This window comes from Actinoplanes sp. NPDC051537, from assembly GCF_055586105.1.
In genome coordinates, this window is record NZ_JBVJIU010000002.1 from 132308 (window position 1) to 189978 (window position 57671).

Here is a 57671-nt window from a genome sequence, read left to right on the forward strand (position 1 = left end):
CACTCGCGGTGCTCGGCCTCGGCGCCCAAAACAGCCACCCCGCCACGTCCTCTTTGCCCCGGTTGGCCGGAGGCGGCACCATCCCCGGCCCCGCCCCCGGGGAGGTCGCCACCGGCGAGGACAACCCGAACGCCGTCGCCGGGGACGGCAGCGCCGCGCGCCGCGCCCGCCTGCACGCCGCCGCCCAGTGCATCCGGCAGCACGGTGCGCAGGCCTACCAGGACCCGGTGCTCACCGACGACGGCTACGTCTACACCGACGCGGTCTCGCTCCGCCAGTTCGACGAACCCCAGCTGGAAGCCATCCAGACGGCCTGCCACGACCTCATCCACGCGGCGAACTTCTCGATCCGCGACCAGGGGCCGCCGCCCACGGCGCTGATCCGGGCCGGCGTCAAGTCGGCCCAGTGCATGCGGGAGCACGGCCTGCCCAACCTGAAGGACCCGACCGTGAACACCAACTTCACGCCGGGCAAGGGGTTCGGCGTCGACCCGGACTCGCTGCCGCCCGGGGGCAAGGAGAACCCGATCCTGCGGCGCGCCGTGGAGGCCTGCCGCAGCGTCCTCGACCAGGAGACGCAGGCGTCGAGTCTCGGGAACCTCGGCCATGCGTAGGCGGGCCGTGCTGAGCGGCGCCACGGCCGCCGCGGTCGTCGCGGCCACCGGCGGCTGGTGGTGGCTGCGGGACACGCCGGGCGAGACGGCCGTGGCCGCGGTGCCGACCGGATCGGCCACCGTGACCCGCACCGACCTGTCGACCGTCACGACCGTCTCCGGAACGCTCGGCTATTCCGGCGGATACGACGTCTACTGGCCGGGGCCGCCCGGCACGGTCACCTGGCTGCCGCAGACCGGCCAGGTGATCGGTCGCGGCCAGCCGATCGTCGCGGTCGACAACCGGCCGGTGCGCCTGTTCTACGGCGACCGGCCCGCGTGGCGGTCGCTGCGGCTCGGCGTCACCGCCGGACCGGACGTACGCGCGACGCAGGCCAACCTCGTCGCGCTCGGCTACGCCTCGCGGTCGACGCTGACCGTCGACGGCCACTTCACCGGCGCCACCGCGGCCGCCCTGCGGCGCTGGCAGCGCGCCACCCACCAGACCGTCACCGGCGCGCTGGAGCTCGGCGCCGTCACGTTCCAGCCCGGTCGGCTGCGGGTCACCACCGTCGCCGTCCGGCGCGGCAGCCAGGCCGGCGGCGGGCTCCTGATGTCCGGCACGTCGACGACGGTCGTGGTCAACCTGGCCGTGCCGGTGACCGACAGCCACCTGGTCCACCTGCGCGACGCGGTCACGGTCACGCTCCCCGACGGCAGCAAGGCGCCGGGGCGGGTGACCGAGCTGTCCACGGTGGCGACGGCGCCCACCGAGAACGACCCCGGGCGCGGCGGCAGCCAGCTCCCCTCGGTGTCGGCCCGGGTCACGCTCGCCCGCCCGGTCACCGGCGCGTCCCTCGACGAGGCGCCGGTCCAGGTCGACGTCACCGCCGCATCGGTGAAGAACGTCCTCGCGGTGCCGATCACGGCGCTGGTCGCGCTGGCCGAGGGCGGCTACGGCGTGTACCTGCTCGACGGCGGCCGCCGCCTCGTCGGCGTCACCCCCGGCCTGTTCACCGACACGCTCGTGCAGGTCACGGGCGACGGCCTCGGCGAGGGCGCGAAGGTGGAGGTGCCGGCGACATGAGCACCGCCGCCCTGGAACTGTCGGACGTGAGCAAGATCTACCCGCCGCCGGCCCGGGTCGCCGCGCTGACCGGCATCGACCTGGTCGTCGGCGCCGGCGAGTCGGTGGCCGTGACCGGGGAGTCGGGCGCCGGGAAGTCGACGCTGCTGAGCATTCTCGGCACGCTCGAGCGGCCCACCGGCGGCGTCGTGCGCATCGCCGGCACCGACACCTCGACCCTCTCCGACGCCGGCCTGTCCGAGGTGCGCGCCACCCGGCTCGGCTTCGTCTTCCAGCAGTTCTTCCTCCTCGAGCACCTGAGCGTGCTCGACAACGTGGCGACCGGCCTGCTCTATCGGGGGGTGCCGGCGCGGATCCGGCGCGAGCGAGCGGCCGAGGTGCTGTACGAGGTGGGCCTCGCCCAGCGGATCGGGCACCGCGCCGGGCAGCTCTCCGGCGGGGAACGGCAGCGGGTCGCCATCGCCCGGGCGATCGTCGGGCGGCCCGCGCTGCTGCTGGCCGACGAGCCGACCGGCAACCTCGACTCGGCCACCGGCGCCGGGATCACCGAGCTGCTGTCCGGCCTGGCCGGCGAGCACACCACCGTCGTCCTGATCACCCACAACCACGACGTGGCCGCGGCGATGAGCCGGCGGGTGCATCTGCGGGACGGCCGCATCGTCGCCGACGAACGGGGGAACCACTGATGGCCGCACGCCTGCGCGTCCCCGACGCGATCACCCTGGCCACGGTCGGCCTGCGGGCCCGGCGCGTACGGACCGCCCTGTCCGCGCTCGGCATCGCGATCGCCGTCGCCGCCGTGGTCGCCGTGCTCGGCATCGCCCAGTCGGCGAAGGCCGAGCTGCTCACCCAGCTCGGCGAGCAGGGGAACCTGCTGACCGTCGCCTCGGCCGAATCGGTCAACGGCCGGGTCACGCCGCTGCCGGCGACCGCCGAGCCGATGATCGCGCGCATCCCGCCGGTGCGGACCGTCACCGCGGTCGGCTCGGTCGAGGGCGTCACCGTGCGGCGCAGCCGGGTGATCCCGGACGAGCAGAGCGGCGGCATGAACGTGCTCGCCGCCCAGCCGTCCCTGCCCGCCGCGATGTCCACCCGGGTCCTGCTCGGCCACTACCTGGACGCCACCGCCGAGCACTACCCGGTCACCGTCCTCGGCTACGAGGCCGCGAAGATCCTGGGCATCGGTACGCTCGACGCGCCGACCCAGGTGCTGCTGGGCAACCACTACTTCACCGTCATCGGGGTGCTCGCGCCGGTCGCCGTCGCCCCCGAGATCGACGTCGCGGCGCTGATCAGTTTCGGGCAGGCGGCGCGTGTCTTCGACCGGGAGGCCGGGCCCAGCCGGATCTATCTGCGCACCGACCCCGACCAGGTGGCCGACGTCGCGGCGGTGCTCACCGCCACGACCGTGCCGGACGGGCACAGCGACGTGCAGGTACGCCGGCCGTCCGACATCCTGCTCGGCCGGATCGCGGCCAAGGGCGCCTTCGTCGGGCTCTTCCTCGGACTCGGTGGCGTCGCGCTGCTGATCGCCGGCGTCGGCATCGCCAACATCATGGTGATCTCGGTGCTCGAACGCCGCGGCGAGATCGGCCTGCGCCGCGCCCTCGGCGCCCGCCGGCGGCACGTGGCCGGCCAGTTCCTGCTCGAGTCGACGCTGCTGGCCGCGATCGGCGGGGTGCTCGGCGTCGCCCTCGGCGTCCTCGCCACCGCGGTCGCGGCCCATCTCGGCGGCAACCCGGTCGCGATACCACCGCAGGGCATCGCCGCGGGCCTGGGCGCGGCGCTGCTGGTCGGCGCCCTGGCCGGCCTCTACCCGGCGGCGCGGGCGGCCCGCCTGTCCCCGGTCGAAGCGCTGCGAACGCTGTGAGGACGTAGGTTGGGGGCATGGAATACCGCACGCTCGGGCGCAGCGGCTGCGCCGTCTCCGCGCTCTGTCTCGGCACCATGACCTTCGGCAACGAGTCCGACGAGAAGACCTCGCACGCCCAGCTCGACATGTTCGCCGAGGCCGGCGGCACCTTCGTGGACACCGCGGACGTCTACTCGGCCGGCGAGTCGGAAAGCATCATCGGCCGCTGGCTGGCCGCCCGGCCGGCCGGCGTCACCGACGCGATCGTGCTCGCCACCAAGGGCCGCTTCCCGACGGCGGCCGACCCCAACGGCGCCGGCCTGTCCGCCCGGCACCTGACCCGGGCGCTGGACGCCTCGCTGACCCGGCTCGGCGTCGAGGTGATCGACCTCTACCAGGCGCACGCGTGGGACCCGGTCACGCCGCTCGAGGAGACGCTGCGCACGTTCGACGGCTTCGTCCGGGCCGGGAAGATCCGCTACTACGGCTTCTCCAACTTCACCGGCTGGCAGCTGACCAAGGCGGTCCTGCTGGCCCGGTCGCTCGGCCTGGCCGGCCCGGTCAGCCTCCAGCCGCAGTACAGCCTGCTGGTCCGCGAGATCGAGTACGAGATCGTGCCGGCCGCGCTCGACGCCGGCCTCGGCCTGCTGCCGTGGAGCCCGCTCGGCGGCGGCTATCTGAGCGGCAAGTACCGGCGCGATCAGCGCCCGACCGGCGCGACCCGGCTCGGCGACAACCCCCAGCGCGGGATGGAGGCCTGGGACCGGCGCGGCACCGACCGTACGTGGGATGTGGTCGACGCCGTCCAGCGCATCGCCGACGCGCGCGGCACCTCCATGGCCGAGGTCGCGCTCGCGTGGGTGACCGACCGCCCCGGCGTAACTTCGACGATCCTGGGCGCCCGCACCACCGAGCAGCTCGAGGCCAACCTGCGCGCGGCCGGCCTGCACCTCACCGACGAGGAGACGGCGGCCCTCGACGAGGCGAGCGACCTGCACCCGACCGACTACCCGTACGGACCGCTCGGCATCGACCAGCGCGGCCGGTCCCTCAGTTGACGCTGCTCCCCCACCCCGGCGGCGTCTGGCAGATCGCGACCTTCCGGCTCGCCGGCGGCGCGGTCCGTCTGGTGTCCGCCGGGCCGGAGGGCGCGCGGGCCTGGGATCCGGTCACCGGCGCCCAGACGGCGGCGTTCGACGGTCTGACGCTCGCGTCGAACGGCCTCGCGGTGTGCCATCCCGCCGGTCGCGATCCGGTCCTGGCGGTGGCCACCGACGCCGGGCTGGAGTGGTTCGACGCCATCACCGGCGCGTCCTGCTTCGGCCCGACGACCGACGACACCATCTGGGGCCTGGCCACCGGCGGCCGCGACGTGTTGTACGGCGCGGGCTATGCCGGCCCGTTTCCGGTGCACCGGTGGGACATGGCGACCGGCGCGATGCTGGCCGACCTCGGCGCCCACGACGACCACATCGTGGCCGTCACGGCCGGCACTGACGTGGTCGCGACGGGCGGCTGGGCGGGAACGATCCAGCGGTGGGATCCGGCCACCGGCAAGCCTCTCGGCGAGCCGCTCGCAGGTCACGACGACGGCATCGTGCTGGACATCGACAGCGCCGCGCTGGGCGACGGCCGGCTGCTGCTGGCGTCGGCCGACTCGACGGGGCTGGTGTGCCGCTGGGACGCCGCCACGGGCGAGCCGATCGGCACGCCGATCCAGGCGCACGACACCCCCGCGTCGGTGCTTTTCGTCGACGGTCCGCATTTGCTGACCGCCGACGCCGGTGGGACCGTGATCCGGCGCTGGGACGCGCTGACCGGGCGGCTGCTGGGCGAGCTCGGCGAGGGCTCGAGCCCGGTGCTGTTCGACATGGACGGCGCCACGATGATCGCGGCCGGCAGCCCGGACGGCCTGCTGATCCGGAAATTCGAGACCCGGTGAGCGCCTACGTCGAGTTCTTCGCGGCCGCGCACGCGCGCGGCCCCGGTTCCGGTTTCGCCACCATGCCTACTGCTGGGTGAGCGGCTGACGGTCACCCTTTCAGGCCGGTGTGTGCCAGGCCCTCGATGAACTGGCGCTGGGCGATCACGAAGACGATCAGGACCGGGATCGCGGTCATCGAGGCGGCGGACAGCTGCACGTTCCAGAGCGGGCCCTGATAGGGATCGGAGAACTGGGTCAGGGCCTGGGGCAGCGTGAACATCGACCGGCTGGAGAGGTAGACGATCGGTTCCAGGTAGAGGTTCCAGCTGGTCAGGAACGTGAAGATGGCCACCGCGCCGAGGGCGGGGCGGGCCAGGGGCAGCGCGATGCGGCGGAAGATGGCGGGCCGGCCGAGGCCGTCCATGCGGGCCGCCTCCTCGAGCTCGACCGGCAGCGTCACGAAGAACTGCCGCATGATGAAGGTGGCCAGCACGCTGGGGGCGCCCAGCATCGGAACCAGGATCAGCGGCCAGTGGGTGTTGACCAGGCCGAGCGCGTTGAAGATGCGGAACAGCGGGACGATCGTCACCTCGCTCGGGATCAGCAGGCCGCTCAGGACGACGAGGAACAGCACGTTCTGGCCCCGGAAGCGGATGCGCGCGAACGCGTACCCGGCCATGGAAGCCACCACCAGCGTGCCGAGGGTGACCACCACGGCGATGTACGCGCTGTTGAAGTACTGCCGGGCGAACGGCTGCATGGTGAACACGTCGTGCCAGGCCGCGAACGAGATGTGCCGGGGCCAGAGACCGCGCCCGAAGATGTCGGCGTTCGGCTTCAGCGAGCTCGTCACCATCCACCAGGTCGGAAAGACGAACGGCACGCAGAGCACGAGCAGGATCCCGTACGCGAAAGTCTTAGCTCTCATGGAAGACCCATCTCTTGCGAAGCTGCCATTGGGCGATGGTCAGCACCAGCACGATCAGGAACAGCAGCACCGACAGGGTGGCGCCGTAGCCGAACGCGTGGAACTGGAACGCCTGCTGGTACAGGTAGTAGACGAGCACCGTGGTCGACGTGCCCGGGCCGCCCTCGGTGAGGACCGCGATCTGCGCGAAGACCTGCAGCGAGCCGACCACCGTGATGACCGAGGTGAGCAGGATCGTCGGGCTGATCAGCGGGAGCGTGATGCGGCGGAAGACCGTCCACGCCCCGGCCCCGTCGGTCCGGGCCGCCTCGTAGAGCGAGACCGGCACGCCCTGCAGCGCGGCCAGGAACAGCACCATGTTGAGCCCGACGTTCTTGAGCACCTGCACCACGACGACCGCCGCCATCGCGGTGCCGCCGGAGCGCAGCCAGTTCGGGCCGTCGATGCCGGCCAGCCGCAGGAACGCGTTGATGCCGCCGTTGTCCTGCAGCATGAACCGCCACACGATCGTCCAGGCGACCAGCGACACCACGACCGGCGAGAAGAACAGCACCCGGAAGAACGTGGTGCCGCGCAGCTTCTGGTTGAGCAGCACGGCCAGCAGCAGCGCCAGCGTCAGGTTGACCACCACCAGCCCGGCCGAGAAGAACGCCGTGGCCCGCAGCACCTTCGGCACGTTGGGGTCGTCGAGCAGCTGGCGGTAGTTGTCGGCGCCGCTGAAGGTGAACGTGTTCGCGAGCACGTTCCACTCGTGCAGGCTGTACCAGAAGACCAGCACGAGGGGAACGAGCACGAACGCGACGGTTCCGATCAACTGCGGGGCGATGAAGGCGTACGCGGTGAGCTTGTCCCGCCGTCGCAAGGTCCAAAAACTCATAGCAGCGGCTGGATCGCCGCGCACACACCCTTGAGCACGCCCGGCACGTCGGCGTCCGCCTTCCACATCGGGTCGAGCGCCGAGCGTACGGCCTGACTGATCTGGGCGTTGTTCGCGTGGCTCGGCTTGACCACCCCGGACGAGATCCCGTCGATCACGACGGACTGGAGCTGGTCGGCGCTCAGCAGCGGGTTCGACTTGGCCAGGGTGTCGGCGGTGAGCTGCGGCGTGCGCGGCGGCGGGAAGAACGCGGCGAGCTTGGCCGAGTTGGCGTCGCTGGTGAAGAACTTCAGGAACTCCTTGGCCGCGTCGGCGTGCTTGCCCTGCTTCAGCACGCCGAGGCCGCCCTGGCCGATCACCGCGTACCTGCCGGTCGGCCCGGCCGGAAGCGGAACCAGGTTCCACTTGAACTTGGCGTCCTTGAGCAGCGACGCCCGGGAGATCTGGGTGATGGTCATCGTGGACTCGCCGGCGAAGAAGTCGGCGGCCACGCCCGGCCCGGGAACGGCCTTCTTGTCGAAGATGGCCTGGTGGATGAAGGTCATCGCGTCGATCATCGGTTGCTGGTCGAAGCCGCACGTCTTGCCGTCGGCCGACCACGCCTCGGCGCCCCAGCCGTCGAAGATCGGCGCGAGGTTGGTCCAGTCCTTGTAGTCGAAGTCGCGCGGCACCAGGCCCTGCTTGCCGGTCTTGGCCGCGGTGGCCGACGCCACGCCGATCGCGTTGTCCCACGTCCAGTCCGCGCCGGCCGGCAGCTTCTGGCCGGCCCGCTTCAGCATGTCGGTGTTGACGAAAACCCCGAAGGGCGAGGTCGAGAAGGGGTACGCGATGAGCTTGCCGTCCTGCTTCCAGAGGGCGGTCGCGCTCGGGGCCAGCTCCGACGGGTTCTCGATCGAGTCGTCGAGCGGGACGAGCGCGCCGGAGGACACGAAGTCGGGCGCCGAGCCCTCCAGGATCCAGGCCAGGTCGGGCACGTTCCCGCCGGCGATCTGGGTGGTCAGCGTCGTCGTGTACGTGTCGATCGGCAGCGCGTCGAACTGAACGGTCACGTCGGGGTGGGTCTGCTTGTACTCGGCCGCGATGTCGGTGAACAGCTTCACGTGCGCCGCGTTCGACGACCACGTGGTCATCCGCAGCGTGACCGGGCCGTCGTCGCTTCCGCCGCTGCCGCCGCCACAGGCCGCGACCGTACCGAGGAGGGCTATGGCGGCAGTGGCCGCTTTCCATTTCATGGGGAGAGTCCTTTCAGTAGCCACTGACGTCGGGCCAGCGCAGCTCGACGCCGTCTGCGGACAGGCGTTCCTGGAAGTCGGCCAGCAGGGCCGGGGTGTGCCGGACCACGCGCGGGAGGACGCCGCGGTCCAGGCAGAAGGCGGCGAGCGCGCCCGCCACCTCGCCCGTGTTCCACTCGACCGGATGGAGCCGATGGGATCCGTTGGTGATGTGGGTGGTGCCGATGTTCTTGCCGGCCGGCAGCAGGTTCTCGACCCGTTGCGGCAGCAGCGCGCCGAGCGGGATCTCGAACGGGCAGGAGCCGACGTCGATGTAGTTGTCCCCGCCGGTCGACGGGTGCAGATCGATGCGGTACATGCCGACGCCGATCGAGTCGGCGTGCGAGACCGCGCCCTTGTCGCCGCGGACCTCCAGCGAGAGGTCCTGCTCGACGACGGTGTACTCGGCGCGGATGCGGCGGCCTTCCCGGATGTACGGGGCCATGGCCAGCCCGTCGCCGCCGCCGCCCGTCACATCGCCGCGCAGCCGCAACCCGCGGAACCCGGTGCCGCCATCGGCCCGGGGCGCCTCGGTCTGCAGCCAGTAGAGGACGGAGCGGGAGAGGTCCCGGGCCTTCTCGATGTGGGTCGCGGCGTCGGGCACGTCGACGATCGGGGCCTCGAAGTAATCGATCATCGGCCAGTTGACCAGGCAGATGTCGCTGACGTAGAAGCCCGGCTCGAAGTTCCGCCGAGCGGCTATCCTCCGAAATGTCCATAAGTTTCCGTCGCCCGGGTTTCGGCGCTGGTCGGCCTGAACCAGCCACGGGTCGTCGTCGGGGTTGGGGGTGAACGAGCGCGTGGACATCTTGAGCGTGCGCGGGTTCGGCGTCTGCCAGGACAGCATCTTGGCGCCCCAGAACGAGGGCTGATAGTCGCGCCAGAAGCCGTAGGACGCCGGCCGGTCGATGGTGTGGTCGCCGTCCACGTGGTCGACCGCGAAGCAGACCGAGAAGGCCTGCATGTTCATCGGATCGCCGTCCGCCGGCGCGCTCGGCTCCCCGGTCTCGCCCTGCGACTCGAAGCCGGTGACGTACTCGGTGCCGGTCAGCGGCAGGAGCTCGCCGGTCTCGGTGGCGTCCAGGATGTACGGACCAGTCAGCACTCGTTCGCCGCCGCTCGTCCGCACGGTCACGGACGTCACGCGGTCGCCGTCCGTTTCCGCCTCGACCGGGATCGCGGGCTGGATGATGGTCAGGCGCCCCGCGGCTCGATAGGGCGCCAGCATCTCCTCGATCACCGCTACCGCGACTCGGGGCTCGTGGCAGAGGCGGCTGACGTGCCCGGCTCCGGGATTGAGCCAGCGATCGTTTTGTGCCCGATTTGTCAAAGGAAAATGCGATTTATAGTACGCGCGGATGCCGTCCCGCAACGCCCGGTAACTCGCCGTGACCCCGAACTGCTCGACCCAGCTGTGCTCGTCCGGCGGCACCGCCTGGCTGGTCAGCTGACCGCCGAGCCACGCGTACTCCTCGGTCAGCAGCACCGACCGCCCGGCCCGCAGCGCCGCCAGCGCGGCCGCCACCCCGCCCAGGCCGCCGCCGATGACGACGACGTCCGCGTGCAGCTCACGCACCGGCCACCGCCAGCGTCGTACCGGCCACCGGCTCGCACGGCAGGATCCGCTGGGTGATCACGTCGCCCTGGCCCTCCAGCAGCGCGGTCAGCACCTCGACCGCCTGCCAGCCCATCTCCCGCCGGGGAATCCGGAAGCCGGTGAAGTCGATGTCGGTCGCGGCCGGCCGGGTCGGGTCGCCCAGCGCCACGAACGACAGGTCCTCCGGCACCCGCAGGCCGCGCTCGGCGGCCTGCCGGGCCAGCGCGACCCCGTCGGCGAACTCCTCCACGAACACACAGGTCCTCTCGTCGACGGTGATGGCGTCCAGGTCGGGCGCCGGCAGGTGCCGGCCCTCGACCCCGGCCTCGGTGACGGCGGCGGTGAAGCCCCGGAAGCGGTCGGCGTGCGACTCCGGGCCGGCCGCGCCCTCCCCCACGTAGACGAGCCGGCGGTGCCCGCGCTCGACCGCCGCGCGCACCTGGGCGGCCGTCGCCCCCGGGTAGTCGGCGCCGACGTAGGGCACCGGGCCGCCGGCGTCGTCACGGCGGCCGACGCTGACGAACGCCGGCCCCTCGGCGACCAGCCGGGCCAGCTCGGCCGGGTCGAGCCACTGGCCGAGCAGGATGCAGCCGTCGGCCAGCCGCAGCCGGTGGTCCTGATGGAAGATGCGGCGCCGCCCGTCGACCACCGGGGCGCTGGTGAACAGCAGCAGATCGCAGCCCCGCCGCTCGGCGCACTCCTCGATGCCGACCAGGAACGGGTGGTAGAAGTCCCCGGTCCCGGCCGGGAAGACCGACTCGTAGGTGAAGACGCCGAGAATCCGGTTGTGCCCGGCAGCCAGCCGCCGCGCGATCGGGTCGGCCACATATCCCGTACGGCGAATGGCTTCGAGAACCCGCTCCCGAGTCTCGGGCGCGATGCGCACGTCGCCGTCGTCCCGCCCGTTGAGCACCAGCGAGACCGTCGCCTGGCTGACCCCGGTCATCCGGGCAATGTCCTGCTGGGTCACGCGTCGCGCCACCGGACCCCCTGGTTTTCCTGTGCTGATACGCATTAGCTCGGTGTGGCTCACATGGTGTGGTCGCGCCGAGCATGAAGTCAAGGACTAATAGGTATTAGCACCGAACTAATTCGCATTAGCACGAGGCCGCGCGCATTGCCGACAGCGTGCGGGGGTGCGAAGGCGTAGCGTCACGGGCACCCTTCACATGGGAGGCCTCCGATGAGGCTCACCGTGGCACAGCTCAAACCGTGGATCGTGACCGCCGCCGTGGTGCTGGTGATCCTGGTCGTCGGCGGCACCTACCTGGCTCGACTCACCCTGCGCGATCAGCAGACCGCGACTCCGCCGGTCGCTTCGGCCTCGTCGCCCGCGGACGAGACGACCCTGTCGACCGGGGAGACGTCCGCCGCCTCGCCCTCGCCCGGCGACTCGCCCACCGCTACAACGGCGGGCTCGCATCCTCCCGCAACGACCGGACCGGCCTCGCCCACAGCCGGCCATCCCACAACCGCAGCCGGCTCCCCTACCACCAGCCCGGCCTCGCCGTCAGCCAGCGCCTCCAGCTCGTCGAGCGTGCTGGTGGCCGGACCGACCATCGACAACTACTTTCCGGACTCCTCGGGATGCCATGTCTTCTGGATAAGGGTGCCGGAACCCGGCGTCACCGTGGCGAAGCGGAAGTTCGCGGCCGGGGAGACCCCACCGCCGGACGGAACGGATGCTGACGTTCACCCCATGCGCGTGGAGTACGTCGGCTGCAAGGTCTACTACCCGGGCCCGGGGTATCCACCGGCCGACGACGGATGCGAGAAGGGATCCGTGATCTCGGAGAAGATGGGTTGCGGAGTGCGCGTAGCCCTCAGCGGACCGACACGGCTGGGCACCTACACCGGAACGCTCGAGTTCGAACTGTCGCTGCTCTGCACCGAACCGAAGACGTCACCATGTGACGACATCACCTCCTCGCAGCCGCCGTCGACCGAGCATCCGATCACCGTCCACTGGCCGGTGGCCTGCGCGATCAAGCTCCACACCGACAACGGCTACTACGCCGACTCGACCATTGCGTGCGACCTTGCCCGGCAATGAGCAGCAGCCGGGCTGGGCGGCGCGGCTGGAAAAGCTGGCCGCCCTGCTGCCGCCCGTCACGGTGATCACTGCGACGCTTCTGTGGTACGGCTACGTCGCGACCCGCGCGCGATTCCTCTACTTCGGCGTCTACCTGGATCTGACCGGCCTCTCCAATCAGCAGCTGCTGATGTACGGCGCGGAGACCACATATCCGGTCGCGGCGCTGTTGCTGCTCGCCACCCTCGCGGTACTCGGCGTCCATCTGTACGCCCGCCGCGTGCTCACCTCGCCGCGCCCCCGCCGCCTGCTTCCGCCGGCAGCGGTCGCCGCCACCATCGGTTTGCTGCTCGTGGCCCGGGCCCTGATCGGCATGCTCCAGCCGGCTGTTGCCGCCGCCGAGACACCCGGCGTCACGCCGCTGTCGCTCACCGCCGGCGCACCCCTCATCGTCTACGCCGCCTGGCTCGCCCGCCGAGTTGCCGTGCGCGACGCCGAACCGGAGTCGTGGTTCGGAGCGGACATCGTCGTGCGTACCGAGCGCATGCTGATCGTGGTCGCCTTCGGCGTGCTGCTCATCGGACTGCTGTGGGCCGCCAACAGCTTCGCCTGGGCCTATGGCACGGGCCGCGCCCAGGATGAATCGCGCGCGCTGGTTCGACGTCCGGAGATCGTGCTGTTCACCGAGGATCCCCTCCCCACCGTGCCGCCGGGAGTCACCCACTCCGATCTCGGTCCGGACGTCAAGGCCCGGCACGCGTACCGCGGCCTGCGGCTGTTGCTGCAGTCTGGCGACCGCCTGTTCCTGGTTCCGGCCGAGTGGACCGCAGAGTCGAGCACCTTGGTGATTCCGTACGACGAAGGCGTCCGCGTCCAACTGCTGCAGCCGCGTGGGGGGTAACGCTGTAACCCCTTTCCGGGGCCGCGGCGGGCATAACGTCGGGGCATGACCCCAGAACTCGTGCTCAACAACGGCGTCACGATGCCCGCGCTCGGCCTCGGCGTCTTCCAAAGCCCGCCCGAGGAGACCGCGGCCGCGGTGGAAGCGGCGCTGCGGATCGGGTATCGGCATGTCGACACGGCGGCCGCCTACGGCAACGAGCGGCAGGTGGGCGAGGGCATCCGGCGGGCCGGCGTCGACCCCGGCGACGTCTTCATCGAGACCAAGGTGTGGGTCAGCGACTACGGCTACGACGAGACGCTGCACGCCTTCGACAAGGCGACCCGCAAGCTCGGCGTCGAGCGGCTCGACCTGCTCATCCTGCACCAGCCGGCGCCGGACCGGTTCGAGCGCACCGTCGACGCGTACCGGGCGCTGGAGACGTTGCTCGGGGACGGGCGGGTGCGGGCGATCGGCGTCAGCAACTTCATGCGTCATCACCTCGACGAGCTGCTCGCCCGCACCGACGTGGTGCCGGCCGTCAACCAGATCGAGCTCCACCCGTACTTCAGCCAGCCCGACGTGCAGAAGGCCGACACCGAGCACGGGATCCTCACCCAGGCGTGGTCACCGATCGGGGGCATCACGTTCTACCCGGGCTGGGGCGAGGACCGCCGCAACGTGCTCGAGGACCCGGCCATCGGCGCGATCGCCGGCGAGCACGGCAGGACCGCGGCGCAGGTGATGCTGCGCTGGCAGATTCAGCACGGCCGCTCGGCCATCCCGAAATCCACCAACCCGGGCCGGATCGCCGAGAACTTCGACGTCTTCGGCTTCGCGCTCACCGACCAGCAGATGGCCCGGATCGACGGCCTGGATCTCGGGGTGCGCAACGGCCCCGACCCGGAGGCGACCCGCGACATCTTCGACCGGGTCATCCCGGAGGACTGACCGGGCCGGTTGCCTCTAGCATCTGATGGATGCGGGGGGACTTCCAGGACGATCTTGCCAGGGTGACCAGCTCCCTGGTCACCATGGCCAAGGCCGCGCGCGAGGCGATGCGGCAGGCCAGCGCCGCGCTGCTCACCGCCGACCACACGCTCGCGCAGCAGGTCACGGTGCGGGACGCCGAGATCGACGTGCTGTACCGGGTCGTCGACGACCGGGTATTCGACCTCATCGCCGGCCGGCAGCCGGTCGGCGCCGACCTGCGGATGGCGCTGACCGCGTTGCAGGCGGCCGCCGACCTCGAGCGCATGGGCGACCTGGCCGCGCACGTCGCCCGGGCCACCCTGCGCCGGCACCCGGTGCCCGCCGTCGCGCCCGAGCTGGCCGCCCTCTTCCGGGCGATGAGCGGGGTGGCCGACGAGCTGGCCGCCAAGATCGTGTCGGCGCTGGCCGACCGGGACGGCGAGGTGGCCGCCCGCCTCGACAGCGACGACGACGCCATGGACCGCCTGCACCGCCGGCTGTTCGAGGTCATGCTCAGCCCGGAGTGGCCGCTGGGCGTCGAGGCCGCCGTCGACGGCGCGCTGCTGGGCCGCTACTACGAGCGGTTCGCCGACCACGCCGTCAACGTCGGCCATCACGTCCTGCTGCTGGTGGGCGCGAAGACCGACTAGCCGCGTCCTTCGGGGCGGACGGTGAAGACGCCCATCATGCCCATGTCCTCGTGCTCCAGGTTGTGGCAGTGGAAGACGTACCGGCCCGGGTGGTCGGTGAACCGCACGAGGATGCTCGCCTGCTCGGCCGGGCGCAGGTCGACGGTGTCCTTCGGGCCATGGTCGTACGCGCCGGGGCCGCCGATGCCGCGCGACAGCACCCGGAACGAGGCCAGATGCAGGTGGATCGGGTGGTGGAAGTCCGAGCTCAGCCGCCAGATCTCGGTGTCGCCGAGCCGGGGCGTCGCATGGGAGCGGGCCGGGTCGAACGCCTCGCCGTTGATCGTCCAGCCCGGCATCCCGTGCACCGTGCCGCGCCGGAACCGCAGGTCGCGGGTCACTGCCACCGGTCCGACCGGCGGCATGGCAGCGGCGAGCCGGTCGGGCACCCGGCTGGGGTCGGCGCCGGCGGCATGGACGCGGAACCGCATGACCGGCGTGGTGGTGCGGTCGCCGAACTCGTTGCGGAGGGTCACCTCGTCGCCGGGGCGGTAGCGGCCGAAGTCCACCACCACGTCGAACCGCTCGGCCGGGGCGATCTCCAGCGCGTCGTGCCGGATCGGGTTCTCCAGCAGGCCGCCGTCGGCGCCGATCTGCACGAGGGCGCCGGGCGGGTCGAGGCTCAGCCGGTAGCGGCGCGCGTTCGAGGCGTTGAGCAGCCGCAGCCGGTGCCGGCCCGCGGGCACGTCGGCGATCGGCCAGGGCACCCCGTTCACCAAGATCACATCACCGAGCACACCGGGCCCGTACGGCGCCCGCACGCCCGGAACGCCGAGCAGTGACGGGTCGAGGCTGGGGTAGCGCAGCGATCCGTCGGCGTCGAAGGACCGGCCGGTGATCATGACGGGCAGGTCGCGGTCGCCGGCCGGCAGTCCCAGCCTCGCCTCGGCCGGATCGGTGACCAGGTGGAAGCCGGCGAGCCCCCGCCAGACCGCGGGACCGGTGAAGTCCATCCGGTGGTCGTGGTACCAGAGCGTGGCGGCCGGCTGCCGCATCGGATAGACGTAGTCGCGACTGCCGTGGGTCATCGCGCCGTCCATCAGCGGCATCGCACCGGTCCAGCCGGCCGGGTAGAGCAGGTCGGTCGGGAAGCCGTCCTCGGTGGACGGCGTGTGGCCGCCGTGCAGATGCACCACGACCGGGACCGGCAGCTCGTTGCGATGGGTCACGACGGTCCGCCGGCCGCGCACCGATGAGATGGTGGGCCCCGGGAACCGGCCCTCGTAGCCCCAGATCGGCGTGCGCACCCCGGGCAGGATCTCGGCCGTCGCGGCCCGCTGGGTGATCCGGTAGTAATCGCCGGTCGCGTCGCTGCGCACCGGTGGCAGGACCGGCGGCACCCGGAAGGGCAGCGTGAACGGCGCGGGGAGGGCGATGCGGCTGGGCAGCAGCTCGCCGGTCGACGAGGAACCGCGTACGCCCGCAAGTAAGGGAACCCCCACCAGCGCGGCCGCCCCGGTGGCCGAGAGACCGCCCAGCAGGCGGCGACGGCTCAGGCTCACGACCGCTCCCCCGCCGGGCGGTAACGCCACGACCAGGCGGCCAGCAGCAGGCCGCCCAGGATGATCAGCACGCCGAGCGGGATGTGCAGGGCGAGAACCCGGCGGAAGCCGAGAACGATCTGGAGGGCGATCAGCCCGAACAGCCCCAGGAACGCGGCGAGCGGCCAGATCGGGCCCCGGCCCGGCCACCGGATCAGCGCGGCGGCGACCCCGGCCAGCAGCACCGCGATGCCGGCGACGGTCGCGTTCTCCCGGTGCGTGTGCAGGGCCGGGAACGTGCCGGCGAGGAACTGACCGGCGAAGACGGCCTGGTCGAAGAGGAGAAGGGCGGCCGCCGAGGCGGTGATGCGGCCGCTGGGCATCGACGGCCGCCTGTTCGGCGTGCTCGCGACGCTGGGCCGGCTCGGGCCGTCGACCCAGGCCCGGCTGGTCGCCGAGCTCGACGGCGACAAATCGACGATGATGCGTACGGTCGACGAGCTCGAGGAGATGGGGCTGGCCGTGCGGCAGGCGGTTCCCGGCGACCGCCGCGCCCGGGCCGTGGCGCTCACCGACGAGGGCCGGTCGCGGCTGGCCGCCGCCCGGGTGACGGCCGACCGCGTCGCGGGCGAGCTGTTCGCCGGCATGCCCGACGCCGACCGCCGCGCGCTGCGCGACCTGCTGGCGGCGTTCGTGCGCACCCTGCCGTAGCCGCGCGCGGCGCGACCTGCTGGCGGCATGCGTGCGCACCCTGCCCGTAGCCGCGCGCGGCAGTTCTTACGATCCGGGGGCGAGGTCCTTACGAGCCGCGAAACGGCGGCCGTGGCGGCGTTTTTCGCGGCCAGGATGGCGGAGGCACTGACCACGACATCCGTGAGGAGCAGTCATGAGAACCACCATCCGGGGCGCGGGAATCGCCGGGTTCGCGCTGGCGGTGACGGCGCTGGCGGCCGCACCCGCCGCCGCGAACGGCCGGACCGCGGGCGGCGACGGCGCGGTCTTCGCGCTGACCGACAACCTTTCGGCGAACACGGTCGCCGCCTTCGACCGCGGCCGCGACGGCGCCCTCCGGCCGGCCGGGGTCTACCGCACCGGCGGGCTCGGCGGTCAGCTCGACGGCTCGGTCGTCGACCACACCGCGTCGCAGGGCGCGCTGGCGCTGGACCGCGACGCCGGGCTGCTGTACGCGGTGAACGCGGGCAGCGACACGATCACCGTCTTCGACGTGCACGGCGACCGGCTCGACCGGCGGCAGGTCGTCCCGTCCGGCGGCGCGTTCCCGGTGAGCGTCGCCGTGCACGGCAACCTCGTCTACGTGCTCAACGCCCGCGACGGCGGCTCGATCCAGGGCTACCTGCGCGTCGGCCGCACCCTGGTACGCGTGCCGGCGTGGCACCGCAAGCTGGGGCTCGACCCGGCGGCGGCGCCCGAGTTCACCCACTCGCCGGGGCAGGTCGCGTTCACCCCGGACGGGTCGCGCCTGCTCGTCACGACCAAGGCCGGCAGCAACGCGATCGACGTGTTCGCCGTCGACCGGCGGCGCGGGCCGTCGGCGCGGCCGGTGGTGACCACGGTGCCGGGCGCGGTGCCGTTCGCCGTCGCGTTCGACGCCGCCGGCCACCCGCTGGTCGCCGAGGCCGGGCCGAACGCGGTGGCGTCCTTCCGCCTCAACCGGGACGACACGCTCACTCCGGTCGCGACCGCGGCGACCGGGCAGGCCGCGACCTGCTGGATCGTCGTCGCGAACGGCCGGGCGTACGCGGGCAACGCCGGCAGCGGCACGCTCTCCGGCTACGCGGCCGGGCGGTCCGGCGAGCTGCGGCCGCTGGGCGACTTCGCCACCGGGGCCGGCCAGGTCGACGTGGCGGCCACCCCGGACGGGCGCTACCTCTACGCGCAGACCGGCGCCGAGGGGCACCTGGTGACGCTGCGGGTGGGCGCGGACGGCAAGCTCACCAAGCTCGGCGAGATCGCCGTGCCGGGAGCGGCCGGCGGCGAGGGCGTCGTCGCGTCCTGACCCGCGACGCCGGACGGCGGCCGCCCGCGCGCCGAGCGGACGGCCGCCGTCACGCGCAAAGGGCGGCCGCCGTCACGAGCGGAGGGCGCCCGCCGTCACGAGCGGACGAGCACCGCCCGGGTGTAGAGCAGATCGAAGCCGGCCCGCTGCACGTTGCGCTGGGAGCGGGTGCCGGGCCCGGTGGTGACCACCGCGATGTCGCAACCGGCGGCGCGGGCGTCGGCGAGGCGGGCGGCCAGCAGGGCCGACTGCACCCCACGCCGCCGGTGGGCGGGCAGCGTGGCCGCGCCGACGAATTGGGCGACGCCGCCGGGCGCCACGCGGAAGGCCGCCCCGCCGACCGGCACGCCGTCGCGCCAGCACAGATAGCGGGACGCGGTGGCCGCCTGGATCCGCTCGGCCTCCTCCAGCGCCGCCCGGTCGAAATGCTCGTGCGAGGCGAGGCCCTCGGTGTCCTCCGCCAGAAACGCCTCCACCACGACGTCGAGCCAGGCCTGCAGCTCGGGGTCGCGGCGCACGTCGGCGGGACAGGCCGGAACGTCGGTCAGCCACCGGCCGAGCACGTTCTCGTAGGACACCAGCCGGTAGCCCAGCCCGGTCAGCAGGGCGCCGATCTCGGGGTCGCCCAGCACGGACAGCTCGACCTGCACGGGGCAGCCGACATCCGCGTACGCCCGCTCGATGTCTTCGAAGGAAGGCACCCCATCGAAGCCGAGCCCGGCCACCTTGTTGAACGGCGAGCCGTCCCCCGCGAAGGCCGCCACTCCCCCGGCGACGGGAAGCGCGAACCCGCGCGGCCCGGCGCAGGCGGCCATGAACGACGCCTCGGCCCGCTCGATGCGCGCGGCCAGCGCGGTGTCGCAGAACAGAGACGCCACGAGGGCCGACGCTAGGCGCGCCGGCCCTCGTGTGCAATCAGCGAGCTACTCGGTGACCTCGAAGGGCTGCGCGACCCTGGTCGCCGAGGTGGTGCCGGAAAGGGTGACGCTGGTGGCGCCCGGTGTGGCCGCGCCCGGGACGCTCACCGTCTCGCCCGAGAGGACGCCGTCGGCGTTCGCCCGCAGGGTTGTGGTGGTGAGGCCGGCGCCGAAGGTGCCGGTCACGGTCTCGTTCGGGGCGAAGCCGGTGCCGTCGACGGTGATGGCCGTGCCGCGCGGGCCCGACTCGACCGACAACGTCGCCTGCGGGTGGTACGCCGGCGCGGCCACCGGCGGGGCCGGACGAACCACACTCACCGTGGCCGAGGCCGTCGCCGCCTTGGCCACCGTCACGGTGAGGGTGGCCGTGCTGCTCGACCGGGTGTCCCAGGCCGTGACGTGCACCGTGTAGGTGCCGGGCTGGGCGTAGGTGTGCGTCCCGCCGATCGCCCCGGACGAGGAGACCGTGGCGTCCGCGGTGACCGTGCCGTCACCCCACTGCACGCGGGCGCCAGCGGCGGAGGAGGACACCGTGCCGAGGTCGGCGGCGAGCGGCTGCCCGGCGGTGGCCGTCTGGTCGGCGGCCGCGGTCAGCGTGAGATCGGCGTGCGGCGTGCCGTCGTCGGCCACGGCGAACACGTGGATCCGGCCGATCGAGCCGGGGTCACCGGTCTGCGCCGGCAGGGTCACCGAGACGAGCGTCTTGCCCGCCGGGATCTGGTACGGCGCGGTGGCGAACAGGAACGGCTGGGCGCTGTCCTTGTCCGCGCCGTGCAGCCGGTACGCCGACCTGGCCACGACGATGTTGCCGTAGGAGGGCGTGCCGTTCGGGTTGCCGCCCAGCGTCCAGTCGCTCTGCTGGATCGGGATCGAGGCAGTGCTGCCGTCGCTGAACGTCGCCGTGCCGGTCGTGCTCTGGTTGCCCTGGGTGCCGGCGCCGATGAACGAGATGGCCTTGGCGTCGGCGGGCAGGTCGAGCGCGATCGTCTTGCCGTTGCCGCTCGCGTTGTCCGGCTGCCCGGCCGGGATCGCCGGAAGAACGAACTGAAGAGCGGTTCCCGGTACGGCCATCCGCTTGCCCTGGGTCACACCGGCCGCCTGGAGAGCGGCCCGCGAGTAGGCCCACGTCTTCGCGTCGCAGTTCACCCCGAGCACGCCGTCGTCACCGATGCAGACGGTGTCGAAGGCCGCGGTGAGCCCGTTCTCCGGTGCGTAGGACACGTCGACGCCGACCGTGGCGGAATCCTGGCTGGTTCCGTCGGTCACCGTCACCGAGGCCTGATAGAAGCCCGGTTTCGCGTACGTGTGGGAGCCGCTCACGCCGTAGACGGCACGCGAGCTGAGGGCCGTCGTCCCGGCGGTCGGCGCCGAGCCGTCACCCCAGTTGATCGTGGCCTGGTAGCCGCTCGCCGTGCCGCCGGTGACGCTGGCCAGCGGAACCGACACCGCCACGCCCGACCGGGCCGGCACGCTCGCCGCGCCCGACACGGTGACCGCGCCGCCGCCGAGCTGGACGTCCCCGCCCGCCAGCAGCTCGATCTCGGCCAGGTTCGCCTGCTCGGCCCCGGCGGTCTTGGTGACGACCAGCCGGTACTGCTGGAAGCGCCCCGGCCGGTCGATCCGGAACGGCCGGGTCTGGTTGCGCCACGCGAACGTCTCGCCGCCGCGGGAGTCCACCGTGGTCCAGGTGATCCCGTCGCGCGAGCCCTGCAGCTTCCAGTCGGCCGGATCGCCGGCCGCCGCCCCGGAGGTGAGCGTGTAATAGGTCGGCGCCTGCTTGCCACCCCGGTACGCCCAGGTGATCTGCGGCGTCGCCGACGTGAACGTCATCTGGGTCGAGGACGAGTCGTCGAACAGCTTGGCCGCGTCCTGCCCGCCGGTCGCGGTGGCGGTGCCGAGGCCGGGGCCGGTGGTGTCCTGCAACGGCTTCGGCACCTCGTTGCCCTTGGTGAGCGACGAAGGCGCGTCGTTCCTGCCGGTGCCCCACGAGGACGGGTTCGGGCCCATCCGGAACTCGATCGTGCCGCCGCAGGTCAGCACGGAGGAGTCGATCGACACCCCGTGCTGGGTCCGTCCGTTGACCGTGACGCTCTGGACGTACACATTCCTGGTGCTGTTGTTCGTCGCCTTCAAGACGATGTCACCGCTCTTGCGATGCACCGTCATCTGGCTGAACTGCGGCGAGCCGATGACCCAGCCGTCCGAGCCGTTCTGCAGGGGGTAGAGGCCCAGCGAGCTGAGGATGTACCAGGACGACATCTCGCCGTTGTCCTCGTCGCCGAGGTAGCCCTGCCCGATCTCGCTGCCGACGGAGAGCCGCTGCATGATCTCGCGCACGATGGCCTGCGTCTTGGCCGGGGCGCCCGCGTAGTCGTACATGTAGGGGATGTGGTGCGACGGCTGGTTGCTCATGCCGAGCTGGCCGAGCCGGACGGCGCGCGCCTCCAGCATCTCGTGGATCGTGCCGCCGTACCCGCCGGGGTGGTCCGCCTTCTCCGGCGTCGCGAAGAACTGGTCGAGCTTCTTCTTCAGCTCGTCCCGTCCGCCGTAGAGGTTGGCCAGGCCCTGACCGTCGTGCTGGGCGGTGAACGCGTAGTTCCAGCCGTCGGTCTCGGTGTAGACGCCGCCCCAGTCCAGCGGGTTGCCGTTCAGGAACGTGCCGGCCGCGTCCCGGCCCTGGAAGAACCCGGTCTTGGAGTCGAACAGGTTGACGTAGTTGCGGGCCCGCTCGAGGAAGTACTGCGACTCCTCCTTGAGCTGGGCGCGCCGGGCCTTGGGGGTGGCCGGGTCCTTGGCCAGCGCCGCGCCCATGTTGCCGATGCCGTAGTCGTTGATGAAGCCCTCGAGCGCCCACGACACCGACTCGCCGGTGGTGGTCGGCGTGTAGCCGAGGAACAGCGCGGTCTCGATGCCCTTGCGGCCCACGGCGCTGCGCCCGGAGGCGACCGTCGCGTCCTTGACCGCGGCGTCGTAGGCCGCGAGCGGGTCGGGCAGCTTGACCCCGTTGAGGTACGCCTCGGCCAGCGCCACGTCGGCGCTGGTGCCGGTCATCAGGTCGGCGTAGCCGGGCGACGACCAGCGGGCGATCCAGCCGCCGTCGCGGTACTGCTGAACGAAGCCGTCGGCGATCTTGGCGGCGATGTCCGGGTACAGCAGCGAGTAGGCCGGCCACACGGTGCGGTAGGTGTCCCAGAACCCATTGTTGACGTAGATCTGGCCGTCGACGAGCTTGGCGCCGGTCGTGGTCGCGGTCGACGTCCCGGTCGCCGGGGACACCGGCGAGGCGTACTGCCAATGCGGCTTGGCCGCGGTGCCGGTGTTCTCCGACTGCGAGTTCGGGTAGAGGTTCAGCCGGTACAGGTTGGAGTAGAGCGTGACCAGCTGGGTCTCGGTCGCGCCCTTCACCTCGACCCGGCCCAGGCGGTCCTTCCAGGCCGCGGTCGCCGCCGCGTGCACCTGGTCGAGGCTCTTGCCGGTGACCTCCAGGTCCAGGTTGCGCCTGGCCTGGTCGAGCGAGATGAACGAGGTGGCGAACCGCAGGGTCACCGCGGCGGCGTCGAAGGTGGCCGAGGTCGCGGTCGTGGTGGTCGGGGCACTGTCGAACGAGCCGGCGAAGAACATCCGGCTCCGGCCGGCGGACAGGCCGCTGCCGTTGTCGACCCAGCCGGTGGCCGTGCCGTCGGCGCCGATGGTGAAGGTGCCGTTGCGGAACACCAGGCTGTTGCCGGTCGCCGACGGGAAGCCGAACTGCATCACGCCGCCGTGGTCGGTCGGCGACATCTGCGCGGTCTGGCCGTTCTGCAGCCTCACGCTGTAGAAGTCGGGCCGGGCGATCTCGTCGTCGTGGCGGAACGCGAGCGGCTGGCCGCCCGGCATGATCGACATCTGGTTGCGGTCGCCCATCCACGGGCTGGGCTCGTGCGAGATCGCGAGGCCCTGCAACTCGGGCAGGTTGGCCGCGTTGTTGTCGCGCTGGTAGACGTACTCCCACGAGTCCGAGCCCGCGTCGGTGACCGGCGTCAGGAAGTTGAAGCCGTTCGGCACCGCCGCGATCGGCAGGTTGTTGCCGCGGGAGAACGAGCCGGACGCGTTGGTGCCGCGCCGCGTGTCGACGTAGTTGGTGAGCGTCCGTCCGTCGATCGCGGCCGGCGTGCCGGTCACCGTGAGATCGTCGATCCAGCCCTGGAAGCGGGTGGCGGCGGTGGCTCCGGGGTTGTCGTAGGCGAGCAGGATGCGGTCGATCGTCTTGCCGTTGGCCACCGCGCCGAGGTCGGCCTGCACGGCGTTCCACTCGTCGGCGAACAGCACTTTGGACGCGCCCTGGCCGGCCGCCGTCAGCGGGTAGCCGTGCTGGTCGACCGGCGACCGCCGGCTGAGGTAGCTGCCGTCGGTGAAGTGCAGGTCGATGGCGGCGTACGTCGACGGGTACTGCAGGTCCTCGCCGGTGAGCTCGGGGAAGATCTTGTACGCCAGCCGGGACTTCGGCCCGACCGGGATGCTCACGTCGAACAGCTTGTCGGTGGCGTAGGAGCGCCCGTCGGCCTCGGCGCCGCCGGCGTACCGCAGCGAGGCGACCCCGGTGAACCCGGCGCTGGGCAGCATGTTGGCGCCGCGCACGGGACCGGAGCCGACCACGCCGACCATCGGGGTGGCCGGCGGCCGCACGTCGGTGCCGTCGCTGATGTCCCAGTCGGCGAGCTGGATGATCGAGTCGCCGGAATTGGCCGTGACGTTGAGACGGTAATAGGCGTACGCGGTCGCGTTGGTGAAGGTGTAGGTGTTGGTCGCGAACCGTCCCCCGAAGCTCTGCCCGGTGCGGCTGTCCAGGTCGGTCCACGCCGAACCGTCGGCCGAGCCCTGGATCGTGAAGTCCTTGGGATCGCGGCCGGGAGCGTCGTTGGCCGAGGTCAGCGAGTACTTCACGACGGCGACCGGCGCCGACAGCCGGTAGGTGACCCAGCCGGTCGGGCTGAACGCCAGCCACTTGGTCGACGACTCGTTGTCGGTGAGCTTGACCGCGGTCTCGTTCGGCGCGTTCTCGGCGCTCGCGGTGACGGCGGTGACCCGGTCGAGCACGCTGCCGGGCAGGCCGGCGCGGAACGAGCCGGTCAGGTTGCCCTGCACCGGGTTGCCCTGGGCGTCGGTCTCGGCGGTGCTCGCCGCGGGTTGTGGTTCCGCGGTCTCGAACGAGGAGGTGAAGTCGCCGGGCCGGACCGCGGCGCTCGCCGCGGGCGGGGCGACCAGCAGTGCGGCCGGTATCAGCAGTGAGGCAGCGAGCGAGCCGCCGAACAACTTCATGCGCTACTCCAGGGGGAGATCGGAGATCGTCAGCTTCACCCTGGCCTGACAACGTTGTCAAGAAATGATCTGGAAATCTGCCCGTCACACTTCGGCGAGGGCCGTCAGCGCGGCCAGCGAGCGGGTCACGATCTCGCGCTGCGCGGGCAGCCGATGCGCCTCGCGGTCGGGGATGCCGACCTCGACATCGATGTCGGTGTCCTCGCCGTCGGCTCGCAGGCGCCACCGGAACGAGAGGTCGGAGACCAGGCAGGAGATGGTCACCCCGCCGCCGGCGCGGTCCTCGGCGATCTGCTGTCGCATGGGGAAATCCGGATAGCCGTCCGGCCACATCGTATATTCGCCGTCGCTGCCGGTCGCGACCTTCTCGATCCCCACCCACCACTCCGGGAATCGGGCCGGGTCGTGCAGCAGCTTCCACACCTCTTCGACGGGGGCGTGGGCGTGCGCGGTCAGGGTGAAGTCGGGCATCTGAGCTCCTCCTCAATTCGTTCGAGCTCCCGTACGGGCTCGACGAGTCCGGCCACCGGCGGGCGGCCAAGGTCGAGCAGGGCGGCCGTGTAGCCCTCGGCCGACGCGCCGGCGGGCATCGCTCGCCACCCGGCGGCCGACTCGGCGAACCGCCGGCGGGCCAGCGGCTCGTCACCGCGCGCCCGGGCGATCAGCGCCTGAACCCAGGCGATCCGGGGCACGAGGGCCCACGGCTGATCGGCCCGGCTTACCGGCTCGAGCACGGCCGCCCGCAGCGCGGCCGTCGCGGCATCCGGATCGCCGAGCCGGGCCAGCGCCTCCGCCCGGTAGAGGCCGGTGGTGGGCCGGCTGACCGCCGCGCCGGCGTCCAGCGCGGCCCCGAGCAGCCGGGCCGCCTCCCGCGGATCGCCGCAGGCCAGCGCGACCAGGCCGGCGTCGTGCGCCGCCACCGCGGCCAGGGCCGGCAGGTCGAGCCGGTCCGCGAGGTCCTGCTCCCGCCGCGCCGTCGCGGTGGCCTCGGCGTGCCGGCCGAGCCGCGCCAGGATGTGCGCACGGCCGGCCAGGCAGCTGATCAGCAGCGGCGGGATGGGTTCGGTGGCGGCCACCGCCCGGTCCGCCAGCTCGAGCGCCCCGCCGTAGTCCCCGAGGCAGCACAGGGCACAGGCGGCGTTCACCCAGACCGCGTACGCCCGGCCCGGCGTGGTGACCGGGCCGGCCTCCCGGGCCAGGGCCGCGGCATCGGCGAACCGGCCCTGGCGGATCCGGCCCTGCATCCGGATCTCCACGATGTCCTCGGCCGCCTCCGCCGGCAGCGGAGCCGGTCGTGACTCGGCCTCGGCCAGCAGGCGCTCGGCCTCCGCGGGATCGCCCGCCACCGCCTCGCCCCAAGCCAGCCCGATCAGCGTCTCGGCGCCGGCCTCCCCCGGCGAGGCGTCCCGGGCGGCCAGGTACGCCCGCCGCGACTCCTCCGGATGGCACACCACGGTCCGCAGCTGGCGGCCCCGGCGGCACCAGGCGCCCGGCAGGTCGGCGCGATCCAGATGGGCCAGCGCCTGCGACCACGCGGTCTCCATCTCGGTGCGCCGGTTCAGCCAGGCCCAGATCTCCTCGGCCTCCAGCCACAGCCGGCCGTCCCCGGGCGTGAGCGCGAGCGCGCGCTCGAGGAACCCGGCCGCCTCGGTCAGCGCGCCGACCGTCCGCGCGTACGCGGCCGCCGCCGCCCACGACCGGGCCGCCTCCGATCGCCGTCCGGCCCGGTCGAGGTGCCGGGCGATGCCCGCGTGATCGGCCGGATCCAGCGCCGTCGCCACCCGCTCGTGCAACCGTTCCGGCCCGGCGAGATCGGCGTAGACGGCCTCCCGCAACAGCTCGTGCCGGAAGCCCAGGCGTCCCTCGCGCCGCGCCAGCAGCCCGGCGGCGCCGGCGGTCTGCTCGGCCGCCCCGACGTCGTCCACCCCCAGCCGGTCGAGCTCGGCGCTGGACAGCGGCCGGCCCGCCGTCGCCAGCAGATGAACCAGGCTCCGCGCGGCCGGCGGCAACATGCCGGCCGTGGCCCGGATCGCGTGCCGCAGGTTCGGCGGCGGGCCGGATCCGCCGGAGGACAGCACCCGGGCGCTCTCCACCGCCAGCAGCGGGTTGCCCTCGGCCGCCGCGACCACCTGCCGCACGGACGTCTCGCCGTCGACGAGCCGGGCGGCCAGGGCGGCCACCTCGGCGTCGGTGATCGGGCCGATCGTCAGCTCGGTGACCGGCACGTCGCGCCCGGCCAGGTCCCCGAGGACCGCGTCGAGCTCCGCCCGCGGCGGCTGATCCCGCCGGGTGAGGACGAGCAGGATCGGCAGCCGGCCCACCCGCCGTCCGATGTGCGCCATGAGCCGCAGACTGGGCCGGTCCGCGCGGTGCGCGTCGTCCATTGCCAGCAACGCCGGCCGGTCGGCGCATGACCACTCGACCAGGCGCAGCATCGCCTCGAAGACCCGGAGCCGCTCGATCTCGGGCGCGCGCACGCCGGGCGGTTCGGCCGGCCGGCCCAGCCCGGCGCCGAGCCCGGGTGCCAGCCGGTTCAGCTCGACCGGCCACGCGGCCGATCCGGGCGGCCGCACCGCGGTCGCGACCAGCGTCCGGGCCAGTTCGAGCCAGACACCGTACGGCGTCTCGCCCACCACGTCCGAGCCGGCGCCCACCGCCGTCCTCGCCCCCGCCCGCTCGGCCCGGCGCACCACCTCGGCCAGCAGGCTGGTCTTGCCGATGCCGGCCTCACCGGTGAGCACGACGACCTGACCGGCGCCGGCGGCCGCCGCCCGCCACAGACCGGTCAGCCGGCGGATCGGCTCGGCCCGGCCGAACAGCGAGGGCCGGTCCGGCGCCGCGGCCGGGCCGCCGAGGCGCGCATGGGCGGCCCGGGTCGCGGGCGACGGCCGGACGCCCAGTTCCGCGGCGAGCCGCTCGGTGAACTCCCGCGCCGCCCGCGTCGCCCCCGCCGCGTCGCCGGACTCGACCAGCTTCTCCAGCAGCAGGCGATGCGCGGGCTCGTCCAGCGGGTCCAGCCGGGTCAGCTGCCGCGCGTACCGCACGATGTCGCCGTCCGGCCCCTCGGCCAGCCTGGTCAACCACCCGCGCAGCCGGTCGCGGTAGTCCCGGCGCGCCTGCTCGGCCCACTCGTCGTCGATCTCCGGCAGCAGCTCGCCGCCGCACTCGGCGCCGGTGTCGTGCAGGGCGTCCACCCAGATCTCGCCGGCCGCCAGGCCGATCTCCTGCCGGGTGGTCACCAGGCCGCCCGCCGCCGGACCCCACGACTGCCGGATGGCCCAGACCGCGGTCCGCAGGTTCGCCCGCGCGCCGGCCTCGGGGCTGTCGGGCCACAGCCGGGCGGCCACCCGGGACCGGAGATGAACGCCGGGATGCAGCGCCAGCCAGCCGACGAGCGCCCGCGCCCGTTCGCTCGACGGCATCGCGAGCCGCCGGCCGCCGTCCTGCGCGGTCATCTCTCCGAGCAGCCGCAGCCGCAACATCGGCCCAGCGTATGCCCGTCCGGACCGGCTTTGACGCTGCGTTGACGATGTTCCGACGCTTCCCGGCGCAGTCTCGGCGGCGAATCACACCTTCGATAGCTTCGACCGAGGAGCCTCCGATGACCAGCACCGTTCCCGACATCAAAGCCCTGGCTCACGCCATCGAGTCCCGCGACGCCGACGCGATCACCGCCTGGTACCACCCCGACGCGGTGCTGACCCTGTTCGACCGCGATCACCCGCCGTCGGCGCCGCTGGTGTTCACCACCGCGCAGGAGATCGGCGCCTACTACCGCGACGTGTGCGGCCGCAACATCGCGCACGAGGTCCGCGACGCCGTCATCACCGCCGACGGCCTCGCCTACACCCAGCACTGCCGCTACCCGGACGGCGCCGGCGTGGTCTGCGTGACCGTGGCCACGCTGGTGGACGGCCGCATCACCGGTCAGACCGGCACCCAGGTCTGGGACAGCTGAGCCACGCGGGCCTCCGATCAGAGCTGCGGCGGTGACCGGTAGCCGCCGGTCACGGCCGCCATCCGCGCGGCGAAGTCGATCGCCGTACGGTCCTCGAGAGAGGGGCCCACCACCTGGATGCCGACCGGCAGGCCGCCCGCCGACAGCCCGACCGGCGCGGACACGACCGGCAGGCCGACCAGGGAGATCGCCTGCGCCCAGCGCACTTGGTCCCAGTACGGCGCGGGAGCGCCGTTCACGACGATCCGCCGGGCGTCGGGGTCGGGGCCGTGGTCGTGCGGGATCGCGGTGATCGGCGCGACCGGGCACAGCAGCACGTCGTAGTCGCGGAACATCCGCGCCCACGCCGCGGTGAGCGCGAGACGCCGCTCGTGGGCGAAGCCCAGGTCGCGCGCCGACGCGGTGACGTGCCGGGCCCACCGGACCCGGGGCGTGTCCGCGCCGGACCGGGCGACGGCGGTCAGTTCGTCGAACTCGGCCTGCTCGAGACCCATCGCCACGACCGGCTGCACCAGCCGCTGGAAGAGCTCGGCGGATTCCCGCAGCTCCACCGGCCCGGTGTGGTCGTCGACCCGGACCCCGTCGGCGCGCAGGGCCGCGACCGTCTCACGCAGCACGGCCAGCACGCCGGCGTCGACCGGGCAGTACGGGTCGTCCAGCCACGCCGCGACGCGATATCCGCTCAGCCGATCCGCCCGCGGCGCCGGCAACGACAGCCGCCAGGCGACGGCGCGCTGCTCGTCCGGCCCGGCCAGCACGTCGAGGGCGAGCGCCAGGTCGTCGGCGCCGCGGGCCAGCGGCCCGACGACGCCCATGTCGGCCTCCTGGTGGGCGCCGGGCGGCGGCGGCAGGTGACCGAGCGTGGGAACCAGGCCGAACGACGGGCGCAGCCCGTAGACGCCGCAGTAACCGGCCGGCATGCGGATCGAGCCGCCGAGATCGCTGCCCAGATCCAACGCGGTCTGCCCGGCCGCGACCGCCGCGGCGGGACCACCGGAGGATCCGCCGGGCGACCGGGCCGGATCCCACGGGTTGTTCGTCGTGCCGAAGACCTCGTTGTACGTCTGCGCCTCGCCGGCCCAGGCCGGCGTGTTGGTCTTGCCGACCACGATCGCCCCGGCCGCGCGCAACCGTGCCACGGCCGTCGCGTCGCGCTCGGGCACGTGGCCGGAGAGCTCCGGCACGCCGCAGGTCGTCCGCATCAACGCCGTCTCGAGGCTGTCCTTGACCGTGACCGGCAGCCCGTGCAGCGGACCGACGACCCCGCCCCGGGCCGTGGCCTCGTCGGCCGCGGCCGCCTCCCGCCGGGCCCGCTCGGCGTCGACGGTGACCACCGCGTTCAGCCGGGGGCCGTCCCGCTCGATCCGCCCGAGACACTCCTCGAGCAGCTCACGGGCCGAGACCTCCCGGCGGCGCAGCCGGACGGCCAGCCGGCTTGCCGTCTCGAAGGACACGAATAGACAGTAGAACAAGCTCCCCCGGGCGCCGACCTAAGCTCATGGTCATGACTTCCCTTGCTGCCCGTACGATCGCGGCCCTGCGAGCCGAGCACGAGGTGCTCGGCTCGGCGGCCGCCTCCTTCTCCCCCGACCAGCTGAAGGGGCCGTCCGGCGCCTCCGACTGGACCGTCGCGCAAGTCTTCTCCCACCTGGGCAGCGGCGCCGAGATCACGCTCGCCGCCTTCCGCGCCGGGATCGGGGAGGCGGAGACGCCCGGCCCCGACTTCAACGAGCGGGTCTGGGACCGGTGGAACGCCACCGCCCCGGAGGAGCAGGCGTCCGGCTCGATCGCGTCGGACGCGAAGCTGGTGGCCGCCCTCGAGGCGCTCACGCCCGAGCAGCACGAGTCGATCGCCATCAACCCGGGCTTCCTGCCGCAGCCGGTTCCGCTGGCCACGTTCGCCGGCCTGCGGCTGAGCGAGGTCGTCCACCACAGCTGGGACATCCGCGTCGCGGTGGACCCGGCGGCGGCCCTCACGGCCGGCGCGGCGCAGCTGCTGGCCGAGCATCTGACCGGCGGCTTGGCGTTCTTCCTGGGCTTCATCACCAAGCGCGACGCCGTACGCGAACCCGCCGTCGTCGCGATCGACGGAACCCCGTACCGGATCGTCCTCGACGACCAGCCCCGCTTCACGGTCGAGCCGGCCACCGTCACCGCGACCTTCGCCGGCCCGCTCGAGTCGGCGCTGCGGCTGCTGGTCGGCCGGCTCGCTCCCGAGCACACCCCCGCGGGCGTCACGGTGACCGGCAACATCACCCTCGACGAGCTACGGGCGGCGTTCCCCGGCTTCTGAGCCGGCGCCCGCTCGTATGAGCCGAGCGCCGCCTCCACGTCGCCGGGGTACGCCGCGATGGCCGTGCCGAGCTCCGCCGCGTCCTGCATGGCCAGGTTGGCGCCCTCGCCGTCCGGGGGCGCCAGGTGCGCGGCGTCGCCGATCAGTGTCACGCCCGGCGTCCGCGCCCAGCGCAGCCCGACCGGCAGCCCGAAGTGCGGGCGGTGTACCGGCGCGCTCGACGTAGGCGTGCAGCGTGCCGTCCGCCTCCCGGTGCACGTTGATCTGCTCGCCGCGCAGCACCTCGGGCCGCCCGCCGCCGCCGTCGTCGTGTTTGTCGAACAGCACCGTCCCGTCCCGGTCGAGTCCCCGGTACGCCTCCCGGCCCTCGAGGACCGCGGCCCGGAACTCCGCCGTCAGCCCGGCCGCCGCGAGCGCGGGCTGGCCGTTGTAGTAGTGGATATCGAGCATCCGGCCCTGGGCCCGCGCCTCCGGCGACGGCTCCGCCTCGAACACGATCGCCGCGATGCCGTTGACATGCAGCACGCGGGCCAGTGTGAGACCGCCGACGCCGGCGCCGATGGTGGTGACCGGAGTGTTCATGGTCGCTGACGCGGCGATCCCCCATCCGGGGTCATCTCGCGAAAGCGGCAAACACCCCATATCTCCGGCCCTACATTGGCTGCGTGAGCGACGTCCTCGAACGCAAGGTCCTGAAACCAGACCCGGGGATGATCAAGAGCCTCGGCGCCCACCACACGCTCGAGTCGGCGGTCGCCGACCTGATCGACAACGGCATCGACGCCGGCGCCGACCGGGTCCTGGTGCGCTTCGACACCGACGGCGCGCACCCGGTCGGCCTGCACGTCGCCGACAACGGCCGCGGCATGGACGGCGTCCAGGCCGACGAGGCGATGCGGCTGGGGCGGCAGCGCGACTACGGCGCCGCCGAGCAGGGGCACTTCGGCATCGGGCTGAAGGCCGCGTCGTTCAGCCACGCCGACACCATCACGGTCGGTACCACGCCCCGGCCCGGCGAGCGGCACGGCCGGCGACTGCGGCGCGGCGACGTCGAGCACGACTACGGCTGCGACGTCCTCGACCCGGCGACCGTCCAGCTCGACGCGCTGCTCGCCCGCGTGGACGGGACGACCGGCACGGTGGTCAGCTGGTCGGACACCCACTTCCCGCGGGCCGGCGGCGCCGGGCTGGGCAACTGGCTCGAGGACGCGCGCACCCGGCTCGGCCAGCACCTCGGGCTCACCTATCACCGCCTGATCGAGAGCGGCCGGCTGCGGATCGAGGTCGAGATCTTCGACCGGGAGCTCGGCCGGGCCGGCATCCCCGAGCCGGTCGCCGCCATCGACCCGCTCGGCTTCGCCGCCTCCGCCGTCGCCGGCTATCCGCGCACCCTCGTGGCCCGGCTCGGCGCCGACCGCGTACGCCTCGGGTGCCATGTCGTCCCGCCTCGGTCGAGCGGGCCGAACTATCGCCTGTACGGCCGGGACGGCGCCGACTTCCAGGGCTTCTACATCTACCGGCACGACCGGCTGCTCCAGGCCGGCGGCTGGAACCAGGTCGTCACCGCCGAACGCACCCGCGCGCTGGCCCGGGTCGTGCTCGACGACTACGACGCGCTGGCCGGCCACGTGCGCCTGAACCCGGAGAAGAAGGGCATCGTCTTCTCCCACGACCTGCAGGGCGCAATCGCCCGCGCCGAGTCGTTCGCCGAGTACCTGACCGACGCCGAGACCGTGCTTGCCGAGTCGCGCAAGCGCCAGCACAAGCGGCGGCCGGTCGCCGAGCCGTCCAAGGGGCTGCACGAGGACGTCCGGCGGGTCATCCGGGCCGAGATCCCGCTGCGCGACGAGGAACCGGTCGAGATCCGCTGGGACGCCCTGCCCGCCGGCCGGTTCTTCGAGCTCGACCGCGCGGGCCGCACCATCTACCTGAACAAGCAGTACCGGCCGATGCTCACCGGCGGGGTCACCGGCCTCAGCGACGCGCCGCTGGTCAAGACCCTGCTGTTCCTGCTCACCGAGGACCACTTCAAGGGCCGGCAGTGGGGTCCGCGCGACAAGGACCTGCTCGAGGTGTGGGACGCCGTCCTCAGCGCCGCGGTCCGGGCCGAGCACGGCTACCGGGACGGAAACCGCCGATGAGCGCGCCCGTGGCCGAGCGGCACCTGTCCCGCGAGGCGCTCGCCGACTACCTGGCCGGCGCGCCCGCCGTCATCGGCGTCCCCGGCACTCCCCCGTGTCGCATCGAGTTCGACCCGCCCCGCCGCGAGATGGCGCTGCGCACCCCGCACGACGGCCAGGAGCCGCCCGACCTGTCCACGTACGAGCGTGTCGAGGCCCGGATCGTCACCGACGGCGGCGCCCGATGGACCGAGCTGCTGATCCGGTACGGCGACAGCGAGTACGAGGCGTACCTGCTGCTCAGCGACGTGGCCGACCTGATCCAGCAGGACCGGCTGCCGTTCGGGGCGGCGGCGCTCTCGTCGCTGGCCACGTTCGGCGACCTGCTCACCCGGGCCGGCGCTCTTTCGACCGAGAAGCAGACCGGCCTGTACGGCGAGATGCTGTTCCTCGAGGCGACCATTCCCGTGGTCGGCCCCGAAGCGGCGGTGCAGGCGTGGAAGGGCTTCGCCCCGAACGAGCACGACTTCGTGTTCCCGCAGGCCTGCTTCGAGGTCAAGACGACCCGCACGGAGGCGCGCCGCCACACGATCGGCGGCCTGGAGCAGCTGCAGCCCACCCCCGGCATCCCGCTGTGGCTGGTGTCGGTGCAGATCACCGCGGCCACCCCGGCGGTCGGACGCAGCCTGGCCGACCTGGTCGACGACGTCCGCGCCGCGGCGGGCCCGGCGGCCGGCGCGCTCGACGTGGCGCTCGGCCATGCCCAGTGGCGGGAACGGGATCGCCCGCTCTACCGCGAGTGCCGCCGATTGCGGAGCACGCCCGCGGCGTACCCGGTCGATGAGAACTTTCCGGTGCTCAACCGCGACGTGATCAAGCGAGGTTGCGCCCGGCCGTCTTTGATCATCGGCGCGACCTACGCGATCGACGTGACCACCCTCGAGCCCGGGCGGCCGCCGTCGCCGGGCGATGCATTCGTGTCGGGAGACGCTCGATGACCGTCGACGCGTGGGAGCACGCCCTCGACATCGCCGTGCCGAGCCTGCGCAAGAACGGGCCGTCGGCGCTGCTCAAGGCGATGAACGCGTTCCTCGACGACGACCTGCCGCCGATCGCCGAGCCCGAGCTCGACCGGCTTCTCGACGCCCGGACCCAGCAGAACAGCGCGGCCGTACGCCATCTGGCGCTGCTCCTGGCCGACTGGGATCTCGCGGTCGGCCCGCCGTGGCCGTCCGGCGACACGTCACCGCGTACGGTCGAACGCCGCCGTTGGGTCTATGGCCGCCTTCGTCTCTCGGCCGCCGCCGCCGACCGGCTCGACTTCCTCGCGCCCGTCTCCGTCGTCAAGCCGCCCGGGCCCATCAACGAGGAATGGGAGCCCTGGTACGAGGGCGAGCGGGTCGACCAGTGGGCGTTCTACTGGCCGCACTACCGCGACTACCTGCTCGACAAGCGCGGCTGGCACGGGGACACCGTCGCGAGCCTGGACGAGGCGACGGCCCGGGTCGTCCGGCGGCTCGCCGACCCGGCCAAGGCCGGCCCGCCCGAGCAGCTGCAGAAGAAGGGGCTCGTCGTCGGCTTCGTGCAGAGCGGCAAGACGGCGAACTTCACCGGGGTCATCGCCAAGTCGATCGACGCCGGCTACCGCCTCGTCATCGTGATGACCGGGACCATCGAGCTGCTGCGCTCGCAGACCCAGCGGCGCATCGACCGCGAGCTGGTGGGCCGGGAGAACCTGCTCGAGGGCGTGGAGAGCGAGGCGGCCAAGGAGTTCGACTACGCCGACGACGAGGAGTGGGCGAACGACGAGTTCGTCCGGCACGGCGCCGGCGACTACCCCGCCATCGAGCGGCTCACCCTGCTCAACAAGGACTTCGACCGCCTGACCGCGGGGCCCGGCACGATGAAGCTCTACCCGAAGGACCCGGGCAAGCCGTTCTTCGATCCGGCCAACCTGCGCTCCGCGCCCGTACGCCTGCTGGTCGTGAAGAAGAACGCCCACGTCCTCCGCAAGCTCGCCACCGACCTGGCCAAGGGCAAGGACCTGGACCAGCTGCCCACCCTGATCATCGACGACGAGTCCGACCTCGCCTCGGTCAACACGAAGAACCCGGCCCGGACCAAGGAACGCACCGCCATCAACAAGGCGATCGTCGACCTGCTCCAGCGGCTGCCGCGAGCGCAGCTCGTCATGTACACGGCCACGCCGGCCGCGAACGTCTTCGTGGACCCGGGAGCCGAGGACATCTTCCCGCGCAACTTCATCCTGCCGCTGGCCGAGCCGGCCGGCTACATGGGCGTGCGGCACTTCCACGACGTCGACTGGAACAGCGAGGACCCCAAGAACGACCCGGCGACCTCCAACGAGGTGGCGTACGTGCGCCCGGTCGGGCCGCCGCCGTCGTCCGAGGCGGACCGGCCGCAGCGCGAGGCCGAGATGCGGACGGCGCTCGACTCCTTCGTGCTCGCCGGCGCCGTCAAGGTGTTCCGCGAACAGGCCGGGGCGGCCCGGTACCGGCACCACACGATGATGGTGCACGAGGCGGTGCGCAACGAGGAGCAGGGCGACATGGCCGACCTCGTCCGGGGGGTGTGGACGCAGGCCGGCTACAGCTCGCCGGCCGCGCTCGACCGGCTGAGCGCCTTGTGGGAGTCGGACTACCGGCCGGTCTGCGTGGCCCGGTCCCAGGGCTACCCGGTGCCGGCGTCCTTCGACGAGCTGATCGGCCCGATGGGCGAGGCCTACCGGCGCATCCGCGAGGTCGGCGACCCGGTGCTCGTGGTGAACAGCGACGAGGCCGTCCAGAAGAACCAGCAGGCGCTCGACTTCGACCGCAACAAGGTCTGGCGGATCCTGATCGGCGGGGCGAAGCTCAGCCGCGGCTTCACGGTCGAGGGCCTGACCATCTCCTTCTACACCCGCAAGGCGCTGCAGGGCGACACGCTGATGCAGGCCGGCCGCTGGTTCGGGTTCCGGCCCGGCTACCGCGACCTGGTGCGCCTGTTCATCCGCCGGGACCCGCCCGGCACCCCGAATCCGGTCGACCTCTACGAGGCGTTCGAGGGGCTGATGCGCGACGAGATGTCCTTGCGCGAGCGCCTGTCCGAGTACGAGTCGATCGGCGAGGACGGCGCCGCGTCGGTGATCGAGCCGTGGCAGGTGCCGCCGCTCGTGAGCCAGCATCTGCCGTACCTGAAGCCCGCCGCGCGTACCAAGATGTTCAACGCCGTGATCAAGTCGGTCGGTGAGTCGGGCACCCTCAAGGACCGGTACGGCGTGCCGGCCCGGACCGACCTGGCCGGCAAGCGCGCCAACTACGACCTGATCGTCCCGCTGCTGGCGTCCGTCGAGTCCCGGCGTTTCGTCTCGAGCCGGAGCAGCCTGACCAATGTCACCGGCTTCGACGCCCGGATCACCGAGGTCAAGGCCGACCAGTTCGTCCAGGTCCTCGAACAGCTGCGCTGGAACGACCGCTTCCGCGAGGTGATCGACCCGGTCGTGCTCTTCTACCGCCGCCTGCTCGACAAGGGCCGGCTCGACAGCGCCGTCATCATGTGGCCCCAGGTGACGAACGCGGCGCAGTTCGAGCTCCCCGACCTGGGCTTGACGCAGGCGATCAACAAGCGCCGGCGCAGCGACCGGCCCGACACCTTCCCCGGCAGCGACCCCAAACATCGGGCCGCGCTCGAACGCATCGCCGGCATGGACACCGGCATTCCCGACCGTGCGGCGGACGAGCTGCACGAGGACCGCCGGGCGGGCATGCTCGTCTACCTCACGCTGGACCTCGACACCTGGCCGGCACCAGGTTCGCCGGTACGCAAGGAAGACGTGGTGCCGCTGCTGTCGCTGGTCGCCCCGGCGAAGTCGACGCCGAACGGCCGCCCGGTCATCGAGTGGACGGTTCGCGGCAAGAAGGGCGAGGCCACGGTCGACGCCTGACGCAGTAGGCCCGGGAGCCGCCGCCCGCGAAAGAACTCCCGGAGCGCTCTCCTCACGGTTGCCGTACCGGGCGCTCCCTGTCGCCCGACCACAACGTTTGATCGGTCATGGCGAAACGACAACGCCCTGATTGCCGCCGATAGAGCGCGCCGATCGGCGGATCTCACCCTTCCCTTTCGGAGCCCTCGCGGGATCACAGTGTGAAAGGGCGACCGGCGACACCCGCCATGAAGCAGGGCCAGGCATTCCCTGACCCTGCCAGTCCTCAGTCGGTGATGACGATGACGCCCGACGGGGCGTCCAGTAGCTCGACAGTACGCTCGGCTGCCCGGTCGATCTGGACGCGCGGTTCGGCCGGCAGTTGGTTCTCGTTGTAGGTGTTGGGGCCGTAGAACTGGCCGTAGCTCAGCACGACGCCGCCTTCGGCGAGTACGGAGCGCTCCAGTTCCCGTACAGCCTGGGCGTCGGGCCCGGCGGGCAGCTGCCAGGCCACGGTCTGGGCCAGGATCCGAGGGGATCCGCTCTCGCGGGCTGCTTGGATCAGGTTCCGGTTTCCTTCTGTACGGATGCGGGCGTTGCGCTCCGCGTGGGCACCGATGCTCGCGGCGTCGTCCGGCAGATCAGTCAGCTCGTTGAGGACAGTGTCGGGTTCGAAGTCCCTGACCGCTTTGATCAGAGCGTCCCGGTCGAAGACGTCGCAGATGATTGGTTCGGCGCCGAGCTCGCGGATCTGCCCAGCCTTGCCGGGTGAGCGGGTCATGCCGCCGACGACGTAGCCGGCCTTGACGAGCAGGGGAATCAGTCGCAGTCCGATCACGCCGGACGCCCCGGCGAGGAATACGCGCTGCTGGTGGTTGGAGGACATGTGTCGGCCTTTCCTTCGTGACGGGTACGCCGCATCAGGTGTTGTGCGGCGAGGCTGAGCAGGGCGAGAAACACGACCGCGGCGCTGTACCAGCCGACGGTCGGCACGGTGCCGAGCACGTCGGTGAGGACCCCGGCGATGACCACGGGCACTCCGAGTCCGAGGTATGAGACGACGTAGATCGCGGCGACGGCTCCGGCGCGCTGGTCGGGGCCGACGAGCGGGATCATCAGGCCGAGCGCGGCGGTGAAGGCCGCTCCGAATCCGAGGCCGGCGATCGCCTGTCCGGCGAACATGGTGGCGAGGCTTTCGGCTGCGGCGCCGACGGCGATGCCCACCGGGCCGACGACCGTAGCGATGATGCCGGCGGTGATCGCGGTACGGGGGCGGATGCCGGCCAAGGCGAAGCCAATGATCACTGCCACGGCCGGCGCGATGAATCCGGCGAGGCCATCGAGCAGGCCGCCGAGGAACACGCCGAGGAAGTCGCGCGCTGCGGCGCGGGCGGTCGCCGGGTCGCGTTCGAGCACGACGGCCTGGTAGGGGGCGATCAGCGGTCCGTCGCCCAGATTCTTGCGCGCGGCAGCGGTGTAGTCCGGGGTGACCATGAACGGGTGGACACCGGCGGTACGTTGCCCGGCGAGTTCGGTCAGCCTGGGCCCGAGGGCTGCCAGCAGTCGCTCCGCCGTCGGTACCGGGGCTGGCGCCCGGTCGAGCGCATCGAGGTAGCGGCCCATGTCGGCCAGTGGCCGGTACGGGTGGCCGGCGGCCTGCGCGGCGGCGGGATCGCTGACGCCGAGACCAAGCAGGTGCCGGCGAGCGTAGGTGTCTTGCAGGCGTGCATGTCCGGCGGCCAGCTCACCCGCCGAGTGTCGCCAGATGCTGGCGACACCGATGGCGACGGCCAGGCGGCGGGTTGCCCGCAGCAGCCGCTCGGACTCGGCGAGGATGTCGCCGCCACCCAGGCCGGGGAACCACAAAGCGCCCCAGCCAAGGTCGTCGAGTTCGGCGGCGGCGTCGGCGATCTCGTGCGGATCGGCCGTGCGTAGCTCGATGCTCCAGATACCGGTCGATCCCAGCAGCATGAACGGGTGTCCTTTCGAGGGGGTTGTCACCGGAGGACGCGGCGACGGGGGCGGGCCTCGTCTCCGCGCGGCGGTCAGATCTGATTGCGTCCGCCGTCGACGAACAGCTCGATGCCGGTGATGAAGCTGCTTTGGTCGGAGGCGAGGAACAACGCCGCGGCGGCGACCTCATCGGGGCGGCCGATGCGGCCCAGCGGGATGCTGCTGGCCAGGTAGGCCTTGAGTCCGTTGGCCTCCTCCTGGCTGGGCATCAGACCGTCGATGCCAGGGGTGTCGATGGTGCCGGGGCTGATCGCGTTGACCCGGATCGAGCGGCCTTTGAGCTCGGCCGCCCAGGTGCGGGCGAACGAGCGCACCGCTGCCTTGGACGCCGCGTAGACGCCGAAGGCCTCGTTGCCGACCGTGGCGGCGGTGGACGACTGCAGGATGATCGATGCGCCGTCGTTGAGCAGCGGCAGTGCCTTCTGCACGGTGAACAGCATGCCCTTGGTGTTACCGCCGAACGTCTCGTCGAAGTGCTTCTCGGTGACCTGCTCCAGAGTCGAGAACTCCCCGCCGCCGTCGTTGGCGAACAGCACGTCGATACGCCGGTTGTCATCGGCCACCGTCGCGTAAAGGCGGTCCAGGTCGCCGAGGTCGGCGACGTCACCGCGCACCCCGATCGCACCGTGCCCGACCGTGGCGACGGCGGCATCCAGGACGTCCTGGCGGCGCCCGGTGATGTAGACCTGCGCGCCCTCGGCGGCGAACCGCTGCGCGGCGGCCAGGCCGATACCGGTGCTGCCCCCGGTGACGATCGCGGTCTTGCCGTCAAGCTGACCCATGATGAGTGCCCCTCTGTCCGGCGCTAGTTTTTTAGCGCTCGCTAAGAAACTAGCGAGAGTGGGCACGCCGGTCAAGGGATACGGTGATGTGACCTGCGCCCGGCGGTCGGCGACGGCCGGTACGGCGATGGCGTCGGCGCCCTTCGGGGGCCACGGCGAGCAGCCGGCGCTACGCCCGCCGCCCCTTGCTGGCCGGCGGCGAGGCGACTCGGCGATTGGCGCCAGCGGCGATCACGGGCGACTGCTACCCGGTACGCACCTTGTTGCTGCGGCAGATGGCGTAGGCGGACTGTCGGCTTTCTCGGAACAAGCGGGTTAGCGATCGGATCCAACGCCGCCGAGTCAGCGATCCCTGATCAGCTGGCCGGTCGCTGAGGCCACACGGCCATGGCAGTGTCCGCGATTCCGTGTAGCTGCTCCCGAGTGGCCCCGCTTGCGGCCTGAACCGCAATCCCTTGGTAGATCGCGGTGAAATACCGGGCAAGGCCATCAGCGTCGGTCTCCATCGGAATCTCAGCCTGGGCGCGTGCCCGCTGCAGCCGCTCCCGTAGCGCCAGCTCACCTGCCGCCCGCCGTGCCGTCAACTCGTCACGGGCGGGCTCAGCCGACGGCGAACAAGCCAGCGCGCCCTGCACGGTGATACATCCCCGCGGATGGTCCGGATCGGTGGTCGCATCTGCCGCCCCGTGCAGCAGCGCCTCCACCGCCTCCCGCGCCGTCGGCTGCTCGAACGCCTTACGGATGTATCCGGCCGGCCCGTCCGCATAGCGGTCCAGTACCTTCACGAACAACTGCTCCTTGTTCCCGAAGGCGTTGTAGAGACTCGGCGCGTTGCTGATCCCCATCGCTTTGGTCAGGTCGGAGATCGCGGTGCCCTCATAGCCTTGGCGCCAGAACACCTCCAACGCCCGATCGAGAGCCACGTCACTGTCGAAGGAACGCGGTCGTCCGCCTGCCATGATCCTCCTCTGGTCCGGCCCCGTATTTTAGTAAGCACTAAACTACCGCGCGTCGGGTGCCGGATCCGACACCCTTCACTGAACGCAGGCGATACCCCCTGAATGACCCGCACGAATCACGATGACGCGGCGAAGCCGGGCACACCATCAGTTCCGTAGCCATCGGCGCCGACCGCGAAGTCAACTGGCCGACTCGCGATCGGGGGCAGCGAGGCCGTCGGCGGTGCCGTAGGTGACGAAGCGGCCGCCGTCGGCAACCGCGTCCAAGGCGGCCGTGCCGAGCGGCCCTCCCGCCCCGTCGTAGACCAGCGCGGCGCCACCACCGGTCGCCTCACGCACCCGTCCGATCCAGTCCCGCCGCGTGTAGTCGATGGCCACCTCCGCACCCAGCCGGCGGGCCAGTGCCAGCTTGGCGCCGCTGGACGCGGCGGCCACCACCCGGGCTCCGGCGTCGACGGCAAGCTGAACCAACAAAGATCCAGCTCCGCCGGCAGCCGCGGAGACCAGCACCCATTCCCCCTTCTCAGGCGCGCCCAGCCGGTCCAGGCTGAGCGCCGTCACGCCGTCGTGCACCAGCGCCGCGGCCGCCTCGATGGCCAGGCCGTCCGGCACCGGCATGATCTCCTCAACGCCTGCGACGACCCGTTCGGCGTAACCGGTGCTGGTCCGTACGACCACCCGCCGACCGGTCCATGCCGGGTCCACGCCGTCCCCGGTCTCCACCACCTCGCCCGCTCCGCCGCCACCCGGCACGTACGGCAACGTCCGCGGGAAGAAGTCCTGTCCCCAGCCACTGCGCAGCAGGGTGTCGAGAAGAATGACATCCGCGGCCGCCATGCCGACGACAACCTGGCCCGGCCCAAGCACCGGATCCGGCAGTTCCGCGGGCAACAGCACCTCCGGACCACCGAACGCAGCCACCTGGATTGCGCGCATGCGTAACACCCCTCACGTGAGACAACATCCCGGCCAGTGTTCAAGCTGAACCATGGTTGAGGTCAACACGCGCGCTCAGGCAAGCCCACCACCGACTGGTGACTTCATGAACAGGCGCGCGGATCTGCCGCGATCCGGAATACCGGAAGGCTCTGGCCGGCTTGGAGGCGGTGTCCTGGGACTAGGGGTCGGCCGGGCGGACGTGGACGTCTGGGAGGAAGGCGACGGGGACGCTTGGTCAGCGCAGACACCGAGCGAACAGGACGTGCTGCGGCCAGCAGGCCGACGGAGCGTCGACCCCACAGATCGACACATCGGAGATCCACGCCGCTGGTCTTTTCGACACCCTCGTGAGGGATTGCGAACCATAACGTGCCGCGGCGGTCCGGCTGCGCCGGCAGCTTCGGGAACGGTCGGGTGGCCGGCGCGGTCGATAGCGTCCGGTGCGGCGGAGACGCCCGGGAATGGCGGGAAACACCCGTAGACGCGATCCCCGCGAATATTGATTCGATACCGATCTAGGCCTTCCGCTCGTCACTCATCGATGCCTACGTTCCAAGGCGGCCCTAACCGGGCCACTTTGCATCCGGGCCGGGCCCGCATTCACCGGCGGCGCCGGCGTGATCACCCCCGGGGGGAAATCGATGCGCAAAGTCGTAGTGGGATTGCTGGGCCTGAGCCTGGCGTCGGGATTGGGCGTCTCGCTCAGTCCGGCCGCCGTGGCCGCCCCGCCGGTCGACAGCCCGGCCGCCGCCGTCCCCTCCGTCAAGAATGGATCCGAGGCGTCCAGCGACGAGCTCGTCGGACCGCTCGAGCAGAAGCGCCGGGCGCTGCGGGAGAAGGCGGTCAGCGACGTCGTCTCCGGCCGTGCCAAGCCCGAGAACCGCAACGGCAGCCAGGTCGTCAAGGTCGGCCAGGCCGCGGGCGGCGGCGCGTTCGGCCGGGAGTCACGCCAGCGCCACGGCGCGCGGGACAACCGTGACCAGTACGTGGAGCTGGCCCGCGAGAAGACCGACCGGATCTTCGTGATCCTCGCCGAGTTCGGCAACGACCGCGATCCGCGGTTCCCGGACCGGGACACCGACCCCACCACGGCCGGGCCGCAGCGGTTCGACGGCCCGCTGCACAACCAGATCCCGCAGCCGGACCGGGCCCTCGACAACACCACCGTCTGGCAGGCCGACTACAGCCGTCAGCACTACCAGGACCTGTACTTCGGCAAGGGCCGGAACACGCAGTCGGTCAAGACCTACTACGAGACGCAGTCCTCGGGGCGCTACAGCGTCGACGGCACCGTCACCGACTGGGTCAAGGTCAAGTACAACGAGGCCCGGTACGGCCGGTCCGGCGACGACCCGGCCGACGCGAACGGCGACGACCCCAACGTCTGTGCCGGCAACGTCTGCAACACCACCTATGACCTGGTACGCGACGCCGCCAACCAGTGGGTCGCCGACCAGGAGGCGGCCGGGCGCAGCCGGGCCGATGTCATCGCCGAGCTCAAGACGTTCGACCAGTGGGACCGGTACGACTACGACGCCGACGGCAACTTCAACGAGCCCGACGGCTACCTCGACCACTTCCAGATCGTGCACGCCGGCGGCGACGAGGCCGACGGCGACCCGTACCAGGGCGAGGACGCCATCTGGAGCCACCGCGCCTTCGCGTACGGGGACGACGAGGGTGACCGCGGCCCGACCGGCAACCTGCTCGGCGGCACCGAGATCGCCGACACCGGCCTGTGGATCGGCGACTACACCATCCAGCCCGAGAACGGCGGCCTGAGCGTCTTCGTCCACGAGTACGGCCACGACCTGGGCCTGCCGGACGACTACAACGTGCTGACCGGCGGAACCAACAACAACGAGTACTGGACGCTGATGGCGCAGAGCCGCCTCAACGGCGCGGGCGAGCCGCTCGGCACCCGTCCCGGCGACATCGGCGCCTGGAACAAGCTGCAGCTCGGCTGGCTCGACTACGAGACGGTGGTGGCGAAGCAGAAGCGCACGCTCACCCTCGGGCCACAGGAATACAACAGCAACAAGGCTCAGGCCGCGGTCGTGGTCCTGCCGAAGAAGACGGTCACCACCGAGTTCGGCGCACCATTCAGCGGCGCCAAACAGTATTTCTCCGGCAATGCCGACGACCTGCGCAACTCGATGACCCGGCAGTTCGACCTGTCCGGCACGACCGCGCCGACGCTCAGCTTCAAGGCGCGGTACAACATCGAGGAAGACTTCGATTATCTGTACGTGCGGGCGTCGCTCGACGGCCAGAAGTGGACGGCCCTGAACGGCACCATCAACGGGCAGCCGTTCACGCATGACGGCGCCAACCCGCCGCGTCCGGCGATCAGCGGCAGCACCGACAATGAATGGGTCGATGTGTCGGTGCCGCTGAGCGCGTACGCCGGGCAGAATGTCTATCTGCAGTTCTACTACCGCACGGATGGCGGCTTCTCGGCCGGCGGGTTCTTCTCCGACGACCTTCAGGTGGCCGACGGCGGGACCGTGCTGTTCAGCGACGACGCCGAGGCCACCACCTCGCCGTGGACGCTGCGCGGCTTCTCCACGGTGGGCACCAGCGCGACCGGTCAGTACGACAACTTCTACATCGCCGGGCACCGGACGTACGTCTCGTACGACCGGTACCTCAAGACCGGGCCCTACAACTTCGGCTTCCTCAACACCAAGCCGGACTGGGTCGAGCACTACTCGTACCAGACGGGCGTGCTCATCTCGTACTGGGACACCTCGCAGGTCGACAACGACACCAACTGGCATCCGGGCCAGGGCCGCAACCTGTACATCGACGCGCACCCGCGCCCGTTCTACCGGCTCGACGGCCTGCCGTTCAGCGCCCGCATCCAGGTCTACGACGCGCCGTTCGGCCTGCGCAAGGCGGACTCGATGACGCTGCACGTCAACGGCCAGGCGTCCTACGTGCGAGGACAGGCCGCCCAGCCGCTGTTCGACGACACCCAGAAGTACTTCTACGACGAGTTGCCGAACCACGGGGTCAAGCTCCCCGCGGTCGGCGTGAAGATCCGTGTCCTGGAGGAGAACGGCACCTCCGCCAAGATCCGTATCTCGTAACTCGCTACGACGGCGGCCCGGGAACTGCTGGTTCCCGGGCCGCCGTGAACGCCGGAGTGAACGCCGGCGTGAATGCCGAGGCGAAATCGCGGGCAAATCCGGAAATGTCCCGCTCCCGGCCGGTGATCGCCCGAACCTGGTCCGTCGCCCGTTCGAACCCGCCGGCCCGGATGAGGCCGAAGACGCCGCCGAGCTGGGCGGCCAGCCAATCCGGCAGCCCCGCGCCGGTGAACCGGGGCCGGGCCTGCTCCTCGGTCAGGTCGGCGAAGCGGACGGGACGCCCGGTCGCCTCCGCGAGGGCGGCCGCCACCTCCGCGAAGGTGACCGCCGAGGGCCCGGTGAGCTCGTACATCCGGCCCACATGCCCGGATTCGAGCAGCGCGACGGCGGCGACGGCGGCCACGTCCCGGATGTCGACCATCGCGACCCGGCGGCCCGCGGTGGGCGCGTACAGCGTGCCCGTCGCGGCGACGCCCTCGGCCACCATCAGCAGGTTGGTCATGAAGAACGCCGGCCGCAGCGTCACCGCCGGCACCCCCGACCGGCTCAGATGGCGCTCGATCTCGCCGTGCCAGCGGAAGGCGGGCAGCGCCGAAGCCGGGTCGGCGTGCATCGCCGACAGCTTGACGATCCGTTCGACGCCCAGCGAGGCGGCCGCGTCGATCACGGCGGTCTCGTGCGCGACCTTGCGGGGCCCGTCGGCGGCGCAGAGATAGACGCGGTCGACGCCATCGAGCGCGCGCCGCACGGACGCCGGGTCGTCGAAGTCGCCGGTGGCGAGCTCGACGCCGGCCGGGAAGGCCGCGGGTGAGCGGACGAAGGCGCGGACGGTCGCCCCGCGCTCGTGCAGCTCGCGGACGACGTGGGTGCCGACGGCGCCGGTGGCGCCGGTGACGAGGATGCGGGTCATCGGTTTTCCTCTCGATCGGGCGCCGGCGGGATGTTGTGGCCGGCGCGGAAGAAGTTGCCCGGGTCCCAGGCGCGCTTGACGGCGGTCAGCCGCGCGTAGTTGCCCGCGGTGAACGCGTCGCGGGTCCGGGCCGGATCGGTGAGCAAATTCAGAAAAGCGCCACCCGTCGCGTACGGCCGGAGCCGCCCCGCCAGGCGGTCCAGTGCCGCGTCGGCCGCCGTCCGGTCGTCGAGCGAGGGCGGATAGGCCGCCACCGCCATGACCGAGAACTCCGTGTCGCGATGCCCGGCGGGACCGGCGTCCGGGCCGGGATCGGCCATCGCGCCGCCCCAGTGCCGCATCTCGGCGAAGGCGAGCGGGGAGTCCGGGGCGCCCGCCTCGACGATCGCCCGCAGAGCGTCGTCCGGCATCGACCGGAACAACTCGGTGTCCTGCCGGTTCGCCATCGGCGGCGCGTCGGGGCCGTTGGTGGCCGCACCGGCGTCGGGGAACGGGCGCGGGCCGAACGCGTCGAGCAGCGGCGGCCCGGCCGCCGCCAGCAGCGGGGCGAGGACGCGCGGGCCGTCGTCGCCGTGATGGAAGGCGCGGATGGCCAGCACCCGCCGCCCGCGCAGCGCCTCCGGGATCCGCGGCGACGGCGGGAGGCGGATCAGCAGGACCGCCGTGTTCATCCCCCGCGGCTCGCCGGCGGCCCAGTCGCGGTAGGCGGAGAACACCTCGGGCGCCCGCTCCGGCGGGTACAGCGACATGCCGGAGAAGACCTGCCGCACCGGGTGGAGGCGGAACGTCAGCGAGGTCACGATGCCGAAGTTCCCGCCGCCGCCGCGCAGCGCCCAGAACAGGTCGGGGTGCTGCCGGGCGGTCGCGGTCAGCGCGACGCCGTCCGCGGTGACGACGTCGGCGGCGACGACGCTGTCGGCGGCGAATCCGAACGTCCGTGACAGCCACGACTGGCCGCCGCCGAGCATGTAGCCGGTCACCCCGACCGTGCCGCACCGGCCCGCGAGGCCGGCGAGGCCGTGCGCGGCGGCGGCGCGGTTCACGTCCGTCCAGAGCGCGCCGGGGCCGACCCGGGCGAGCCGGCGAGCGGGGTCGATCGCGACGCCGGTCAGCGCCGTCGTCTTCAGCAGAAGGGCGCCGTCGGCCGGCGTGACGGCGCCGTGGCCGGTCGCCTGCACCGCCAGCGGCAGGTCCTGCTCGCGGGCGGCGCGGACGGCGGTTCGCACGTCGGCGGCCGAGGCGGCGGCGACGATCTGCGCCGGGTGGGATGCGAAGGTGCGGTTCCAGCCGAGCCGGTGTTCGTCGTAGCCGGGCTCGCCGGGCCGGAACCGGTCGCCGTCGAGCCGGGCGAGGATGTCGTACGTGGTCATGCACCCGAAGCTAGGCGGCACCCGGCGCGGGACGGTTGCGTCCTGGATGTGGCCGGGATGTGGCCCTACATTGAGGACTGTGGTCGTGCGAGTGCTGGGAACGGCCGGGGTCGAGTCCCCGGACGGTACCGCGCCCCGGCTCGAGCGCAAGGCGCGCGAGCTGCTCGGCATCCTGACCGTCCGGGCGCCGGCCGCCGTCGCCGCGGACGAGCTCGCCCGCCTGCTCTGGGACGATCCGCCGCCGTCGGCGCTCAAGACGCTGCGCGCCCATCTGTCCCGGGTCCGGGCCGCGCTGCGGGCCGCCGAGCCGGGCGCCGACGTCGAGCGGGTGGGCCGTGACGCGTACCGGCTCACGATCGACGCCGACCGCACCGACGTCGGCCTGGTCGCCACCGCCCGCGCCCGCGCTCGCCGCCTGCTCGCCGACGGCCGCCCCGACGGCGCCGCCGCCCTGCTGGCCGGGGCCCGCGAGCTGTGGCGGGCCGATCCCGAGCTGCCGGACACGGTCGCGGCCGAGGCGCTGCGGCAGGGCTGGCGCCGCGAGCGGCGGCTGCTCGTCCAGGAGCACCTCGGCTGCCTGGCGGCCGGCGACGACCCGGCCTCGGCCCTGGGCGAGCTGGAGCAGCTGACCGTCGCCGACCCGCTCGACGAGCCGCTGTGGGTGCAGTACGTGCGGGCCCTGCACCGGGCGGGCCGGCCGACCGAGGCGCTGCGGGCCGCGGCCGCCGCGCGGGCCGCGCTGGTCGAGGTCGGGCTCGACCCGTCGGCGGCGTTGCGCGACGCGCAAGCGGAGGTGTTACGCGCCGCCCCGCCGGCGAAGCCCGCCGCGGTGCGGATCCGTTATGCCGCCGACCGGGACGGCTCGACCGCCTACACCCAGCTGTCCGAGGGCGGCCGTCCCCTGCTCGTCCTGAACCCCGGGATGATCACCATCGACGGCCTGATGGACGGCGCGCGCGCCCGGGCGGCGCTGACCACCCTGGCCGGGCACGCCGGCGTCGTCTGCCTCGACCGGCGCGGCATCGGCCTGTCCGACCCGCTCGACCCCGGCCGGCCGCCGCTCGACCAGTGGGTCGACGACGTGCGCCGGGTGCTCGACGCCCTCGCCGTCGGCCGGGCGGACCTGTTCGCGAACTTCGACACCGGCCTGGTCGCGCTCGAGTTCGCCGCCCGCCATCCGGAGCGGGTGCGCTCGCTGGTGCTCGCCCAGTGCTACCCGCGCTACACCCGCGGCGACGACTATCCCTACGGGCTCGACCCCGCCACCACCGGCAGCCTGATCCGCGACACCGTCGCGCCCGCCGACCCGGAGCACGGCCTGGACTCGGTCGCCCAGGCCGCGCCCAGCGTCGCCGCCGACGAGGAGTTCCGGCAGTGGTGGAACCGGCTGGGCCGGCGCGCCGCCGGTCCCGCGGTCGCGCTCGCCGTCCGGGCCGCCGCCACCAGCACCGACCTGCGCCACCGCCTGCCCGCGATCGGCGCGCCGGCCCTGGTGCTGCACCGCCGCAACTGCGTCAATGTCGACGCCGGGCACGCCTCCTATCTGGCCGCGCACCTACCGGACGCCCGCCTGCGGACGACGCCCGGCACGGATGCGCTGTGGTTCACCGACTCGGCCGAGCCGTTGCGGCACGCGATCGAGTTCCTCAGAACCGATTCATGATGTGGGTGAACTCGTACGGTTTCTGCGCCACGCCCGAGCAGTCGTCGGAGCCGGCCGTGCCCGGGCAGCCGCCGTTGTCCCGGCCGATCGCCCAGAACGACAGCTCGCCGATCCGGTGCGCGGCCGCCCACCGGGTGACGTCGCGGGCGCCGGCGAGGGTCAGGATCTCCAGCGGCCCGGTCTCGCCGCCGGTGCCGTAGTCGTCGATGCCGATCATCTCGGTGACGCCGACCATCGCCCACAGCTGCCGGTCGGTGCGGTGCGGGTAGAGCGCTCGCAGGGCGGTGACCAGCCCGTTCGCCGCGGTCTTGGTGTCGGCGGCCATGTCGTGGGCCTGGTCGTCGTAGTAGTCGAACGTCATGATGTTGACGATGTCGACCCGGGCGCCGTAGCGCAGGGCGCTGGCCAGCACGTTGATCGCGTTGGGCTCGAGCCCGCCCGGCGCGGTCGGCAGGGTGTAGACGATCTGGAGTGGCCGGTGCTGCCGCTCGGCCCAGCGCTGCACCAGGTGGATGGCCTGGTTGCGGCGGTCGACGGCGGCGGTGTTGTCGAGCGAGGCGTCCTCGATGTCCATGTCGAGCCGGGTGACGCCGTAGGTCGTGATGACCTTCTGGTAGGCGGCGGCGATCCGGCCGACGTCGGTGCAGCTGTCGGCGATCTCGGTGGCGGTGCTGTCGGCGCTGTACCCGCCGAACGACGGCACCACGTCCCCGCCGGTCGCGCGGATCCGGGCGATCTCCCGGCCGTAGACGGACCGGTCGACGGGCGTGGCCGGGTCGCCGTTCCACAGGATGTCGCACGAGCCGGTGACCTGCGTCTGCAGGAACGCCATGGTCAGGTAGCGCGCGCCCGAGGCCGTGCTGACCTCGGCGGGGTCGGCGTCGGTGTAGGTCTGGAAGTACGGCGCGAAGACGTGGGCGGGCAGCGTCCGATCACATTCCGCGGCGTACGCGGGGGAAGCTCCCGCGACGACGGCCAGGACCGTGGCGGCGGCGGCGAGGAGACGGGTGGCGGGCATGGAGCCTCCGTCGGATTGTTAAGGTGTTTGACAGTCGAACCGTAAGATCGACTGCCGCCCATGTCAACGGCCGATCAGACGCCCGAACGTCTCGGCCACGAACTCCGCGGAATGCCGCAGGGTGGCGCTGCCGACCGTGAGCTCGAACCGCACCACGTCCGGCATCTCGGTGGCGGCGACGTGCGGCGTGACCCAGAGCTTCGCGGTCTCGGCCAGGCGACGGGCATTTTTCGCGTACGCCTCGGCGGTCGTCGGCAGCAGCAGGTGCATCATCGGCGTCTCGGGCGTCGCCGGAACCACCCGGATGCCCGGCACCCGCGCGAGGGCGGCGGCGATCGCGACCGCGTGCCGCATCCGGTCCGGCATCTCGGCCAGGGCGCCGGGCAGCAGGTTGCGGGCCGAGGACGCGCCCGGCCAGAGGTGCATGAGCGTGCCGCCGAGCCGCTTGCGCCACTCGCGGACCTGTGCCACCACGTCCTCCGGACCGGCCAGGCAGCAGCCGGGAAGCGCGCCCACCCCCTTGTAGAACGAGACGTAGACGGTGTCGAAGAGCGCCGCGATCTCGGCCGGCGGGCGACCGTAGCCGGCGCTCGCCTCCCAGAGCCGGGCGCCGTCGAGATGGGTGGCGGCGCCGCGCTCGCGGGCCCACGCCACCTGGGCGGCGAGATCGTCGAAGGCAGGCAGCCGGCCGCCCAGGTCCCGCTGCGGCAGCTCGAGCAGCAGCGCCGCGAACGGCTCGGCCACCGGCCGCAGGTCGTCCAGCGTGAGGACCCGGGCCGGGTCGCCGACGACCCGCCCGATCAGCCGGTGCAGGTGGCCGTAGCCGTTGTCCTCGTGCCGCGGCAGATGGCACTGCGGATGCCAGAGCACGGTCCGGCTGCCCCGGGCGTCGGCGTGCACGCGCAGCGTCGCGGCCTGGGCCATGGTGCCGCTCGGCAGGAACGCGGCGGCCGGCTTGCCGAGCAGCTCGGCCACCTCGCGCTCGAGCTCGGCCACGACGCCGCCGGCGCCGTAGAAGTCGGGCTCGGCGTCGGGGCTGATCGAGGCGAGCAGCCGGGCGGGCGGGGTCAGCCCGTTGCCGGCGATGGCGTCGGTGCAGGCGGCGCGAACCGCGGCGAGGTTGTCCACGGGTCGAGTCTCGCAACATCGAGCCGCTTCTATGAAATCGCGTAGCGTCATGTTAGCGTCACAAACGTTTGCCGGGATCCAGCGTGTGGGGGACGCGTTGTCCGATGTCGCGACCGAAGAGGTGACCGAGCCGGCCGCCGTCGAATCCGAGCGCCCGCGCGGTTCCGTGCGCCGGTTCCTGCACCTCTTTCTGCCCCATTCCGTGCGCCGTTTCCTGCGCCATGAGTGGACCGTGGCGAGCGCCGGCTCGGTCCTGCTCGCGATCGCCATGTTGTGGCTGATCCCGCCCTACGCGGCCGACCTGGTCGCCGGCGGCATCAGGCCCGCGACCATCGGCGACCCCGCGCACACCATCGTCGGCGACGGCGGCGACACCGCCGCGCAGGCCTGGCTGGTCGCCTGGGACGGGCACGCCCTCAAGCACGGGCTGCGCGGGCTGTGGGACACCAACGCCTTCTATCCCGGCAAGTACGCGCTCGCGCTCAACGACACCCTGCTCGGCTACGCGCCCGCCGGGCTGATCGGCAACGGCGTGACCGCCACGCTCCTGCGCTACAACATCCTGTTCGTGCTGACGTTCGCGCTGGCCTTCCTCGGCGGCTACGCACTGCTGCGCCAGCTCGGCGCCAACCGGGTGGGCGCCGCGGTGGCCGGCGCCGCCCTCGCCTACGCGCCCTGGCGGTACGGCCACGTCGGCCACCTGAACATCCTGTCCACCGGGGGCATCACGCTGTCGATCGCGATGCTCGCCCGCGGGCACGGCTGGTCGCTGACCCACGGCTACCGCGCCGACCGGGTGCGGCCCGGCTGGGTGGTCGCCGGCTGGCTGGCCGCGGCCTGGCAGGTCAGCCTGGGCTTCGGCGTGGGGCTGGTCTTCGTCTACGTGCTCGCCGCGGCCTGCGTGTGCGCGGCGATCGGCTGGCTGGTCTCGGGCCGGCCTTCGCTCGACCGGCACCTCGTGCTCGGCGACCTCGCCGGCGGGCTGTTCTTCACGGCGGTGACCGGCTATTTCGCGTACGCGTATCAGCAGGTCCGGGAGATCTATCCGGACGTGCTCCGATCGTGGGACTACGTCAAGGTGTTCTCGCCGGTCCCGCGCGGCCTGCTCGTCGCGCCCGGCTTCTCGCTGCCGTGGGGGACGCTGCACGGCGCCGGCCGGGCCGCGCTGGGGCCGGCCGACAACGAGAAGGCGCTGCTCTGCGGGTACGCGCTGTACCTGCTCGCGTTCGGTGGCATGTTCATCTCCGCCTGGTCGGTGCGCCAGCGGCTGCTGCTGCTCGGCGGCACGATCGTCGGGGTGCTGTGCGCGCTGGGCACCCACGGCCCGCTCTACCGCCTGCTCTACCTCTACGTGCCCGGCTTCGACGGCGGCCGCACGCCCGGCCGCCTGATCCTGTGGCCGACGATCTGCCTGGCCATCCTGGCCGCCGGCTTCGTCACCGGCCTGGCGAAGGCGGCCCGCGCCGCCACCCTGCCCGAGTGGCGGACGACCGCGGCCCGGGTGGTGACCATCCCGCTGCTCGTCCTGGTGCTGGCCGAGGGCATGCCCGACCTGGCCCACGTCAAGGAACCCGGCACCCCGGCCGCGATGGCGGCGGCGAGGCAGCCGTTCATCGTGCTGCCCTCCGACGACGGCTTCGACAGCACCGCCCTGCTCTGGTCGACGGACGGCTTCCCGACCATCGTGAACGGCGTGGCCAGCTACAACACCCCCGACCGCCAGGCCGTCCGGGACGTGATGCAGACCTTCCCCAGCGCCCAGAGCCTCGACCTGCTGCGCCGCCTGGGCATCCACGACGTCGTCGTCCTGCGCGACCGCGTCGCCGGCACCCCGTTCGAGCCGGCCATCGGCGTGCAGGGCGTCCCCGGCATCACCCGGCGCGAGATCGGCCCCGACGTCCTGTTCACCATCGACTGAGCACCGGCTCGCCGCGAGCTCAGATCGGGTCACATCCGGCCGAACGGGTAGGCGTGGCCATGCCGTCGCGCCGCCATCTTCGCCGCGCCGCGGTCATCGCCGTCGCGGCCGCCGTCGGCACGGGCATAGCCATCCGCGCCGCGCGCCGCAAGCGTGGCGCCGGACCGGAACCGGCGCGTCGCAAGAGTGGCGCCGGACAAAGCACGGCCGCACCGGTGAAAGCCCGTCCGATGCCGGCCGCGACCCGCGTTCGGCGCAACTGGGCCGCGGTGATCGCCGGCCCCGCCGCGGCCGTCGTCGTCCTGTCCTTCGCCCTGGCCGTGACGTGGCCCGCGCCGATCCGCCCGACCGGGCTGCCCTCAACCTCGGCCTGGGCCCACAATCTGCGTGATCCCCGCTTCGACCCGTACCCGTACCCGACCCCGACCGTCACCGCGAGGCAACGATGCACGACGCCCGCGTGGCCGGCCCCGTCGTACCGCATCCTGTCTCCGATGAAGGCCTCCGTCATCTCCCGCGACGCGATGAGCGCCGCGCCCTGCCAAACCGTTGCGCTCGGCGCGACAGTGACCATCGACGGCCCCACCGGCGGGCAGGCGGAGGTGACCGCCACCCTGATGACGACGGACGGCCGACGGCCGTCGTTCCGGCTGCACGTCCGCGACCTGAGCCGGCCCGGCATGCAGTTGCCGTTCATCTGGGTGTTCGCCGCGGCCCCCGAGCCGGGCTGGATGCTCCCGGCGGAGTCGTCGGATCGCACCGCCTGGCTGCAACCGGGCGACGAGGCCGACCAGATCGTGGCGTTCGACGTGCCGGGAAACGCCCTTCCGGCCCGGCTCCGGCTAGGTCTGGAGCCCAGCATCGTGGACTGGGTTCTGAACTAGCGCGACACCGCGGACGTAGACGGCGCGGATCCGGTCCAGGGCGTCGAGGTCGGTGCGGGGGTCGCCGTCGACGATCAGGAGGTCGGCGTCGTAGCCGGCGGCTATGCGGCCCTTGCGGTCGCCGAGCCCGCACGCGCTCGCGGCGCCCGAGGTGGCCGTGCGCAGCGCCTCGGCCGGGGTCATGCCGACGGCCGTGGCCTGGCGGATCGCCCACGGCAGCACGTCGTGGGGCTTGGCCGCGGCGATGCCGGCGTCGCTGCCGAGGACGATGGTGGCGCCGTGCTCGTACAGCGCTCGGGTGTTGGCGATCAGCTTCGGGATTCGCTCGATCATGAAGGGCGGCATGCGGCCGGCGCCGGGCTTGGCGCCGAGGGTCAGGCCCAGCGTCACCGGCCGCTCCTCGAGCAGATCAAAGACCTGCGCCGGTACGGGGTCCACGCCGTCATCGGTCATGAAGGACACGTGCTCGACCCCGTCCACCCCGGCCTCGAGCGCGTCGATCACCGGTCCGGTGCCGTGGGCGTGGGCCGTCACCGGCAGGCCGAGCCGGTGCGCCTCGTCGACCGCCGCGCGCAGCTCGCGGACCGAGAACTGGGCCTCGCCGACCCGGGTGCCGGGCGTCAGGTTCCCGCCGCTCGCCATGATCTTGATGACGTCGACGCCGCGGCGCGCGTGGTCGCGCACCGCCCTCGGCAGATCGGCGCCGTGCACGCCGCCGCCGAGGTAGTGACAGTGGCCGCCGGGCGTGGTCAGCGGCGGCCCGGCGGCGACGATCGTGGGCAGGCTCGGATCGGTCCGGGCCGCGTCCCGCAGGCCGAGCGACAGGTAGCCGCGGTCGCCGAGGTCGCGGACGGTCGTCACGCCGGCGGCGGCCGCCGTGCGCGCGGCCACGCTCATCGCCAGGAACGCGGCCGCGTCGTCCCGCCCGGCCAGCCGCCCGACCGGGTCGTCGGAGGCGTCGAAGGCGAGGTGGACGTGGGTGTCGATCAGGCCGGGCAGGATCGTCGCGGCGCCGAGGTCGACGACCGTGGCCCCGGCCGGCGGCGTCAGGGCCGGCCCGGCCGCGACCACCGTCGAGCCGGCCAGCAGAACGGTCGGATGGGGCACGAGCTCCCGGCTCACACCGTCGAACATCCACGCGGCGCGCAGGGCCACCAGGCCCGATGTCATCGTCATGGGCCCAGCGTCGGCCGGATGCCGCCGGCCCGAATCCGTGGCGCTACGGAGATGGGGTACGTATCTGGGTCCGGCTGGTGATGCCCAGCTTGGTCAAGATGTGCTGCACGTGGGTCTCCACCGTGCGCTCGCCGATGTGCAGGGCGGCGGCGATCTGACGGTTCGTGAGGCCGCGGGCGGCCAGCCCGGCGATCTCCCGCTCGCGCCGGGTGAGCGGGCCGGCGGTGCCCAGCTCGGCCAGCAGCGCCGCCGCGTCCCGGGCGAGCGGGCCCATCCCGAGGGTCTCCGCCTCGCTCCGGGCCGCCGCCGCGAGGGCGGACGCCTCGTCCCGGTCGCCCGGGCGGCGGCGCCAGGCCAGCGCGCGGGCCAGGTGGTAGCGGGCGACGGCGGCCATCGGCGGCATGCCGGCGGCCTCGTTGCGGCGCACGGCCTCCCGCAGGTGGGCGGCCGCCTCGTCGAGCCGGCCGCAGGCCGCGGCCGCGATGCCGAGCGGCGCCCGGGCCGAGCCGCCGGTCAGCACCACGCCGGCGCCCCCGCAGACGAAGTAGTCGGCCCACGGGCCGAGCCGCCGGTAGACGTCGGCGGCCATCTCCCGGTCGTCGAAGGCGGCGGCGAGCTCGGCCATGCCGGCCAGCGCCGACATCCGGACGAACATCGGCACCGAGCCCGGCGGCGGCAGCGTCCGGTAGAGCCGGTAGCCGTCCTCCCGGTCGCCGAGCGCGAGCTTCCACGTCGCGTGCATGGCCCGGAGGAACTCGGTGGCCTGCCCGGCGAACCCGGTCGGCTCCGGCTCGGCGGGCAGGATCGCCGGGTCGCCGGTGATCGCGGCCAGGCCGAGCAGGAAGCCGACCGACGGTGTGAGGGCGCCCTCGTGGGCCGCCTCCCGGGCCAGCGCCTCGGCCTGCCGGCCGTGCCGGTGCGCCTCGCCGAACCGGCCCCGGGCGTGGTCCATCGTGGCCCGCACCCGCACCGCGTGCCAGCGGGCCAGCGGCGTGCGCAGCCGCCGGGCCGCCTCGGCGATGCCGGGCAGCTCGGCCTCGGCCCGGTCGATCTCGCCCAGCTGGACCCGCGCGTCGAACCGCCACAGCCCGGCCCACAGCGCGGCGTCGTCGTCCCCGCCGCGGCCGATGGCCGTCAACCGGTCGGCCAGCTCGAGCCGGTCCCGGGCGCCGTCCGGCACGCCCCGCACGAGCTGGCGGGCCCGCAGCGCCTCGACCAGCGCCCGCCGGTCGCCGAGCCGCTCGGCCATCGCCAGCGCCTCCCGCGAGCGCTCGTCGGAGACCTTGGACTCGGTCCACACGTCGGCCGCGACCAGCTGCGCCAGCAGGCGGGCGCGCAGCGGGCTGTCCGCGTCCGGCAGGCCGGCCAGCGCCTCCTCGCAGAGTTGCCGGCCGGTCCGCTCCCAGATGAAGTCGGTGACGCCCTCCATCACCAGCACCGCGCGGGCCAGCGCCTCGAAGTCGGCGCGGCGGCGGGCCGACTCGGCCGCCGCCAGCAGCGAGGCGCGGGCGCCGTCGACGTCGTACGCCCGGATCTGCGCCCGCGCCCGCTCGATCAGCAGGCCGGTCCGCTCGCTCTCGCCGGCGCCGCCGGCCCGCAGCGCCCGGTCGTACCAGAGCGCCGCCTCCTCCCACGCGAGCTGCGCCGTGGCCTGCTCGGCGGCGGCGGCCGCCCACCGCGTCGCGGTCGGGGCGTCGACCAGCGGCGCCGCCTCGATCAGGTGGTACGCGACCGGGGCCGCCCGCCCGTGCGCCTCGGGCCGGGCGGCGAGGCAGGCGCCCATCCGGGCGTGCAGAGTCAGGCGCTCGGCCGTGGCCACGTCGAGCCGGGCCGACTCGCGGATGATGTCGTGGGCGAAGTCGTAGCCGGGGGCGCGGGCGACGATGCCGGCGGCGGCCGCCTCGTCCAGCGCGCCGAGCACGGCGGCCGGGTCGAGCTCGAGCACGGCGGCGAGCTCCGCGGGGCCGGTCGTGCCGAGCACCGCGGCGGCGGCCACGACGGAACGGCACGACGGCGTCAACCGGCCGAGCCGGGCGCGGACGGCGTCGCGTACGCCCTCGGGCAGATCGTCCTCGCGGGATCCGGCCAGCACCCGGCCGAGCTCCGCCACGAAGAACGGGTTTCCCGCCGTGCGGCGGCGGATCGCGGCGGCGACCGGCTCCGGCACCGCCCAGCCGGTGATGTCGCGCAGTTGCTCGCCGACCTCGGTCTCACTCAGGCCGGTCAGCGCGATCCGGGTGGCCGACGGCTCCCGGCTCAGCTCGGCCAGGGCCGCCCGCAGCGGCTCCTGGCCGGCCGTCTCGGTGTTGCGGTAGGCGGCCACGACCGCGAGGCGCGAGGCGGTCAGCGACCGGGCGAGGTGGACGAGCAGATGCAGCGAGCCCGGGTCGGCCCAGTGCAGGTCGTCGAGCACGAGCACGAGGCCGTCCGGCTCGGCCGCCTCGATCAGCGCCGTCGAGGCCGTCTCGAACAGCCGGAACCGTTCCTCGGCCGCCGCCGCCGGGCCGAGCATGCCGGGCCGGCCCAGGGCCTGGAACGCCTGGAGGAACGGCCAGTACGGCGGGCTGCCGGCCTGCTCGATCGCCCGCCCCCAGACCACCGGGACGCCGGGCGCCGCGATCAGACCCGCCAGCCGGGTCTTGCCCGCGCCCGGCTCACCGGCGATCAGCACGAGCCGGCCGGAACCCGATCGCGCACCGTCGACCGCGGCCAGGAGGAGCTCCCGCTCCCGCTGCCGCCCGATGAACGCGCGCCGGCTCGTGATCGTGTCTCCGCTCTCCGGGACCTGCCGCCACATCGTAGTTCCGCGGTCAGCACCGCTTCGAGGCTCGCGAGGTCGCCACGGCGGGAAGCGGCCGAGAAGGCGCGGGTGAGGAAGGCGCGGAACGGGGACTCGTACGGGTGGTGGCCGGCGACCGTGACCCGGGCCCGGGCGCGGGTCACGAGCTGGCGGGCGTTGGCGGGGCTGGTCCGCAACAGCTCGGCGATCCGCGCGTACGGGTAATCGAAGCCCTCCCGCAGCACGTAGGCGGCGCGTTCCGGGGGTGGCAGCCGCTCGACCACCAGGGTGACGGCCGACTCGATCGCCTCCCGCCGCTCGGTCTCCGCCGG

At 72.8% G+C, this 57671-nt stretch carries 44 protein-coding genes and 2 pseudogenes (1 of these 46 cut by a window edge); 21 read left to right on the forward strand and 25 right to left on the reverse strand.

Translation table 11 applies throughout. The features are described from left to right. From ACZ6TB_RS04430 to ACZ6TB_RS04455, 6 genes are all read left to right on the forward strand, one after another. Window positions 1-614: hypothetical protein (locus ACZ6TB_RS04430; protein WP_465550509.1), on the forward strand; the 614-nt coding region annotated here is incomplete at its 5' end. Beyond that, window positions 607-1680 carry a peptidoglycan-binding protein gene (locus ACZ6TB_RS04435; protein ID WP_465550511.1) on the forward strand — a complete coding sequence of 358 codons (1074 nt, stop codon included), beginning with the start codon at window positions 607-609 and terminating at the stop codon, window positions 1678-1680. The genes ACZ6TB_RS04430 and ACZ6TB_RS04435, both read left to right, overlap by 8 nt. Then, window positions 1677-2366: an ABC transporter ATP-binding protein gene (locus tag ACZ6TB_RS04440; RefSeq protein WP_465550513.1), complete on the forward strand. Its 690-nt coding sequence runs from the start codon at window positions 1677-1679 to the stop codon at window positions 2364-2366. The genes ACZ6TB_RS04435 and ACZ6TB_RS04440 overlap by 4 nt, the downstream gene beginning before the upstream one ends. Then, on the forward strand, window positions 2366-3550 hold the full coding sequence (locus ACZ6TB_RS04445; protein WP_465550515.1) for an ABC transporter permease: 1185 nt from the start codon (window positions 2366-2368) through the stop codon (window positions 3548-3550). The genes ACZ6TB_RS04440 and ACZ6TB_RS04445 overlap by 1 nt, the downstream gene beginning before the upstream one ends. Before the next feature lie 17 nt (window positions 3551-3567). After that, the gene (locus ACZ6TB_RS04450; RefSeq protein WP_465550517.1) at window positions 3568-4590 is read left to right on the forward strand and encodes an aldo/keto reductase; all 1023 of its coding nucleotides are present in this window, start codon (window positions 3568-3570) and stop codon (window positions 4588-4590) included. Beyond that, complete coding sequence (locus ACZ6TB_RS04455; protein WP_465550519.1) at window positions 4587-5474, forward strand: WD40 repeat domain-containing protein; 888 nt, start codon at window positions 4587-4589, stop codon at window positions 5472-5474. The genes ACZ6TB_RS04450 and ACZ6TB_RS04455 overlap by 4 nt, the downstream gene beginning before the upstream one ends. A 91-nt stretch (window positions 5475-5565) precedes the next feature. Here the strand turns inward: ACZ6TB_RS04455 and ACZ6TB_RS04460 are convergent, their stop codons facing one another. Genes ACZ6TB_RS04460 through ACZ6TB_RS04480 form a run of 5 tightly spaced genes read right to left on the reverse strand, consistent with a single transcriptional unit; the run spans window position 5566 to window position 11111 of the window. Continuing rightward, entirely contained in the window at window positions 5566-6384 is an 819-nt protein-coding gene (locus ACZ6TB_RS04460; RefSeq protein ID WP_465550521.1) for a carbohydrate ABC transporter permease, read from the reverse strand. Continuing rightward, window positions 6374-7246: a carbohydrate ABC transporter permease gene (locus tag ACZ6TB_RS04465; RefSeq protein WP_465550523.1), complete on the reverse strand. Its 873-nt coding sequence runs from the start codon at window positions 7244-7246 to the stop codon at window positions 6374-6376. The genes ACZ6TB_RS04460 and ACZ6TB_RS04465 overlap by 11 nt, the downstream gene beginning before the upstream one ends. An 11-nt stretch (window positions 7247-7257) precedes the next feature. Further along, a complete protein-coding gene (locus ACZ6TB_RS04470; RefSeq protein WP_465550525.1) occupies window positions 7258-8493 on the reverse strand; it encodes an ABC transporter substrate-binding protein in 1236 nt (411 codons plus the stop codon). Between the two features lie 13 nt (window positions 8494-8506). Beyond that, the gene (locus tag ACZ6TB_RS04475; RefSeq protein ID WP_465550527.1) at window positions 8507-10108 is read right to left on the reverse strand and encodes an FAD-dependent oxidoreductase; all 1602 of its coding nucleotides are present in this window, start codon (window positions 10106-10108) and stop codon (window positions 8507-8509) included. After that, window positions 10101-11111 (reverse strand): LacI family DNA-binding transcriptional regulator, encoded by a 1011-nt coding sequence (locus ACZ6TB_RS04480; RefSeq protein ID WP_465550529.1) that lies wholly within the window; start codon window positions 11109-11111, stop codon window positions 10101-10103. Before ACZ6TB_RS04480 ends, ACZ6TB_RS04475 begins: the two co-directional genes overlap by 8 nt. A 201-nt stretch (window positions 11112-11312) precedes the next feature. On the opposite strand from ACZ6TB_RS04480, the gene ACZ6TB_RS04485 reads away from it, so the two are divergent. Genes ACZ6TB_RS04485 through phoU form a run of 4 tightly spaced genes read left to right on the forward strand, consistent with a single transcriptional unit; the run spans window position 11313 to window position 14663 of the window. Then, entirely contained in the window at window positions 11313-12182 is an 870-nt protein-coding gene (locus ACZ6TB_RS04485; protein WP_465550532.1) for a hypothetical protein, read from the forward strand. Beyond that, complete coding sequence (locus ACZ6TB_RS04490; protein WP_465550534.1) at window positions 12169-13062, forward strand: hypothetical protein; 894 nt, start codon at window positions 12169-12171, stop codon at window positions 13060-13062. Before ACZ6TB_RS04485 ends, ACZ6TB_RS04490 begins: the two co-directional genes overlap by 14 nt. 45 nt (window positions 13063-13107) lie before the next feature. Then, entirely contained in the window at window positions 13108-13992 is an 885-nt protein-coding gene (locus ACZ6TB_RS04495) for an aldo/keto reductase (protein WP_465550536.1), read from the forward strand. Window positions 13993-14021: 29 nt separating this feature from the next. Next, complete coding sequence (gene phoU / locus ACZ6TB_RS04500; RefSeq protein WP_465550538.1) at window positions 14022-14663, forward strand: phosphate signaling complex protein PhoU; 642 nt, start codon at window positions 14022-14024, stop codon at window positions 14661-14663. Here the strand turns inward: phoU and ACZ6TB_RS04505 are convergent. Both ACZ6TB_RS04505 and ACZ6TB_RS04510 read right to left on the reverse strand, forming a co-directional pair. Continuing rightward, window positions 14660-16204 carry a multicopper oxidase family protein gene (locus tag ACZ6TB_RS04505; protein WP_465550540.1) on the reverse strand — a complete coding sequence of 515 codons (1545 nt, stop codon included), beginning with the start codon at window positions 16202-16204 and terminating at the stop codon, window positions 14660-14662. The two genes, phoU and ACZ6TB_RS04505, sit on opposite strands and share 4 nt — an antisense overlap. Then, complete coding sequence (locus ACZ6TB_RS04510) at window positions 16201-16566, reverse strand: hypothetical protein (protein WP_465550542.1); 366 nt, start codon at window positions 16564-16566, stop codon at window positions 16201-16203. The genes ACZ6TB_RS04505 and ACZ6TB_RS04510 overlap by 4 nt, the downstream gene beginning before the upstream one ends. On the opposite strand from ACZ6TB_RS04510, the gene ACZ6TB_RS04515 reads away from it, so the two are divergent. Both ACZ6TB_RS04515 and ACZ6TB_RS04520 read left to right on the forward strand, forming a co-directional pair. Beyond that, window positions 16550-16894: a MarR family winged helix-turn-helix transcriptional regulator gene (locus ACZ6TB_RS04515; RefSeq protein ID WP_465550544.1), complete on the forward strand. Its 345-nt coding sequence runs from the start codon at window positions 16550-16552 to the stop codon at window positions 16892-16894. The genes ACZ6TB_RS04510 and ACZ6TB_RS04515 overlap by 17 nt on opposite strands. Window positions 16895-17069: 175 nt before the next feature. Continuing rightward, window positions 17070-18200, forward strand: a complete 1131-nt coding sequence (locus ACZ6TB_RS04520; protein ID WP_465550546.1) for a lactonase family protein — start codon at window positions 17070-17072, stop codon at window positions 18198-18200. Window positions 18201-18295: 95 nt separating this feature from the next. Here the strand turns inward: ACZ6TB_RS04520 and ACZ6TB_RS04525 are convergent, their stop codons facing one another. From ACZ6TB_RS04525 to ACZ6TB_RS04540, 4 genes are all read right to left on the reverse strand, one after another. Further along, entirely contained in the window at window positions 18296-19078 is a 783-nt protein-coding gene (locus tag ACZ6TB_RS04525) for a GNAT family N-acetyltransferase (protein WP_465550548.1), read from the reverse strand. Between the two features lie 45 nt (window positions 19079-19123). Beyond that, window positions 19124-24415, reverse strand: a complete 5292-nt coding sequence (locus ACZ6TB_RS04530; RefSeq protein ID WP_465550550.1) for a GH92 family glycosyl hydrolase — start codon at window positions 24413-24415, stop codon at window positions 19124-19126. A gap of 84 nt (window positions 24416-24499) precedes the next feature. Beyond that, complete coding sequence (locus tag ACZ6TB_RS04535; protein WP_465550552.1) at window positions 24500-24886, reverse strand: SRPBCC family protein; 387 nt, start codon at window positions 24884-24886, stop codon at window positions 24500-24502. Further along, window positions 24868-27897, reverse strand: coding sequence for an ATP-binding protein (locus ACZ6TB_RS04540; protein WP_465550554.1), 3030 nt, complete (start codon window positions 27895-27897; stop codon window positions 24868-24870). The genes ACZ6TB_RS04535 and ACZ6TB_RS04540 overlap by 19 nt, the downstream gene beginning before the upstream one ends. A gap of 119 nt (window positions 27898-28016) precedes the next feature. Here ACZ6TB_RS04540 and ACZ6TB_RS04545 point away from each other — a divergent pair, with 119 nt between their 5' ends. Continuing rightward, window positions 28017-28373 carry a nuclear transport factor 2 family protein gene (locus ACZ6TB_RS04545; RefSeq protein ID WP_465550556.1) on the forward strand — a complete coding sequence of 119 codons (357 nt, stop codon included), beginning with the start codon at window positions 28017-28019 and terminating at the stop codon, window positions 28371-28373. A gap of 17 nt (window positions 28374-28390) precedes the next feature. On the opposite strand, the gene ACZ6TB_RS04550 is transcribed toward ACZ6TB_RS04545, so the two are convergent. Then, window positions 28391-29827, reverse strand: a complete 1437-nt coding sequence (locus tag ACZ6TB_RS04550) for an amidase (protein ID WP_465550558.1) — start codon at window positions 29825-29827, stop codon at window positions 28391-28393. Between the two features lie 50 nt (window positions 29828-29877). On the opposite strand from ACZ6TB_RS04550, the gene ACZ6TB_RS04555 reads away from it, so the two are divergent. After that, window positions 29878-30666, forward strand: a complete 789-nt coding sequence (locus tag ACZ6TB_RS04555) for a maleylpyruvate isomerase N-terminal domain-containing protein (RefSeq protein WP_465550560.1) — start codon at window positions 29878-29880, stop codon at window positions 30664-30666. A 95-nt stretch (window positions 30667-30761) separates the two neighbouring features. Here ACZ6TB_RS04555 and ACZ6TB_RS04560 read toward each other — a convergent pair. After that, window positions 30762-30818, reverse strand: a pseudogene (locus tag ACZ6TB_RS04560) (hypothetical protein); the annotation flags it as partial. Between the two features lie 513 nt (window positions 30819-31331). On the opposite strand from ACZ6TB_RS04560, the gene ACZ6TB_RS04565 reads away from it, so the two are divergent. Genes ACZ6TB_RS04565 through ACZ6TB_RS04575 form a run of 3 tightly spaced genes read left to right on the forward strand, consistent with a single transcriptional unit; the run spans window position 31332 to window position 36729 of the window. Further along, the gene (locus tag ACZ6TB_RS04565; RefSeq protein WP_465550562.1) at window positions 31332-32807 is read left to right on the forward strand and encodes an ATP-binding protein; all 1476 of its coding nucleotides are present in this window, start codon (window positions 31332-31334) and stop codon (window positions 32805-32807) included. Continuing rightward, complete coding sequence (locus ACZ6TB_RS04570) at window positions 32804-33784, forward strand: PD-(D/E)XK motif protein (protein ID WP_465550564.1); 981 nt, start codon at window positions 32804-32806, stop codon at window positions 33782-33784. Before ACZ6TB_RS04565 ends, ACZ6TB_RS04570 begins: the two co-directional genes overlap by 4 nt. Further along, complete coding sequence (locus ACZ6TB_RS04575; RefSeq protein WP_465550565.1) at window positions 33781-36729, forward strand: Z1 domain-containing protein; 2949 nt, start codon at window positions 33781-33783, stop codon at window positions 36727-36729. The genes ACZ6TB_RS04570 and ACZ6TB_RS04575 overlap by 4 nt, the downstream gene beginning before the upstream one ends. 265 nt (window positions 36730-36994) lie before the next feature. Here the strand turns inward: ACZ6TB_RS04575 and ACZ6TB_RS04580 are convergent, their stop codons facing one another. The 5 genes and pseudogenes from ACZ6TB_RS04580 to ACZ6TB_RS04600 form a co-directional block, all read right to left on the reverse strand. Then, the gene (locus ACZ6TB_RS04580) at window positions 36995-37594 is read right to left on the reverse strand and encodes an SDR family oxidoreductase (RefSeq protein ID WP_465550567.1); all 600 of its coding nucleotides are present in this window, start codon (window positions 37592-37594) and stop codon (window positions 36995-36997) included. After that, entirely contained in the window at window positions 37543-38679 is a 1137-nt protein-coding gene (locus ACZ6TB_RS04585; RefSeq protein ID WP_465550569.1) for an LLM class oxidoreductase, read from the reverse strand. The genes ACZ6TB_RS04580 and ACZ6TB_RS04585 overlap by 52 nt, the downstream gene beginning before the upstream one ends. Before the next feature lie 74 nt (window positions 38680-38753). Continuing rightward, a complete protein-coding gene (locus tag ACZ6TB_RS04590) occupies window positions 38754-39503 on the reverse strand; it encodes an SDR family oxidoreductase (RefSeq protein ID WP_465550571.1) in 750 nt (249 codons plus the stop codon). A gap of 356 nt (window positions 39504-39859) precedes the next feature. Beyond that, complete coding sequence (locus ACZ6TB_RS04595) at window positions 39860-40462, reverse strand: TetR/AcrR family transcriptional regulator (RefSeq protein WP_465550573.1); 603 nt, start codon at window positions 40460-40462, stop codon at window positions 39860-39862. Between the two features lie 183 nt (window positions 40463-40645). Continuing rightward, window positions 40646-41398, reverse strand: a pseudogene (locus ACZ6TB_RS04600) (zinc-binding dehydrogenase); the annotation flags it as partial. 659 nt (window positions 41399-42057) lie between these two features. On the opposite strand from ACZ6TB_RS04600, the gene ACZ6TB_RS04605 reads away from it, so the two are divergent. Then, complete coding sequence (locus ACZ6TB_RS04605) at window positions 42058-44493, forward strand: immune inhibitor A domain-containing protein (protein ID WP_465551421.1); 2436 nt, start codon at window positions 42058-42060, stop codon at window positions 44491-44493. A gap of 4 nt (window positions 44494-44497) precedes the next feature. Here ACZ6TB_RS04605 and ACZ6TB_RS04610 read toward each other — a convergent pair whose 3' ends face one another. Next, window positions 44498-45403, reverse strand: coding sequence for an NmrA family NAD(P)-binding protein (locus ACZ6TB_RS04610; protein WP_465550575.1), 906 nt, complete (start codon window positions 45401-45403; stop codon window positions 44498-44500). Further along, entirely contained in the window at window positions 45400-46773 is a 1374-nt protein-coding gene (locus tag ACZ6TB_RS04615) for an FAD-binding oxidoreductase (RefSeq protein ID WP_465550577.1), read from the reverse strand. The genes ACZ6TB_RS04610 and ACZ6TB_RS04615 overlap by 4 nt, the downstream gene beginning before the upstream one ends. Window positions 46774-46858: 85 nt before the next feature. Here ACZ6TB_RS04615 and ACZ6TB_RS04620 point away from each other — a divergent pair, with 85 nt between their 5' ends. Next, on the forward strand, window positions 46859-48436 hold the full coding sequence (locus tag ACZ6TB_RS04620) for a bifunctional AfsR/SARP family transcriptional regulator/alpha/beta hydrolase (protein ID WP_465550579.1): 1578 nt from the start codon (window positions 46859-46861) through the stop codon (window positions 48434-48436). Here ACZ6TB_RS04620 and ACZ6TB_RS04625 read toward each other — a convergent pair. Together ACZ6TB_RS04625 and ACZ6TB_RS04630 are read right to left on the reverse strand one after the other, a co-directional pair. After that, the gene (locus tag ACZ6TB_RS04625; RefSeq protein ID WP_465550581.1) at window positions 48420-49454 is read right to left on the reverse strand and encodes a chitinase; all 1035 of its coding nucleotides are present in this window, start codon (window positions 49452-49454) and stop codon (window positions 48420-48422) included. The two genes, ACZ6TB_RS04620 and ACZ6TB_RS04625, sit on opposite strands and share 17 nt — an antisense overlap. 63 nt (window positions 49455-49517) lie before the next feature. Continuing rightward, complete coding sequence (locus ACZ6TB_RS04630) at window positions 49518-50582, reverse strand: threonine aldolase family protein (RefSeq protein ID WP_465550583.1); 1065 nt, start codon at window positions 50580-50582, stop codon at window positions 49518-49520. 85 nt (window positions 50583-50667) lie between these two features. Between ACZ6TB_RS04630 and ACZ6TB_RS04635 the strand changes: the two genes are divergently transcribed. Then, window positions 50668-52500, forward strand: a complete 1833-nt coding sequence (locus ACZ6TB_RS04635) for a hypothetical protein (protein WP_465550585.1) — start codon at window positions 50668-50670, stop codon at window positions 52498-52500. A gap of 215 nt (window positions 52501-52715) precedes the next feature. Next, window positions 52716-53384 (forward strand): hypothetical protein, encoded by a 669-nt coding sequence (locus ACZ6TB_RS04640; RefSeq protein WP_465550587.1) that lies wholly within the window; start codon window positions 52716-52718, stop codon window positions 53382-53384. On the opposite strand, the gene ACZ6TB_RS04645 is transcribed toward ACZ6TB_RS04640, so the two are convergent. The 3 genes in view from ACZ6TB_RS04645 to ACZ6TB_RS04655 are tightly spaced (at most 43 nt apart) and all read right to left on the reverse strand, a layout consistent with a single transcriptional unit that may run on beyond the window. Beyond that, complete coding sequence (locus tag ACZ6TB_RS04645; protein ID WP_465550589.1) at window positions 53343-54560, reverse strand: amidohydrolase family protein; 1218 nt, start codon at window positions 54558-54560, stop codon at window positions 53343-53345. The genes ACZ6TB_RS04640 and ACZ6TB_RS04645 overlap by 42 nt on opposite strands. Before the next feature lie 43 nt (window positions 54561-54603). Further along, window positions 54604-57324 carry an AAA family ATPase gene (locus ACZ6TB_RS04650; RefSeq protein WP_465551423.1) on the reverse strand — a complete coding sequence of 907 codons (2721 nt, stop codon included), beginning with the start codon at window positions 57322-57324 and terminating at the stop codon, window positions 54604-54606. Then, a protein-coding gene (locus ACZ6TB_RS04655) for a sigma factor-like helix-turn-helix DNA-binding protein (protein WP_465550591.1) crosses the window boundary here: on the reverse strand, window positions 57225-57671 show its 3' portion. It continues 33 nt past the right edge of the window; only the last 447 of its 480 coding nucleotides appear in the window; its start codon lies off the right edge, out of view; the stop codon is at window positions 57225-57227. The genes ACZ6TB_RS04650 and ACZ6TB_RS04655 overlap by 100 nt, the downstream gene beginning before the upstream one ends.

Coding starts and splice junctions, on each gene's coding strand:
- ACZ6TB_RS04435 (WP_465550511.1), top strand. CDS start 607: ATGCGTAGGCGGGCCGTGCTGAGCGGCGCCACGGCCGCCGCGGTCGTC.
- ACZ6TB_RS04440 (WP_465550513.1), top strand. CDS start 1,677: ATGAGCACCGCCGCCCTGGAACTGTCGGACGTGAGCAAGATCTACCCG.
- ACZ6TB_RS04445 (WP_465550515.1), top strand. CDS start 2,366: ATGGCCGCACGCCTGCGCGTCCCCGACGCGATCACCCTGGCCACGGTC.
- ACZ6TB_RS04450 (WP_465550517.1), top strand. CDS start 3,568: ATGGAATACCGCACGCTCGGGCGCAGCGGCTGCGCCGTCTCCGCGCTC.
- ACZ6TB_RS04460 (WP_465550521.1), bottom strand. CDS start 6,384: ATGAGAGCTAAGACTTTCGCGTACGGGATCCTGCTCGTGCTCTGCGTG.
- ACZ6TB_RS04470 (WP_465550525.1), bottom strand. CDS start 8,493: ATGAAATGGAAAGCGGCCACTGCCGCCATAGCCCTCCTCGGTACGGTC.
- ACZ6TB_RS04485 (WP_465550532.1), top strand. CDS start 11,313: ATGAGGCTCACCGTGGCACAGCTCAAACCGTGGATCGTGACCGCCGCC.
- ACZ6TB_RS04495 (WP_465550536.1), top strand. CDS start 13,108: ATGACCCCAGAACTCGTGCTCAACAACGGCGTCACGATGCCCGCGCTC.
- phoU (WP_465550538.1), top strand. CDS start 14,022: ATGCGGGGGGACTTCCAGGACGATCTTGCCAGGGTGACCAGCTCCCTG.
- ACZ6TB_RS04515 (WP_465550544.1), top strand. CDS start 16,550: ATGCGGCCGCTGGGCATCGACGGCCGCCTGTTCGGCGTGCTCGCGACG.
- ACZ6TB_RS04510 (WP_465550542.1), bottom strand. CDS start 16,566: ATGCCCAGCGGCCGCATCACCGCCTCGGCGGCCGCCCTTCTCCTCTTC.
- ACZ6TB_RS04520 (WP_465550546.1), top strand. CDS start 17,070: ATGAGAACCACCATCCGGGGCGCGGGAATCGCCGGGTTCGCGCTGGCG.
- ACZ6TB_RS04530 (WP_465550550.1), bottom strand. CDS start 24,415: ATGAAGTTGTTCGGCGGCTCGCTCGCTGCCTCACTGCTGATACCGGCC.
- ACZ6TB_RS04535 (WP_465550552.1), bottom strand. CDS start 24,886: ATGCCCGACTTCACCCTGACCGCGCACGCCCACGCCCCCGTCGAAGAG.
- ACZ6TB_RS04540 (WP_465550554.1), bottom strand. CDS start 27,897: ATGTTGCGGCTGCGGCTGCTCGGAGAGATGACCGCGCAGGACGGCGGC.
- ACZ6TB_RS04545 (WP_465550556.1), top strand. CDS start 28,017: ATGACCAGCACCGTTCCCGACATCAAAGCCCTGGCTCACGCCATCGAG.
- ACZ6TB_RS04555 (WP_465550560.1), top strand. CDS start 29,878: ATGACTTCCCTTGCTGCCCGTACGATCGCGGCCCTGCGAGCCGAGCAC.
- ACZ6TB_RS04570 (WP_465550564.1), top strand. CDS start 32,804: ATGAGCGCGCCCGTGGCCGAGCGGCACCTGTCCCGCGAGGCGCTCGCC.
- ACZ6TB_RS04575 (WP_465550565.1), top strand. CDS start 33,781: ATGACCGTCGACGCGTGGGAGCACGCCCTCGACATCGCCGTGCCGAGC.
- ACZ6TB_RS04580 (WP_465550567.1), bottom strand. CDS start 37,594: ATGTCCTCCAACCACCAGCAGCGCGTATTCCTCGCCGGGGCGTCCGGC.
- ACZ6TB_RS04585 (WP_465550569.1), bottom strand. CDS start 38,679: ATGCTGCTGGGATCGACCGGTATCTGGAGCATCGAGCTACGCACGGCC.
- ACZ6TB_RS04590 (WP_465550571.1), bottom strand. CDS start 39,503: ATGGGTCAGCTTGACGGCAAGACCGCGATCGTCACCGGGGGCAGCACC.
- ACZ6TB_RS04595 (WP_465550573.1), bottom strand. CDS start 40,462: ATGGCAGGCGGACGACCGCGTTCCTTCGACAGTGACGTGGCTCTCGAT.
- ACZ6TB_RS04610 (WP_465550575.1), bottom strand. CDS start 45,403: ATGACCCGCATCCTCGTCACCGGCGCCACCGGCGCCGTCGGCACCCAC.
- ACZ6TB_RS04615 (WP_465550577.1), bottom strand. CDS start 46,773: ATGACCACGTACGACATCCTCGCCCGGCTCGACGGCGACCGGTTCCGG.
- ACZ6TB_RS04625 (WP_465550581.1), bottom strand. CDS start 49,454: ATGCCCGCCACCCGTCTCCTCGCCGCCGCCGCCACGGTCCTGGCCGTC.
- ACZ6TB_RS04645 (WP_465550589.1), bottom strand. CDS start 54,560: ATGACGATGACATCGGGCCTGGTGGCCCTGCGCGCCGCGTGGATGTTC.